Origin of the sequence: Modicisalibacter ilicicola DSM 19980 (assembly GCF_900128925.1) — a bacterium.
Lineage (GTDB): Bacteria > Pseudomonadota > Gammaproteobacteria > Pseudomonadales > Halomonadaceae > Modicisalibacter > Modicisalibacter ilicicola.
The window spans coordinates 205,192-262,862 of the sequence record NZ_FQUJ01000006.1 but is presented as its reverse complement, the minus strand read 5'-3'; the positions used below and the strand labels follow the sequence as shown (position 1 = coordinate 262,862).

The following is a 57,671-nucleotide window of genomic DNA, read 5'->3' as shown; positions in this document are numbered from 1 at the left end:
GTCATCATGCCCGGCAGGCTGACCACGCCGGCGGCGGCCATGGCGTTGATGATCGGCATCAGGCCGCTGCGCATCGCCTCGCGGCGGATGTCGCCGATCGCCTCCTGCCAGCGCTCGCCGAGCATCAGGCGATTCTCGATCACGCCGCGCTGACGCCAGGCGGTGTCCGTGAGACGGTCCAGGGCCAGGGCCACGCCGGTCATGGTGTTGCCGAGCATCATGCCCAGCAGCGGGATGGCATATTGGGGGCGATACCAGGGCTCGGGGCCGATGATCACGGTCAGGGTCAGCACCGCGACGGTAAACGAGGAAAGGAACATCGCCAGGGTGCCGATGCCGAAGGCCCAACCGCCCAGCAGGCGGCGTTTCTGGCGGGCCATCACCTCGCGCCCGGCGATCAGCAGCATGCCCAGCGCCATCAAGGCCACCCAGTGCAGCCGCGCCGAGGCGAACAGTGCTTCCAGCACCAGGCCGACTAGGGCGAGCTGAATCACGGTGCGTGCTGCGGCGATCAGCAGGCTCTTGCTCATGCCCAGTCGCGCGGCGCCGACACAGCCCGCCAGCGCCACGACCAGCAGCGCTGCCAGGGCCAGTTGCCACCAGGAGAGCGCGATCACGTCCATGGGCTTGCCGCTTCGTTCGCCGCCCGGTCCACCAGTCGTCTCGCCTCGATGCGCAAGTGGCGATCGGCGACTCTCGCGATCTGCCCCGGATCATGAGCCACCCAGAGCACCGGCCAGCCCTCCTGGCGGATGCGCGCCATGAGCCAGGTTTCCACCCGGTGCACGCTGGTCTCATCCAGATTGGCGGTGGGTTCGTCGAGCAGCAAGGCCGAGGGGCCCCGGCACAGCGCGCGCAGCAGCGCCAGGCGCTGTTTCTCCCCGGAAGAGAGCCGACTCACCTGCCAGCCCAGCACCTCGTGCTCGAAACCGAGCGCCGCGAGATCATCCATGACGGGCTCGACAATGAAGTGCTCTCCGACGCTGTCCGCCCACCAGTGGCTTTCCGCCGGCACCAGCATGACGCGTCGGCGCCACAGATGCCCTGCCATGCGGGACTGCGCCTGCTCGCCCAGCCGGACGTCACCATCGTGGGGCTCAAGGTCCGCCACGGCGCGAAGCAGCCGGCTCTTGCCCGAGCCGCTGGCGCCGGAAAGACACACGATCTGGCCCGGCGTGATGGTCAGATCGAGCGTCAGGAGTACGCCGACACTCAATTGTTCGAGCGTCAGGGGGAGGCCTCGGGACATCGCATGCTCCAGGACAGACAAGACAGCTTTCAGCGATCATAGCAAGACGGCGTCCGGCATCCCACGACGATGCCCTTGGCGAAGTGCTGTGAATCTGGAAAATGCGGCGGCACCTACTCCCGGCAAGACATGCATCGAAACCGCGAAACTCGACGCGTCACTTCGCCTTGAGCACGCCGCGTCAAAGATGCTTGCGCGTCTCGACAAAGCCCATCTGCAGGAGCAACCGGCGTAGCGCTTCCAGCACTTCCTGAGTCGACGCGGTGTCTTTTACGACTACTCGACGCTTGGACAATTCGCCACGGCCCACCCATGATTAGGCGATGCAAAACGAATGGTTGAGACGCTTCCCCCTGGCGATCATCGTCATCGCCCAGCTCTTTGGCACGTCCCTGTGGTTCAGCGTCAACGGGGTCGGACTGGCGTTGCAACGGGACCTGGGCATCTCGGAAGCCGAGCTGGGTCGGCTAACCTTGATGGTCCAGGCCGGCTTCATCGCGGGCACCTTGACGATCGCGGCGACCGGCCTCGCCGATCGCTTCCGCGCCAGCCACATCTTCGCCTTTTCCTGCCTGGTCGGCGCCCTGATCAATGCCGGGTTCATCCTCAGCGCCGCCGCCCAACCGATGGCCTTGCTGTTGCGCTTTCTGACCGGCGTGTGCCTGGCGGGCATCTATCCCTTGGGCATGAAGATGGTGATCGGCTGGACACCGCGCCATACCGGTGCGGCACTTGCCTGGCTGGTCGGCATGCTGACGCTCGGCACCGCCCTGCCGCATCTGCTGCGAGGTGTCACGTTCACCTTCGGCTGGCAGATTCCCTTGCTGCTGGCGTCCGGGCTCGCCCTGCTCGGCGGCGCCCTGGTCGTCTTCCTGGGCGACGGCCCGCATCTGCCGGCCTCCAGCGGTCGCCTGCATTGGCGCGACGGTCTCGCCGCCTTCAGGAAACGTGATTTCCGCGCCGTGGCCAGCGGCTACTTCGGCCACTGCTGGGAACTTTATGCCTTCTGGATGCTGGTGCCCTTCCTGGTCGCCCGGGAGATCCAGCGCTTGGGGTTATCGACCCAGAGTCTGTCCTGGCTAGCCTTCGCCATCATCGCCCTGGGAACGATCGGTTGCCTCTATGGCGGCTTCTTGAGCAAGCGCATCGGCAGCCTCAAGGTGGCGCGCCGGGCCCTCGCCTGCTCGGGGCTGACCGGGCTGCTTTATCCTCTCCTCGGCGATGCGCCTTCCCTGCTGTTGCTCGGGCTGCTGTGCCTGTGGGGGTTCAGCGTGATTGCCGATTCGCCACAATTTTCGGCCCTGGCGGCCGCCACGGCCCCCCGGGAGCAGGTCGGCTCCACCCTGGCGATCATGAACGCCATCGGTTTCGCCCTGACCATCCCCGCCATTTCGATCACCTCGACGCTATGGGCAGCCTACGAGTTGTGGGTGGTGTGGCTGCTGTTGCCCGGCCCGGCACTCGGGCTCTGGGCCTTGCGCAGCGCCTTTTGCTCTCGCGATGCGGCGCCAGCCATCAACCGTAGCGCCCGGTAATGTAATCCTCGGCCTTCTTGGTATGAGGATTGGAAAACATCATGCGCGTGTCGTTGTACTCGATCAGTTCACCCAGGTGGAAGAAGGCCGTGTAATCCGCGACCCGCGCCGCCTGCTGCATGTTGTGGGTGACCGTGACGATGGTGAACTGCTGCTTGAGCTTGTCCATCAGGTCCTCGATGGTTGCCGTCGAGATCGGGTCCAGCGCCGAGGTCGGCTCGTCCATCAGGATCACGTCGGGTTTCACCGCGATGGCCCGGGCGATGCACAGGCGTTGCTGCTGCCCCCCCGAAAGCGAGGTGCCGGGTTCGGCAAGCTTGTCCTTGACCTCGTTCCAGAGCCCGGCATCGCGCAGGGCCTGCTCCACCAGCTCGTCCTGATCCGACTTGCGGCTGACCAGGTCATGCATGCGCGGCGCGTAGGCGATGTTCTCGTAGATCGACTTGGGGAACGGGTTGGGCTTCTGGAACACCATGCCCACCCGCCGGCGCAGGGCGATCTCGTCCATCTTGGCTTCGTTGACATCGCGACCGTCCATCTCGACGAGCCCTTCGATCCTGACATTCTTGATCAGGTCGTTCATGCGATTGAGGCAGCGTAGAAAGGTCGACTTGCCGCATCCCGAAGGGCCAATCAGCGCCGTGACGTTCTTCTGGAAGATGTCGATATTGACGTTCTTGAGCGCCTGATTCTTTCCGTACCAGAGATTGAGGTCGCGCACGCGAATACTCAGATCGTGATTGGCGTCCTCGTTGACCCTGACCGGTTGGCCCGGTGACGAGTCATGTGCCTGCTTCGGCGCCCCGGTCTCGGCTCTTGCGATCTGTTCGTTGATCATGGGTTCGTCCTGTTGGTGTCGTTGGCTTGAAGGATGCTTACCAGCGACGTTCGAATTTCTTGCGCAGCCACACGGCGGTGGCATTGAGCGAGATCAGCACGGCGAGCAGTACCAGGATGCCGCCCGCGGTCTTCTCGACGAAGGCACGATCCGGCTCGCCGGCCCAGGTGAATATCTGCGCGGGCATCACCGTCGACGCGTCGGTAAACGATGCCGAGACATCGGGAATGAACGCCACCATGCCGATGATGATCAGCGGCGCCGTCTCTCCCATGGCCTGGGCCAGGCCGATGATCGACCCGGTGAGGATGCCCGGCAGCGACACGGGGAGCACATGGTCGCGCACCACCTGCCAGCGCGAGCAGCCGACCCCGAAGGCCGCCTGGCGTATGGTGTCCGGCACGCTACGCAGCGCAGTCCGGGTGGCAATGATGATCACCGGCAGCGTCATCAGGGCCAGCGTCAGACCGCCGACGATGGGCGTCGAGCGCGGCACGCCGAAGAAGTTGATGTAGATTGCCAGGCCCAGCAGGCCGAACAGGATAGACGGCACCGCCGCCAGGTTGTTGATATTGATCTCGATGGTCTGGGTAAGCCAGTTGTCGGTGGCGAACTCCTCGAGATAGATTGCGGTCATCACGCCGATCGGGAAACACACCAGCATGGTCACGATCATCGTCATGACCGTTCCCATGGCGGCAGCGGCGATCCCTGCCAGCTCGGGCATCTTGGAGTCGCCCGAAGTGAAGAAGCGGGTATTGAATTTCAGCTCCGCCCGTCCCTGTTCCGCCAGCTTGTCGACGACGGTCCGCTGACTCTCCTTAAGCCCGGAATGGTTACCCTTGAGGTACTGGTCCACCGAACTGTCCGCCAGCACCCACTCCATGCGGGTGGTGCCCATCAGCTCCGGATTCTGCTTCATCGCTCTCGGCAGGGTGCGTAGAAAACCGCGACTCACCAGACGCCGCACGTCTTCATTCACTGCTGCCGGGGGCATCTGCTGGCTTTGCTCGCTGTAGGTCACCTCGACCTGGATCTGGGCCTGCTGGAACGCCGGTAACCCCTTGATGAGCATGTCGCTGATGAACACCACCAGAAAGGCTGCGGCCAGAATGAGCGCGCTCATGGACACCCACTTCAGGCGTGCCGACTTGCGATGGCGTCGCTTGAGCTGAGCGGTGATCTCGTCGAAGGATTGACTCATGGATTCTTCCTTACCATCACAGATCGTTGGCGCGGTATTTTTCGCGGAAGCGACGGATCATGATCACCGACACCATGTTCAGTGTCAGGGTGACCACGAACAGCACCAGCCCCAGGGCAAAGGCGGACAGCGTCTCGGCACTCTCGAACTCCTGGTCCCCGGTCAGCGCGGCGACGATGCGTACCGTCACGGTGGTCATGTCTTCCAGCGGGTTGGCGGTCAGGTTGGGCCGCATGCCGGCGGCCATGACCACGATCATGGTCTCGCCCAGGGCTCGAGATACCGCCAGCAGCGAGGCCGAGATGATGCCGGGGATGGCGGCGGGCAGCACGACACTGGTGATGGTCTCCGCCTTGGTCATGCCCAGCGCCAGCGACCCCTGACGCATGCTGTCCGGCACCGCATTGATCACGTCGTCGGAGAGCGATGAAATGAAGGGAATGATCATGATCCCCATCACGATGCCCGGTGCCAGGGCGTTGTTGAAGGACGCATCCAGCCCGAAGAATCCGGCGACATCGACGATGACCGGCGCCACGGTGATGGCGGCAAAGAAGCCGTAGACCACCGTGGGAATACCGGCCAGCACCTCGAGCACCGGCTTGGCCAGGGTCCGCACCCGGGTCGGCGCGAACTCGGCCATGTAGATGGCCGCCAGCAGCCCTATCGGGATTGCGACCAGCATCGCGATCAGCGTGATGATGAAGGTGCCGGCGAACAGCGGTACCGACCCGAACTGGGCCGCACTGGCACCCTCGTCGGCTCGTCCGGCAGCCGCCAGGAAGCTGTCACCCGGCGCCCAGGTGGTACCGGTGATGAATTCCCAGAAACTCTGCATCTGGAAGAACCGGAGTGCCTCGAACACGATCGACAGCAGAATGCCCAGGGTCGTGACGATCGAGACCATTGCTGCGGTGGCCAGCACCGCGCGGATCACCACCTCGATGGCCTGGCGAGCGTGAAAGGTGGGACGTACCTGCATCAGACCGACCAGCAGGCCGATCGTGGCAACGACCAGGCTGGCACCGAGCAGGTAGAGCGTGGGAATTTCTGCCCCGATCAGCAGCATGACGAAGGCGCCGAGTGCCCCTACCAGCACCGCGGGTCCTGCCGTCGTCAATACCGAAAACCAGGCATACTGGTCCGGCTGTGCGTACATCGCCATGCCATTCTCGCGCAACCGAGAAGCCCGGGCTCGCGCCATGAAGAAGGCAGCCAGCCCCAGGGCCAGGAGCACGCCGGAGAACAGCAGGTAAATTTGGTTGGTCGGCATCAGAACTCTCGTGAAATAAACCCGAAATCACCCGGGCCTCATCATCGATATAGGCCGACAGCAAGGGCTATCGGCCTATTCTCCTATTTTCCGAGGCACTTACTTGAGTGCTGAAAGCTCGAGCTTTTCCTTGCTTTCAAGAGCGTTACGTTGCTCCTGGCGCTCTTCCTCCGGCAGCGAGATCAGGCCGAGATCCCTCAGATAACCCATCGGCGCGATCATCTGCTCACTCATGAACAGAGTGGCATACTCGTACATCGCCGGCACTTCGTCGGCATGCTGGTTCTTCACGTAGAAGAACAGCGAACGCGACACCGGATACTCACCCGAGCTGATCGCCTCGGGCTCCGGCTCGACACCATCGATCGAGGCCCCGTTCAGGCTGTCGGAGTTCTCTTCAAGGAAGGAGTAACCGAAGATGCCGAAGGCCTCGGTATTCTCCGAAAGACGCTGGACGATCAGGTTATCGTTCTCGCCGGCATCGATATAGGCGCCGTCGGAGCGAATGTCGGTATAGGCTTCACCCCCGTAGGCTTCCATGTCTTCCGAGGCCGCCTCCATGACCAGCTCCTCGAAGGCGTCCCGGGTGCCGGACGTGGTGGGCGGTCCGTAGACGATGATCTCGCGATCCGGCAGCGATGAGTCGATGTCGCTCCACTTCTCGTAGGGGTTGTCGACCAGCTCGCCATCCTGCGGCACCTTGGCGGCCAGGGCCATGAACAGCTGTTCACGGGTAAGGTTCAGCGTGTCGTTACCGCTCGATTGGGCGAAGGCGATGCCGTCGTAACCGATCTTGGCCTCGGTGATATCGGTGACGCCGTTCTCCTGGCAACGCTCGAATTCCGATGTCTTCATGCGGCGCGAAGCGTTGGTGATGTCCGGCGTACCCTCACCGACACCGTTGCAGAACAGCCGCAGACCACCACCGGAGCCGGTGGACTCGATCACCGGCGTCGGGTAATCGGTCGTGGCCCCGAACTCCTCGGCGACATAGCTGGCGAATGGATAGACGGTGCTTGACCCGACGATACGCACCTGGTCCCGCGCTTGTGCAACTCCGGCGACGCTGAGGACGGCGGCGGCGATAGCGGTTGTCTTGAGGATGCGATTCATGCGTGAACTCCTGTCGATGAGAGTGATCAACCTTCGCGTGAGACACGATGCCTAACGAAAGTGACAGATTCATGACAAGCAGGCGCCACCAGAATAATAATCCAGCGCCAACGGGCTCGCCAACGCCCCCGACACATTCAGCCGCGTAACGCGGCCCCCGACAATACCCTCACCCCCAGGTTGCCGATGACGGCGGCGCCCAGCATGGTCAACACCACGGGCCAGGCGCTGTGAATCTCGAAGACACCGACCAGTATTCCGGCCAGGGCACCACAGGAGAATTGCACGCTGCCCAGCAGTGCCGTCGCGGTCGCGCTCATGCGCGGGAAGTGGTCGAGCATCGAAGACATGGCATTGGGGCTGATCAGCCCCTGCATCCCGACGAAGATCACCATCAGCGGCGCCACCACGTAGAGCGACCCCAGCCCGAGAGCAAGAACGGCCGCCAGCAACACTCCGCTGGCGAGCTGCACCCCCAGCCCCAGCAGCAGGTTGCGTTGGGGAGAGCGGTAACGAAGCAGGCGAATGTTGAGCCGATTCGAGCCCGCCATGACGACGACGTTGGCACCGAACACGAATGGATAGGCAGCAGGCGACAGGCCGAAATACTCCATGTACAGGAAAGGCGACCCGGTGATGAAGGCAAACATGCCCGCGAAGGACATCGCCACCGCGCAGATGTACCCCATCGCCTCGCGATGACGCAGCACGGCAAGGTAGTTGCTCAGCACCCGGCGGAAATCAGGAGCAGCCGGGTCACGACCGTGGGTCTCGGGAAGATAGCGTCGCAACAGCCAGAGCACGAAGGCGGCGTAGACGGCAAGGAAGACGAAGATCAGCCACCAGTCCGCCAGGTAGAGCAGCAGGCTGCCGAGCGCCGGTGCGACCAGCGGTGCCAGCAGCATGATCATGACCATGGTCGACAGCACCTTGGCCGCTTCGCGCCCGCTGAAACAATCGCGCACGATGGCGGCGGAGTTGACCACCGAGGCTCCACCGCCCAGAGCCTGCACGAAGCGCAGCGTCCAGAGCATTCCCAGCGAGTCGACCTGAGTGATCGCCAGGCTGGCGAACAGGAACACGCCGATGCCGCCGAACAGCACCGGACGGCGGCCAACGCGATCCGAGAGGGGACCAAACACCAGCTGCCCCAGGGCGAACCCCAGCAGGAACACGCTGATCGACAGCTCGGTACGGTGGACGCTGGCTTCTATTGCATCGGCCAGCGCAGGGATCGCCGGCAGGTAGGCGTCGATGGCAAAAGGCGCCAGAGCGGTATTCGCTGCGACCAGCAGGGCGATGCGTCGGGAATCCGGTTTCTGCATGAGCCTCCTTGCTAAGACAGCAACGGAATCGGTGCGCCGTCGATAAGGAGGCTAATGATAGCAGCATCGGGGAGTAGATTTGACCGAGCACATCCACGGCCTCCCTGCCGACCGTGAACGCTTCTCTCGGCTTGCCACCCGGCCGGCGGCCCAGGAAAGTGCGAGACTGACGCCGGCCCTATTGGCGCCGCTTGTACCCGTGGACATCGACTTGACCAGATTCTCGCGCTGATAAAGGCCCTCGTAGATCGCCGCCCCGACACGCAGGGCGATCGCCACGAGGGTGATATTCACCGCCGTTTCGTGTATCTCCTCGAGTGTCGAATTTCCCCATCCCCAGTCGGTGGTCAGCAGCCAGCCACTCACGCCGATCACACCGACGGCAGCGAGCAGAAACAGGACATCACCGCCTTCCTGCACAGCCTGACCGGGGACCAGCCCAAGGTGACGTACCCCATTCTGCCGCCCAGCACAGCCGATACGCCCCGTCCCCAGCTCGGCGTGGGCGAGAATCCCACACGCACTCAATAGGCGAGGCACCGGCCATCGGTGCTGAACGAATCAGGCCGATGGCCATGCCAGGGCAACAGGTGGGCAGTAGGCAGTAGCCGGGAACTAGTGAGCCGACTTGGCCTCCTGGGCCTCCAGCAGTTCCACCAGGGGTTGAAACTCCTCGCGATTATGCTCGTTCATGCGCATCAGGATGCGGTGCGCTTCCAGGATGCGGTGCTGCAGCCCCTGCTCGTCGGACTCGACCTGAGGGAGGTCGGCAAGCGTTTCAGGCTCTGTCATGGGCGTCCGTACCAGGGTGAAGTAACGCGAGAAGCCCATGACGTCGAGCATGCGCCGAACATCAGGATGATCGACGACGATGGTCGGAGGATGTTCGACACGCTCCTGGACGGCAATGGCCACCTTGGCCAGAAAGCCCAATGCCGTGGAATCCACGTTGGTCGCCTCACGCAGGTCGATGAGCACCGTCTTGAGTCCCGGCATCGCCGCCAAGCGCTGCGCCTCCTTGTCCAGCGTGGCACAGAGGGTCAAGCGCACGTCACCGCACAGCTTGAGCACGAACACACCGGCTTCGAAGGCCGCCTTGAGTCGCCCTTCATGAGTTATCATGGTCGAATCCGCTCAGCTTCATGATGGTAAGATCATCGGGAAGTTCTTGGTGTTCCATCGCACCGCCCCCCAAGGGACGGCCCACCCCCAACCCGGCACGCAGCGATGCCACATCGGAACAACGGCTGACGCGCGAGTAGAGCTCCTCGAGTCGCGATTCGAGGGTGCTGCCCGGCAAGCACTCCAGCACCCCGTCCGAGCAGAGCCATAGCCGAAACTCGCTAGGAAGAGCACAGCCATAGGAAGAATAAAGCATCTTGGGAAACAACCCCACGGGCATGCCCTCTCCTTCCAGCACCACAAGGCCCTCGGCGCTGGCCAGCAAGGGCATCGGCAACTGTGCGCCCAGCGAATAATGCAGATAGCGCCGCTGGTGGTCAATGACACCAACGAACAAGGTGGCATGCTTGTCGATGCCGGTGTCCAGCAGTTCGGCGTTGAGTCTTGTCAGCCATTCGGCAGCCAGCGCCTCCGGCGACTCGCCATCCCACTCGTTCAGCCAACGATTGCAGAGATATTTCAGGAGCACGGTCACGAAGGCCGACGAGGCGCCATGCCCCGAGACATCGGCGAAGTAGAAGATACTGTAGCGGTCATCGAAACGCTGAAAATCGAGGAAATCGCCGGAGAGGTAGAGGGAAGGCGTCAGGCAATATTCGCACTGAACGCCATTGACCGACAATCTCGAGGGAGGCAGCAACTTGCTCTGTATCTGTCCCCCGGCCTGCTGATCGAGGCGCAGCATGGCCAGATGGGTCTCGAGCGTTTCGTTGCGTTCGATCAGCTCGGCGCGTTCTCGGGCGTGCGCTTCGGCGACCTGGCGCTGTTCCAGTGCCTTCCCGATCAGGCGTGACAACACGGCGCCATGTCGCAACGGGTCGACCACCTGCCCCACGACACCGGCACTGATTGCCTCGAGCAACCCATCATCGGCATAGGTCTCGGCGATCACCAGCACGGGATGGCCTCGAACCAACGAGGACCACTGCCGGTCGCTCACGGCCCGGGCGTGGGCGACGACCAGCGTTACCCCGGCGGCCAGGTTTTCCACATCATCCGCGGTGACGACATCGAAACCGTGACCGGCAAGTGCCTTCACCAAGGCATCGCGTCCGGCGCCGGGCAGGTCGATGAGGCCAAGGAGTGCTGACGAACTGGGCATGGCGTCACGCACCCTAATCGGCAAAGTCGCTGTCGTCGAAATCGAAGTCGTCACTGGCGAACGGATCCTCCCCTGTCCGGCCATCGTTGACTTCGAATCGACGGCGTTGCAGGTAAGTGTCACGCAGGAAGATGTAGCGGTCGCCGCGGATCAGCTCCTCCTGTTCCAGGAAGCTGGCCCGCAAATCGACCAGTTCGAGAAAGCGCAGCCCGTAGCGTGTCGTGTCGTCGTCCAGATAGGTGACCGGATCCGTATACCAGTCCGCCGGGATCCCACCGGCATGGCGCAATGTGCGCCCCCCGAGCAGCGGCAATACCACATAGGGCCCCTCGGCAACCCCCCAGACCGCCAGGGTCTGGCCGAAATCCTCGTCTCGGGCCTGCCACTCCATGCGGCTTGCGGGATCCAGCACGCCCCCCAGCCCCAGGGTGCTGTTGACGAGGAAACGACCCGATGCCGCCCCGGCATTCGCCCACTTCCACTGCAGGGCGCTGTTGGCGATGTTGCGAATCTCCCCGAGGTTGGAGAAGAAGTTGCCGACGCCGTTCTGGACGGGCTGCGGTGTGATGGTGTCGTAGCCCTGGGCGATGGGCTTGAGGGCATAGCGATCGATGAATTCGTTGAAGGCAAAGACCCGACGATTGAAGCCCTCCCAGGGATCGACCGGCTCCGGCTGCTGTCGTGCCTGACTGGCACAACCACCCAGCAGGGTGCCGAGAAGCAGGGTCACAAGCAGCTTGTTGGTATTCTTCATGACGTCACCTTGCGTACCAGCACACTGCCAGCACTGTAGCCGGCACCGAAGGAGCACACCACACCCAGGGCGTTGTCGGGCAGGTCGTCTCGATGCAAGTGAAAGGCGATGATCGAACCGGCCGAACTGGTATTGGCATAGCGATCGAGGATGACCGGGGCCTGCTCCGGCGTCGGCTCGACACCGAGCACGCGCCTCGCGATCAGATCATTCATGTGGCGATTGGCCTGGTGCAGCCACAACCGCGCCAGTCGATCACCGCTCACCTGGGCAGAGGCCAGATGTTCGGTGATGAGCTGCGCCACCATCGGGCACACCTCCTTGAACACCCGGCGCCCTTCCTGCACGAATAGCTTGTCTTCCGCCAGGGGGTCGCTATCGGTCACACGATTGAGAAAGCCGGCGTTGTTGCGGATGGCATTCGAATAGCGCGTGACCAGGCGCGTCCCGAGGATCTCGAAGCGGGATGCGGCGGTGGCGATGTCATCGGCTTCGATCACGATCGCGGTACAGGCATCGCCGAAGATGAAATGGCTGTCACGGTCGCGAAAATTCAGGTGGGCCGAACAGATTTCAGGACTGACCACCAATGCCCGCTGGATGCTGCCGTTGCCGATGGCATTCGCGGCAGTATCGATGGCGAAGGTGGCGGAGCTGCAGGCGACGTTCATGTCGAAGGCGTAACCTCGCGTGCCCAGTGCCATCTGCAATTCCACCGCGACCGCCGGATAGGAGCGCTCGAGATTGGAGCAGGCGACGATCAGCAGGTCGATATCGCCGGCCTCCACCCCGGCCCGGTCCAGCGCCTCCCGTGCCGCTACCACGCCCATCTCGCACTGGATCGAGTCTTCGTCGTTGGCGCGCCGGGGCAGGCGCGGACGCATGCGATCGGGGTCGAGAATGCCTTCGGCATCCAGTACGTAGCGGCTATGAATGCCCGACGCCTTGACGATGAATTCCGTGCTGGAATAGGCCAGGGGCTCCCGTTCCCCTCGCTTGATGGCATCCGCCTGGCGCGCATTCTCTCTGTCGACCCAGGTATTGAAGGAGGCCACCAGGGCATCGTTGTCGATGGCGTGTTCCGGGGTGTACAGGCCGGTGCCGGTAATCACGGCATGTGTCATCTCTTTCTCCTTGCGACGGCGCGCCCGTGGTCGCCGTTATGGTTCTCGAATCGTCCTGGCAGTGTCTGCCACTAGCCGATGATCTCGGCCCAGCGACGTTCGAGACGCTTGGCTGAAACAGGCATGCGCGTGCCCAACTGCTGGGCGAACAGCGATACCCGGAACTCCTCGAGCCACCAGCCGAACTCGTCCAGGGCCGGTGCCTCCTCGCCCCGCTGCTGTTCGGCCTGGCGTCGATTGATCAAGCGTGCCTCGAAATCCTGCACTTCCTGCATGGCCATCTGATCGCGCATGCGCTCGCGGGGCGCCTTTTCGAGACGAATCTGCGCCGCCTGCATGTAACGCGGGTATTCGTTGAGCCATTCGCCGGCCTCGCTGATGAAGCCGGGATGCACCAGACGCTGCATCTGAGCCTTGAGGTCGCTGTACACCAGTGCCAGAGACAGGCTGAGATTGCCCTTCAACGCCTGCGTCACTGCCAGGTGCCCTTCCAGCGCCTTGTGCAGCACGGGAACCAGTGCTTCGCCATAGGCCACCAGCCGACCACGCCGTTCATCCAGCCGGGCCTCGAGCGCCTGTCGAGAGCGCGGCAGGGGGTCAAAGGCGATCTCGTGCAGGAAGACCGCTTCGACCAGATCCTCCAGTAACTGCGGCTTGCTGCCGACCTTGGCGAACAGCAGCGCACAGCGGTCCAACCCCTTCAAGCCCTTGAGCGCCTTGACCTGATCCGGCAAGCGCTGCATGGCCAGCCGCTTGATACCTTGGCGATGAGCCTCCCGAGCCTTCATGGGGTGATCGAACATGGCGATGGCCAGGCGTCTCTTGCCGTCGCCACTCGGCTTGCCCTCGATCAAGGCCGGATAGGCCTCGACCCGAATGCCGGCCTGGCTGGTGGCATGCGACTCGGCCAATGGCGTCTCGGGCAGCTCATCGACATCCTCCGAGGCGGCAGTGGACTCGCCAAGCGCCTGCGCCCCCGCTTCGGCGGCAGCGGAAAAACGGCGTTCGAGCGCCGCCAGGTCGCGGCCCTGGCCCAGGTATCGCCCCTCGTGATCCACCACCTTCAGATTCATGTGCAGATGGGGTTCCAGCTGTTCCTGACGCCAGTCGTCCGGCGACAGTCGCAGGCCGGTCTTGACGCGCAGGAACTCACCCAGCGCTTCGGTCAGGGGCCGGTTGTCCGGCGCGATGCTCTCCAGTGCGGCATCCACCCAGTCGGGAATCGGCACGACCTGGCGACGAACCGACTTGGGCAGCGATTTGAGCAGCGCGATGGCCTTTTCCCGCAACAGACCCGGCACCAACCACTCGAGGCGGTGGCGCGGCAGTTGCGAGAGCATGGCAGCCGGTACGGTCATGGTCACCCCATCATCCTCGGCACCCGGCGCGAAATGGTAGCTCAATGGATAGCTGACACCGTTCAGCACCAGTTCGTCCGGGTACTGGGCGGCACTGATATCGTCGACCTCACGCGCCAGCAGCGTCGCCTTGTCCAGCTTGAGCATGTCCGGATCGTCGGCTTCGGCCTTGCGGCGCCAATGTTCGAACCCCTTGCCGTTGACGATGCCTTCGGGAAGCAGCCGATCGTAGAAATCGAACAGTGTTTCTTCATCAATCAGAATATCGCGCTTTCGCGCACGATCTTCAAGGTTTTCCACTTCATCGATCAGGGCTCGGTTATGGGTGAAGAAGTCGGCGTTGGTCCGGTACTCCCCTTCGACCAGGGCGCGGCGGATGAAAATCTCCCGCGCCTCCCGCGGGGCGATCGGCCCATAGTGCACCTTGCGCCGGGCGACGATCGGCAAGCCGAACAGCGTCACCTGCTCGAACGCCACCACCTGGGCGCGCTTCATTTCCCAGTGAGGCTCGCTGTAGCTGCGCTTGCTCAGGTGCCCGGCCAGGGGCTCGATCCACTCGGGCTGGATACGCGCCACTTCCCGGGCGAAGAGCCGCGAGGTCTCGACGAGCTCCCCGGCCATGACCCATTTCGGCGTCTTCCTGGCCAGGCCCGATCCCGGGTGGATCATGAAGCGACGGTTGCGCGCCCCCAGGTATTCGCGGTTCTCGATGAACTGGCCGATATTCGACAGCAAACCGCTCAGCAGGGCCTGGTGCAGCCGGTTGTGCTGCCGCTTGAGCGTTTCGCGATCGATACCCTCCGTCTCCGCGTTTCGAGAGCCGGCCTCCAGAGGCTTTGGCGTTGCAGGCAGGTGGATATCCATGTCGCGCAGCAACTGGCGCAACTGACGGTAGGTATCGTGCCACTCACGTACCCGCAGATAATTGATGAAGTGCTCGCGACACCAGCGCCGCAGCTGGTTGCCGGAAAGCTCGCTCCGGGCCGCCTCGAACCCCTCCCACAGATTGAGCCAGGCAACGAAGTCCGAATCCGGGTCTTCCCAGCGCTTGTGAGCCTGGTCGGCGGCCTGGCGCTTGTCCGCGGGTCGTTCTCGCGGGTCTTGCACCGACAGGGCGCTGACCACGATCAACACGTCGCGCAGGCATTCCCGTTCGGCGCCGGCCAGCACCATGCGTGCCAGGCGCGGGTCGATGGGCAGTCGGGCCAGCCGCCGGCCGGTCGACGTCAGCCGGTTGCCCTCATCCACCGCACCCAGCTCGAACAGCAGGCGAAAGCCATCCTTGACGAAGCGCGAATCCGGTGCATCGACGAAGGGGAATGCCGCAATGTCACCCAGCTTCAGGGAGAGCATCGAGAGGATGACCGAGGCCAGGTTGGTGCGCTGTATCTCGGGCTCGGTGAACTCGGGTCGCGCAAGAAAGTCCTCCTCGCTGTAGAGACGGATGCACACCCCTTCGGCGATACGCCCGCAGCGCCCCTTGCGCTGATCCGCGCTGGCCTGGCTCACCGGCTCGATGGGCAGTCGTTGCACCTTGGCTCGGTAGCTGTAGCGACTGATGCGCACCAGGCCCGGATCGATCACGTAGCGAATCCCGGGCACCGTCAATGACGTCTCGGCCACATTCGTCGCCAGCACGATGCGACGCCCGGTGTGCGACTGAAACACCCGGTTCTGCTCCGCGTTGGACAGGCGGGCGTAGAGCGGCAGGACCTCGGTATGCTTGAAGTCGGCCCGGCGCAGCGTGTCGGCGGTTTCGCGAATCTCCCGCTCCCCGGGCAGGAAGATCAGCACGTCCCGGGGGCCGCCGAACCAGCGCTTCTCGCGCTCGATGGCCTCGACCTCTTCCATGGCGTGCACGATCCCCTCCTGCAGGGTGCGATCCTCTTCATCGTCGGCGTCGCGCACCAGGGGCCGATAGCGCACCTCCACGGGGTAGGTGCGCCCGGAGACCTGCACCACCGGGGCCGGTTGCGGCTTTCCTTGTGATCGGGGCTTGGCGAAATGGGCAGCAAAACGCTCCACGTCGATGGTCGCCGAGGTGATGATGATCTTGAGATCCGGGCGCCGGGGCATCAGGCGCTTGAGGTAGCCCAGCAGGAAATCGATGTTGAGGCTGCGCTCGTGGGCCTCGTCGATGATGACCGCCTCGTAGCGACTGAGATCCGGATCATGCTGGGTCTCGGCGAGCAGGATGCCGTCGGTCATCAGCTTGACCAGGGTGCGCTCGTTGGTCTGGTCGGTGAAGCGTATCTGATAGCCGACCTGCTCTCCCAGGGGCACTTCCAGCTCTTCGGCCAGCCGGGTGGCGACGGAGCGTGCCGCCAGGCGGCGGGGCTGGGTGTGTCCGATCAGGCCGCGTCGACCCAGGCCGAGTTCCAGGCACAACTTGGGAAGCTGGGTGGTTTTCCCCGAGCCGGTTTCGCCAGCCACGACGACGACCTGATGCGACTCGAGGGCTTCGAGCAACTCTTCCCGGTGCTCGACCACGGGCAGTGACGGCGGATAGTTCAGGCTGACGCTCAAGCGGCGCCGTTCATCCAGCCTTCTGCGAGAAGCCTCCAGGCGTCTGGCGATCTCCCCCAATCCCCGGTCCGCGGGCTTGCCTTGGCGAATTCGACGCTCCAGCCCGTCGAGGCGCCCCCCCAGGGAGAGGGCGTCCTGCAACAGGCAGTCGTCGAGTCGTTTCCTGAGGGCGGCCAGTTCGGCGTATTCGTCGGTGGAAGAAGATGGGAGCGTGCTGCTCAAAGACAACCTCGTCGAAGATGGGAACAAAGTACCCGCCCCAGTGGCGCCGGGGCGGGCCACACATTGTATCGCCACTGGGATGGGTTGCCTAATCGAGCCTGTCGATTGCGGCGATAGCGTCAGCGAACAATCCTGCAACCGAGGTTCTTGCAGGCGGACATGGAGCCGAGGCAATTCTCCACGTTCTCGAAGCCATGCTGGCTCAGCAACGATGCCGCTACCGCAGCACGCTTGCCGCTGCCGCAGAAGGTCACGATGGGCTTGTCCCTGGGCAGCTCGTCAAGACGCTCGGGCAGATGCCCCAGGTAGATGTGCGTGGCATTTTCCAGGTGCCCCGCTTCGTATTCGTCGATGGCACGCACATCGAGCAGCACGAAGTCCTCGCTGCGTTCGTAGCGCTGCAACAGTCTGGCTGCAGAAATGGTGGGAATCACCGCGTAATCCGCTCCGCTGGCTTCCCAGGCGGTCATGCCCGGGGTCAGATAGGCGGATACCTTGTCGTAGCCCAGGCGATACAGGGCTCGCAACGACTCGTCGATGTCACCGGGCTCGTCGATCACCAGCCCCAGTTCGTCGTCGTAGGAGACCATCCAGCCGATGTAGGCCGGCGCCACGTCCGCGGGCATCGACAGGCTTCCCGGGATATGGGCGCCGCAGAAGGCCTCGGGAGTGCGCAGATCGAGCACTTTCAATCCATCCTGGCAGCGCTTCGCGAACTGGCCCGGCGCCAGTGCCTTGGGATGCGGCAGGGCATGCCGTTCGGGTGCGGCACTGTTGAGTTCTTCCATCTTGCGAAAATAGGGCGGCTGGTAATGGTGCTCATCGCGCTTGAGCTTGATGAACTCGTCTCGCCCGTGTTGCAGCATGGGATTGTAGCGACGCTCGTAACCCAGGGTGGAAAACTCCCGATCGGCCATGCCGCTGCCGCAGACGGAACCTGCCCCATGGGCCGGATAGAGCTGAACGCCATCGCCCAGGGGCAGCAGCTTGTCGAAGATACTGTCATAGAGCTTGGCGGCCGTCTCCTCGCGCCGGTCCGGGTAGAAATCGGTGCGCCCGACATCGCCGATGAACAGCGCATCACCGGTGAAAACCGCTACCGGCTCATCACTGAAGGCGGTATCCGCCAGCACGATGCTGATGCTGTCGAAGGTATGCCCCGGGGTTTCCAGTATGCTCAGGCGGGCGCTGCCGAGTTCGAAGGTCTGACCCTCCTGTACCGGTTCGGCGTGGTCCACCTCGCCACCTTGGCCATGAAACACCCGCGCGCCGGTGGCCTGAGCCAGGGCTTTCGAACCCACCACGTAGTCTTCATTGCGATGCGTCTCGAAGACGTGGGTGATGTTTGCACCCTCGCGCCGGGCGATATCGAGATAGACCTCGATGTCCCGGCGCGGGTCGATGACCGCGGCCTCGTTGCCGTCGACCACCATGTAGGAGAGGTGTGCAATTCCTTCTGACTTGATTTTCTCGAGGATCATTCCGGTCTCCTCCACTGGTGAAAACGCTGCAGAAAAAGCAGGCAAATAGCCGCCTCCTCTATCGTTATCACTATGCAATATGGAATCGACGCGGTGTTTCTTCAACACCTCCTTCCCGAAATGTCTGCCTACCCCTCGCCCTTGCCGTCGCGAAGCTCGCGCCGAAGCACCTTGCCCACGTTGGTCTTGGGCAACTCGTCGCGAAACTCGATCAGCTTGGGTACCTTGTAGGCCGTCAGCTCCTTGCGGCACCAGGCACGCAGGGCGTCGGCATCCAGGTCCTCGTTGCGCGAAACCACGAAGAGCTTGATGATCTCGCCACAGTTCTCGTCGGGAACCCCCACGGCAGCCGCCTCGATCACATCCGGGTGCCCGACCACCACATCCTCGATCTCGTTGGGATAGACGTTGAAGCCCGAGACGATGATCATGTCCTTCTTGCGATCGACGATGCGGATATAGCCGTCATCCTGCAACACGGCGACATCGCCGGTGCGGAACCAGCCCTCGTCGTCGATCACCGTGGCGGTTTCATCGGGGCGCTGCCAGTAGCCCTTCATCACCTGAGGGCCCTTGACGCACAGTTCCCCGGGCTCGCCGAACGGCAGGCTTTGGCCCTCGGCATCGATGACCTTGACCGAGGTGTCCGACACCGGCTTGCCGATGGTGCCCAGCTGAATGGCATCCGGGGGGTTGAAGGAGACGATCGGGGAGGTTTCGGTCAATCCGTAGCCTTCGGTCACCGGACAGCCCGTCACCTCTTCCCAGCGCTTGGCCACCACCTTGGTCAAGGCCATGCCGCCGGAGATGGTCAGCTTCAACGGGGAGAAATCCAGCGCCCGGAACTCCTCGCGATTGCACAAGGCGTTGAACAGCGTGTTGAGCCCCACGAAGCCGGTGTACCGGATCGATTTCAGGGTCTTGATGAAACCGTCGATGTCCCGGGGGTTGGTGATCAGCACCGTGTGATTGCCGGTCTCCATCATCAGCAGACAGTTCACGGTGAAGGTGTAGATGTGGTAGACCGGCAGCGGGGCCACGATGGTCTCGCAACCCTCGCCGAACACCCCCGACATCAGTATCCGCGCCTGGAGCATGTTGGCCACCAGGTTGGCATGGGTGAGCATCGCCCCTTTGGCCAGGCCAGTGGTGCCGCCGGTGTACTGCAATGCCGCGATATCCTCGAGTTGGCGCGGCACCTCGCGGTGCTCCAGCCCACGTCCCTTCGCCAGGGCGTGACGAAAGCCGACCTGCGTTGGCAGGGAGTAGCGCGGCACCATCTTCTTGACGTACTTGACCACCGCGTTGATCAGCAATCGCCTGGGGAACCCATGCAGATCGCCCAGTTCGGTCACCAGGACATGCTTGATCTCGGTACGCTTGAGTACCCGCTCCAGCTTGTCGGCCATGTTCGCCAGAATGACGATCGCCTTGGCTCCCGAATCGCTGAACTGGTGCTGCATCTCGCGCTCGGTATAGAGCGGATTGGTGTTGACCACCACCAGGCCGGCACGCAGCGCCCCGAATACCGCCACGGGAAACTGCAGGACGTTGGGAAGCTGAATGGCGATGCGATCCCCGGGTTCGAGATCGGTCTCGCTCTGCAGCCAGGCGGCAAAATCCGCCGACAGGCGATCCAGTTCCCGATAGGTCAACACCTGCCCCATGCAGCTGAACGCCGGCTTGTCCGCGAAGCGCTTGACCGAGGCATGGAAGACATCCATCACCGAAGCATACTCTTCCAACCCTTCCAGGGCCGGACCGGACAGAATGGGGGCAGTGGCGTGCTGACTCATGAACAGTTCTCCGCAATGCCGTCGCCTGAAGACGGCTTCTTGTTTTTGCTCCCACTCGAATGCATTTCGAAAGGAGCGTACTCGTGGGTGCCGGGCTCACTTCCCAAGGCCAAAGCCCTTTATAACAGCGTCAACTGTATTAAAACACCCGCTTGAAACTATAGTTTATGCATCGATGATGCCACCTCGGATGCAACGGTGTCGTGGCCATAGCGAGCGCTGATCTCGCCGTGTCGCCAAACCAGCAACTCGCCCGGGCTCATGCGCGTCCACTCCTCGTTGTCGGTCAATGCCTCGGTGGCGATCACCGAGACGATGTCGTTGCTGGTGGTGTGCTCGACGAAATCGACGATCAGATCCGCGTCACGCAACCGCGCCTTGCCGAAGGGCGCGCGTCGCGTGATATGCACCAGCTTCGTGGAGCAAAAGCAGTAGAGGTAGTGGCCATCCGAAAGAAGCAGGTTGAACACGCCCAGCGCTCTGAGGCGCTCGCACAACCCATGCAACGTCTCCCACAAGGCCCCCGGGTCCTCCGGAGGCTGGGGAAAGCGCTTGCGCAACTCTCCTAAAAGCCAGCAGAAGGCGTGTTCGCTATCGGTACGGCCAATCGGCCGGTAGAACGACAGCTCGAGCGTCTGCCACCCTTGGAGTTGCCCGTTATGGGCATAGCCCCACTGGCGCCCCCACATTTCCCGGGAGAATGGATGGGTATTGGCCAGACCCACATTGCCCACGTTGGCTTGCCGGATATGACTGATCACGATGTTCGACTTGATGGGGTACTCGCAGATCAGGCGGGCGATGGGCGAGTCCGCCGACGGGTGCGGATCACGAAATTCGCGATAGCCTCCCTGTTCGTAGAAGGCGATCCCCCAGCCGTCTCCATGCGGCCCGGTCTCGCCTCCCCGGCGCAGAAAACCAGTGAAACTGAAACAGATGTCCGTGGGCACGTTGGCACTCATGCCCAGCAACTCACACATGGGGTTCCTCCCGGGGCCGTCGGCGACGGTATGCCGCGCGACGCCTCCACAGCAAGACGATGAGTATCAGGATCACGCCGGTGGCAATCGCCATCCAGCCCGCGGGATCATCGCGATGCTCCCGCACCAGGCGTGGCACCGTATTGGCAATGCGACTCAGGTTGTCGCCGACCCTGTCCGCCAGCGAGGCTTCCGGCTCCTCTTCGCTCGCGGCCGGCTGCAGGCTTTCTCCGCTCAGCCCCTCACGATCCAGACGAACACTGCCCACCCCCCTGGCGGCATCGGCATTGAGATGCAGCGTCGGCAACTCGAGGACGCGAGTCTCTCCCTCCAGGGTCACGGTGGCCGTCAACTCGAGCGGTACCGTGATGTCCGGGTCGAGTTCGGGCAGTTCGATACGCCAATCACGGTGATCGACGGTGTCGACAGGCAATTCCTGGCCTTGCAACCGTGCTCTGATGCGCGTGTTGTCGTCGCGAAGCCGAGGATGCTCGGCATGCAACAAGACCCGGTTCGCCGATTCATCGACCCGGGCACTGACCGCAGCACGAACACTTACCGCCTGCTGGCGCTGACGGACGAAGTCGCCGCTGATGGCGGTCAGCAGCAAGCGTCCGCTCCCCACGAAGTCCGGTGCCGGAAGGCTGCCCGCGAAATGGTCATTGGTACGTTCGAGTCGCACCGATTGCTCGACCTGGCCCTGGGCGTTCTCCAGCTCGGCGCGCAGCACCAGGTTGTCGGGCTCACTGTCGGCGGTCAGGGGCGACCCCTGATTCTCCACCCAGGCCTCGAGCCGGGTGGAAAAGTCCATGTAGAGCACCGTCGGCAATTCCTCGACACGAAGCGACAGGGAGGAATCGACGTTGATGCGGCTATCCCGACCGATGCGCCCCTCGATCTGCCACTCCCCCGTCTCGGGATCGGGAATGGTGATGACGTCGAAGCGCCCCTGAGCCTGCCACTGGATATCCTCGGGATGATCCTCGGCGGTATAGCGCTTGCCATCGGGGCCTATCAGCGCCAGGGGCGGCGCATCGGGGCCATGGAACAGCAAGGCGGAAAAGGCATCGACCTGCCGGTAGATGGCGAATGTATCTTCCTCGAGCGGCACCTGATCGACCGGGAAGATGCGGTCGATCACGTCCAGAAAGGCGCGCAGCAGCGCCTCCGGGGTCTCGGCGACCGTGGCGAGCCCTCCGGTCGTGCTGGCCATCTGCCGGACCAGGGACTGATCCACGTCCGGGGAGAAGGCGACGGTGTGGATGACCACGCCCTCCTCGGCAAGCCGGGGCACGACGTCATCGAGCAGACGCTTGCGCGAGGCGGTGTCCTGGCGACGCTTGTCGTCCCTGGCGGCGGGAATGTCCACGACGCCATCGGTGAGCAGGATGAGATGCCGCTCACCCGCCCCCGAACTCGCCCGTGCTGCCTCGCGCACGGCACGTTCGATATCGGTGAACTGCTGGTAATCGACCAGGGCCGGCTTCAAGGCCAGCGCCCGTTCCCGCCAGGCCTGATCGACCGTGGAAGAAGGAAGCGGATTGGTGACTTCGCTCCCGAAGGTCCATAACCCGCCGGTGACACCGGAAGGCAACAGCGAGACCAGCAATTCCAGCGCACTACCGCTCAACCGGTTGGGGTCGTTCTGCTTCATGCTTCCCGACACATCGACTACCAGCCGCACGTCGGGGCTTTCCTGAGCCCAGCTACAGGTCGTCCCCAGCAGGAACAGCGCCAACACCCCCGCAACCAGTACTCGCATGTCGATGCCCTCAACCGATCATCGGCTCCTGACGCCGCTGGACGGACCCTGCTCGTTCTGCACGGTCCGACCGGGTTTCCCGTTCCCCCTGCCGGAGGCCATCGCGGCGACGCAACCAGCCCCACAGCATGACGCCGACCGCGACACCCAGACCGGCCCCCAACATCAGCAGGGCCAGTGCACTCGCCAGCACCTGCCCCTCATTCTGCAGGAAGGCGACGCCGCCCACGACCACCGCCGGCGCCAACCCTTCGTAGGGCGCTTCTCCCTCGAGCCTGGATAGGGTAAAACCCTTGGGCGTCCACAGCGCACCGGCCACGAATCCGGTGATCACGAAACGAGGCAACCGCGGCAACCAGCGAATCGCCAGGTAGCCAGTCACCAGCACCACCAGCGACAATGCCAGGTAACTCAGCCAAAGCAGCGGCATGGAGTCGGATATCAGCATTGATCTATGTCCTTGTCCTGAATTTGTTCATCATGGTACACCGCGTCCAATGAAAGCACAGCCGCCTAATAGCTCATCGAACCGCTCACCGGTCGCACGCTTCAAGCGTGCCGACGACCCCCACTGGCACTGGCTGGAGAATCGCGACGAACGCACCGTCATCGACTTCCTCGAAGCCGCCAACGCCCAATGCGACCAGTGGATGGAGCCGCTTGAGCCCTTGATCGAGCGGCTCTACCACGGCCACCTGGCCCGTCGGGAACTCGCGGTAACGGGCCTGAAGACACCTCTTGACCACTATACCTATTGGAGCGAAACCGCCGCCGATGCCGATCACCCCCGCTGGTGGCGCCATCCCAATGGCGACGACGAAGCCATCGAGCCGGTCATCGATCTCGAGGCGCGGGCTGCCGGGCATGCCTATTTCGAGCTCGGCGACCTGGCCCTATCCCCGGATGAGCAATGGCTGGCCTGGACCGAAGACACCCAGGGAAACGAGTACTTCGCCCTGTGCCTCTGCCGATTGCCGCATGGCCATCCGCGCACGCTGTTGGCAGACATCGGCCCCGAGCTGACCTGGGCCGAGGATAACCTGACACTGCTCTACACGCGCTACGATGCGATTCAACGCCCCGCCAGCCTATGGCGCATGGCGCCTGGTACAGGCGAGACGGAGAAGGTCTTCGAGGAGGACGATCCGGAATTCTGGATCGGGCTGGGCAAGACCCGCTCGAGACGCTGGCTGGTGCTGGAGAGCGCCTCCAAGGACACCTCGGAATGCCACCTGATCCCCGCGCACGCCCCGAGCACCCCGCCACGCTGCGTCAAGCCACGGGAAAGTGGCGTCGAGTATGGTCTCGAACATCGTCCCGGGCATTTCTACATACTGCACAATCGTGAAGCCCCCCACTTTCGGCTCGATGTCGCCCCGGAGACTCGCCCGGATCGCTGGCAGCCGCTTCTCGACCATCGCCAGACACATACCCTGGAAGGCGTGGATGCCTTCGTCTGGGGGCTGGTACTGGCCGAGCGCGATCACGACCAGGCCCAGATGCATCTGCGTGTCATCGAATTCGACCCAGAACACGGGGTGCTCGGGGATCGCCGCCTGTCACTTCCCGAATCGCCCTGCAGCGTGATACCAGGCGACACGCCCGACTTCGGCGCGCGCAAGCTGAGACTGCGCGAGGAGTCCTTCACTCTGCCGCCCCGCTGGATCGAACAGGATCTGGACAGCGGCGAACGGCGACTGCTCAAGGCCATGCCCATCCACGGCGACCTGCTGCCCGAGCAGCTCTCCTGCCGCCGGCTATGGGCCATGGCCGAGGATGGCGAGCGCATCCCCGTGTCCGTGGTGGCACGCAAGGAACTGCTCGGCACGCAGGCACTGCCTACCCTGCTCTACGGCTATGGCGCCTATGGCGAAGTGCTCGACCCCTGGTTCTCGGTGGCGCGCCTGGAACTGCTCTCGCGAGGCATGGCCTTCGCGGTGGCCCACGTGCGCGGTGGCGGGGATCGTGGTGAGCCCTGGTACCTGGCCGGCAAGCTCGAACACAAGGAAAACAGCTTTCGGGACTTCCTGGCGGCCAGGAATGCGCTGGTCGAGGCCGGATTCGCCGATGGTAGGCGCATCGCCGCCTATGGCGCCAGCGCCGGTGGCCTGCTGGTGGGTGCCAGCCTCAACCTCGACCCGGAGGCGTTCTGTGCCGCGGTGCTCGACGTTCCCTTCGTCGATGTGCTGCGCACCATGGAAAACCCCGATCTACCCCTCACCACCGCCGAATACACCGAATGGGGCAACCCCGACGAGCCCGACGCCAGGCGACGCATTCGCGACTATTCGCCACTCGACAACCTGTCGGCCCGACCCTATCCCCCGGTTTTCCTGCAAGGCAGCTGGCACGACTCCCGGGTGCCCTACTGGGAACCGGCGAAGCTCTACGCCCGACTGACCGAATTGGAAACCGCCCGCGGGCCGGTGCTGCTGCATACCGACATGTCGTCAGGCCATGGCGGGGCATCGGGGCGCTTCAAGGCCTGGCGAGACAATGCACGACAGGACGCCTTCCTGCTCTGGGCACTGGGCCTGGCGGAAGACGACGGCGGATAAGCAACCCCGGGGTCAATCCTCTACCGGCAGGATGGCGATGATGTGGTCTTCCCAGTGTGCTTCGTCGACATCGCGTTCGGAGACGGCAAAGCGAGCGACGCCGACCCCCGCACGGTGCACGCTGCCGGGATCGCCAGTGATCAGGGGGTGCCAGTCGGCCAGCCCACGCCCCTCGTGGAGTCGTCGATAGGCACAGGAGCGCGGCAGCCAGTGGAAGTCGCGTAGCGTTTCCAGGCTCATCCGGGTGCAGCCAGGCACTCGGGAAAAGCGATTGGGGTAGTCCTGGCAGCGACACTGCGGAATGTCCAGAAGCCGGCAAGCCACATCCAGCGTGATGACTTCGCCGCTGTCCTCGTCCTCGAGCTTCATCAGACAACAGCGACCGCACCCGTCGCAAAGGGCCTCCCATTCGGTTTCGCTCAATTCTTCGAGGGCGAAACGCTCCCAGAAGCGTTCACGCATCACGCCTCCCAGGGCAACGTCCAGGCTCAATAACGGGCTTCGGTAGGGGTGCGATACAGATCCAGTAGATACGCTTCCTTGGCAGGAGGCAACTGCAGATAGAACCCTTTCTCGTCGATGGCCGCCATGATCTGGACAGCATCGGCTCGAGCGAGCTTCTTGTCCTCGGTCAGCAGCATCGTCAATACCGGCACGGGCCGGCCGAAGCGCTCGAGCAGCAATTCGGGCACCTCGGTCACTCCCTTCGCCTTGTCGACGTAGAGGTACATCTCGTCCTTGCACGAACTCTTGAATATCTCGCAGAGCAGCTTGCGCATCACTCTTTTACCTCGCTTTCGCTTTCATTCAAGGCCCGCTCGAAGGCCTCGGCCAGCAACTCGCCCCGCCAGCCGGACGGCAGGGGCAATGGCACCTGATTCAGGTCGGCAGCGATCAACTCCTCGAGGTGGCGACGACGTGCCAGGACCTCCGGCGCCACGCCCAGATGCTGAGCCATGCCGTTCACCGCTTGCTTGAGGGCCTTGAAACGGCGCTTGAACGGCCCCGACAGTGGGGAAGGCAAGGGGTCGGGCAACTCCTCGGCTTCGAGATCGGCAGCGCCGCGCACCACGGACAGGAGCGCGTCGCCCTCGCGCTTGATCAGGGTGGGCTTGACCCCCTCGACGGAGGCCAGTTCGTAGCGGTTGCAGGGCAGCGCGTCGGCAATGGCAAACAGCACCTTGTCGCTGACCAGCCAGTTGCGCGGCATGTTGCGTTCACGCACCTCCGCCTCGCGCCAGGTCGTCAGCCTCTGATAGGCAGCCGTGGCACGCGGGTCGAGTCGCCACAGCTGGCGATTGCGGCGATACCAGCTTCCATCGCCTTCGCTGCTTCGCCCCGCCTGGTCGACCAGGGCGGCACAGTCCGCCTCAAGCCATCCCAGGCGACCGAGGCGCTCCAGTTCCTGGCGCTGCTTCGGCCAGATGAGGGGCAGATAGGCGACGTCGAGCGCGGCGTAGCGGCATTGCGCATCGCTCAGTGGACGCTCCAGCCAGTCGGAGCGTGTCTCGTCCTTGGGCAGGACGTCACCGGTCCAGTGCTCGACCAGTCGCTGATAGCCCATGGCCGGGTCTTCCCCCAACAGTGCCTGGGCCAACTGGGTATCGATGAGCGGTGCGACCGGCCCCCCCATCCAGTTGGCCAGCACCTCGAGATCCTCGCTGCAGGCGTGGAGCAGCTTGAGGGGCCCGTCAGGACCTAGCAGGGCCCGCAGCGCGGGGCCGGGCACCAATGCCTGGGGATCGACCAGGTAGACATCGTCTCCCCTGGTCAACTGGACCAGCGCCGGAATGGGATGAAAGCTGGATTCACGAATGAACTCGGTGTCCACCGCCAGGTACCGGGCCTCGGACAGCGTTTGGCACATGCTGTCGAGGGCCGCCGGCGTATCTATCCAGTGTATGGTTGGATCGAGAGGCATGATGGTTTTCGACTTCCTTGGGGTTCTTGTTGTAGGCGGTACAAACTGTCAACCGCCACTGAACGGCAGGCGGCCATTGAAGGCACGGCTCAAGGTACCACCATCGACGTATTCCAGTTCGCCCCCCATGGGCACGCCATAGGCCAGACGCGACAGGCGGATACCCCGCTCCCGCAGCTGTTCGGCGATGTAATGCGCGGTGGCCTCCCCCTCGACGGTCGGATTGGTGGCGAGGATGACCTCTTCGATGGCACCTTGATCCAGTCGTCCATCGAGCCGGTCGAGACCGATGTCCTCGGGGCCGATGCCATCCAGGGGCGATAGGTGGCCATGCAGTACGTAATACTGGCCCTGGTAGCCCCCCGCCTCCTCGATGGCCAGCATGTCCGCGGGCGATTCGACGATACACAGCAACGTCTCGTCGCGACGCGCGCTGCTGCAGAGTGCGCACACCTCCTCTTCGGTAAGCGTGCGGCAGCGACGGCAGTAACCGACTTCCACCAATGCTCGACCGAGCACCTCGGTCAGTCGACGACCGCCATCGCGGTCACGTTCCAGCAAGTGTAGCGCCATACGCTGCGCGGTCTTGGGGCCAACCCCCGGAAGTACCCGCAAGGCATCGAGAAGCTGATCGACGAGTGGAGAAAACCCCATCAAAAAGGCATCTTGAAACCGGGCGGCAGGTTCAGGCCAGAGGTCGCCTCTTCCATCTTGGTCTTGGAGGCGACCTCGACCTTACGCACCGCATCGTTGACGGCAGCGGCAAGCAGATCCTCGAGCATCTCCTTGTCTTCCTCCAGGATGGCGGGATCGATCTCGACCTTGCTTACATCGTGGCGGCCATTCATGGTGACCTTGATCATGCCGGCCCCCGCCTCGCCAAGCACCTCGGCACGGGCGATCTCTTCCTGCACCTGCTGCATCTTTTCCTGCATTTCCTGGGCCTGCTTCATCAGGTTGCCCATTCCGCCCTTGAACATGCTGTCACCTCAACGTGTTTGCCATTGAAAAGCCCGCCGACGAGACGGGTCACTCGGTCTGTGTCTGGGGCGAGACGGTCTGCTCCAGCAGACGAGCATCGAAGGCCTGCTCCAACTGCTGGATATGGGGATCACCGCGCAGGGCTTCAACCGCCTCGGCGTGACGCTCGGCCGCCTCGCGATCGCTGCATGCCTTGGGCGTCTCGACGCCGTCGGGGATGGCGCCCGGCTCGACACTCACCCGTCGCTCGATCCCCGCCTCGGCCAGCGCCCGCTCGATACGCTCGACGTGTACCTCGGCATTCATCGCCGCCTGACTGGGGTCAAGGCGCAAGCGCAGGCAACGCCCATCGTCGTCCTCGACGACACAGTGTGCCGCCAGGCTGCGGGTCAAGCCGGACAGGGTAAGACGGCGAAACAGGGCCAGCCACCCGGCATGATCGAGCACCCTGCTATCATCCTGTCCTTCCGCCTCGACCCTCGGTTCGCACTCCGCAGGCTCGGGCTCGGTCGATTCGGGCTCGGTCGATTCGGGCTCGGTCGATTCGGACTCGGTCGATTCTGACTCGGTCGGTTCGGAAGGCATCGCTTCCCCGGACGCCGCAGCAGCCGGAGCCGATGGCGGCTCGGACGGCATTTCCCAGGGCGGTGGTTCATCCACCGTGACAGCATCGCTTGCCGGCCCCCGGGGCTCGGAAACCTCGGGAGGGGCATCGGCCGGGGTATCGATGTTCGACGCACCATTGGCTGCTGCGGTATTTGCCTCGCCCCGCAGCGGCAAGGGAGTCCTGGGCGGCCTGGGAACCCCCTGGGGGCGAAACGCGAGCATGCGCAGCAGTGTCATTTCCAGCGCAGTGCGCGCGTCCGGAGCACTTTCCATGTCGGCACGCCCCTGCAAGCCGATCTGGTAGTAGAGCTGCACGTCTTCTGCCGTGAAGCGGGCCGCCAGCGCGAGCAGCGCATCACGATCGCCGTGGCCGTTGTCCAGGGCGTCGGGAACCATCTGGGCGATGGCCAGACGGTGAAAGACGCCGGTCAGATCGTCGAGCACACCGGCAAAATCCGGCCCTTGCTCGGCCAGGCTGGCCACCTCGGACAGCACTCGTGCCGCGTCGGCCTCGGCCAGCGCCTCGACGAGCGTCAACAGCAACCGATGATCGAGGGTGCCCAGCATGGCCGCTACGTCGGCGCGTCTTATCACCCCCTGGCCGAAGGCAATCGCCTGGTCGGTCAGGCTCATGGCATCGCGCATCGAACCATCCGCTGCCTTGCCCAGCAGCCAGAGTGCATCGTCCTCGTAGGCGACCTGCTCGGCGGTCATCACCCGGGACAGGTGCTCGACGATGCGTTCGGGCGGCATGTTCTTGAGGGTGAACTGCAGGCAACGCGACAGAACCGTGACCGGCAGCTTCTGAGGGTCCGTGGTGGCCAGCAGGAACTTCACGTGGGAGGGTGGCTCTTCCAGCGTCTTCAACAGCGCATTGAAGCTGTGGGTGGAGAGCATGTGCACCTCGTCGATGAGGTACACCTTGTAGCGCCCCTGGGCCGGCGCATACTGCACGTTGTCCAGCAGCTCGCGGGTGTCTTCCACCTTGGTGCGCGAGGCAGCGTCCACCTCGATCAAGTCGACGAAACGCCCCTCGTCGATGGCTCGGCAGCTGTCGCATTCGCCACAGGGCCGCGAGGTCACCCCCTCGTCACCGCGCCCTGCCGCCGTGCAATTCAGGCATTTGGCAAGAATGCGTGCCAGGGTCGTCTTGCCCACCCCTCGGGTACCGGTAAACAGATAAGCGTGGTGCAGGCGCCCCTGGTCCAGGGCGTTGACCAGCGCCCGCTGCACATGCTCCTGCCCTACCAACTCGTGGAAGGTGCGCGGACGCCATTTACGGGCCAGTACCTGATAGCTCATGCAGCGGTGGATCCTTGCAGAATGGTGAGGGTCGGCCAGCCAAGCGGAGATCGATGCCAGACACCCATTCTATCCGCTGGAGCTTGCGGCGGAAAGCACGCTCCCGGTGACTCACTTAAGGGCAATTTTGAATAAAGGGGGGAAAATCAGGATAATCATCGGGCTTTTATGCGCATAATTTTAGAGGCAGAGAACAAGAAACCTCGCGATCACTCCACACTTGATGTGTACTCAGTCGACCTAACCGTACAAGGAGCGCAGGCATGTTCAAAAAGATCATGGTGCCAGTGGATCTGGCACACCTCGATGTGATCGAGCCCTCGCTGCAGGTGGTCGCCGACCAGGCCAGGCATTACGGTGCCGAAGTCTGCTATGTCGGTGTCACCGCGACCACACCCGGCAGCGTGGCCCGCACCCCCGAGGAGTACCAGCAAAAGCTCGAGGCCTTCGCTGAGGAGCGGGCAAAGGTCCACGGTCAGCGGGTGAGCGCCCGAGCCATCACCTCACCGGACCCCATCGCTGACCTCGACGACGTGTTGATCAAGGCCATCGACGAGGTGGGTGCCGACCTGGTGATCATGCCGACGCACCCGCCGAAGCACCTGGATGTGGTCATTCCCGCCCACGGCGGCAAGGTCGCGTGCCATACCTCGGCCTCGGTATTCCTGGTGCGCCCTCAACAGGATTGATCGCTGCCTTTTTCGCTTCGCTCATCGACGTCAACAAGGAGAAGTCCCTTGACGAACGACAACAAGGCCCCAGAGGCCAACGCAGGTTCAGAAGGCATACCCGCCCCGGAAGGGCCTGCCAACCTCATCGATACCGACTACGTAATCGGTCAGGACAACATCACCGCCTCGCCATTGGGCGTGAATGTTGACTTGCATGGCAAGGTCTTCACCATCTCTTCCCTGGTGATCCTGTTCTTCGTGATCATCACCCTGGCCCTCCAGGACCAGGTCGAGCCGATCTTCGATGCCATCTTCGGCTTCCTGACCGGCAACCTTGGCTGGTTCTTCCTGCTAGCGGCCAACATCTTCGTGATCCTCGCCGTGGTGCTGATCTTCACGCCCATGGGCAAGGTCAGGCTCGGTGGTGCGCATGCCACGCCGGACTTCAGTTATGCCGGCTGGTTCGCCATGCTGTTCGCCGCGGGCATGGGCATCGGCCTGATGTTCTACGGCGTCTCCGAGCCGCTGACCCACTTCGGGACCGCCATGGGCGGCACCACCGCAGAAGACGGGATGCGCACGGACTGGTCGCCACTGGGCGCGGCCGCCGGCAACCAGGAAGAGGCCATCTCCCTGGGCATGGCCGCCACCATCTTCCACTGGGGCCTGCATCCCTGGGGCATCTATGCGGTGGTGGCCCTGGCCCTGGCGTTGTTCTCGTTCAACAAGGGCCTGCCGCTGACCATGCGCTCGATCTTCTACCCGATCCTGGGCGAGCGCGTCTGGGGATGGGCGGGTCACGTCATCGACATCCTGGCCGTGTTCGCCACACTCTTCGGCCTGGCAACCTCGCTTGGCATCGGCGCCTCCCAGGCCTCGGCCGGGCTTGGCTACCTGTTCGGCATCCCCGACAACGATGTCACCATGGTGCTGCTGATCATGGGCATCACCGCCGTGGCGTTGATGTCGATCCTTGCCGGCGTCGACAAGGGCGTGCAGCGCCTGTCTCAGGTCAACATGGTGCTGGCCTTCCTGCTGCTGGCTTTCGTCATCGCGGTCGGGCCGACCCTGATGATCGCCACCGGCTTCTTCGAGAACCTGGCCTCCTACCTGGTCCACCTGCCGGCGCTGTCGATGCCCTTCGGACGCGAGGACGCCAACTTCAGCCAAGGCTGGACCGCCTTCTACTGGGCCTGGTGGATCAGCTGGTCACCGTTCGTCGGCATGTTCATCGCCCGGGTCAGTCGAGGACGGACCGTGCGCGAATTCCTGATCGCCGTGCTGCTGGTGCCCTCACTGGTCTCGGTACTGTGGATGACCGCCTTCGGGGGTACCGCCATCGATCAGGTGATCACCGACGGCTTCGAGGGCGTCAAGGAAGCCGCGCTGGAGCTGCAGCTGTTCGTGATGCTCGGCCAGCTGCCGCTGACCCAGATCACCTCTTTCGTGGGCATCGTGCTGGTGATGGTGTTCTTCATTACCTCCTCGGACTCCGGCTCGCTGGTGATCGACTCCATCACCGCCGGGGGCAAGGTCGATGCACCCAAGCCGCAGCGGGTGTTCTGGGCGATCATCGAGGGGGCGATCGCCATCGCCCTGCTGCTTGGTGGCGGCCTGACGGCGCTGCAGACGGCGGTAATCACCACCGGCCTGCCCTTCACCCTGGTGCTGCTGGCAGCCTGCTATGCCATTATCAAAGGGCTCATGAGCGAGCCCCGCAGCGGGTGATGCCATCTTCACCCATGCCACGACACAAGGCGGCCCGCAGGCCGCCTTCTTCGTTTCAGCTCCACAGCTCGCCGACAGGGGTCTCGGGGTGGTAGTGGTTGGCAATCTGTGCCTGCAGCAACTCCGCCGTGGCGAGGGCATCACCCAGGGCATGATGCCCCGGATAAGGAGGCAGATGGTAGCGTTGGCGGCTCTCGTGCAGTCGAATGGAGAGCGGCTTGCGACCGGAGAGCCGCTTGGCCCAGGCCCAGCGTCGCCTGCGATGCAACCGGGCCTCCAGCTGCATGGTGTCGATCACCGGAAACATCAGTCTCTCACGCAGGCGGGCCCGAACCGCGGAATCCAGGAAGGAACGTTCGATATTGCGATAGTGCACGACGGCCAGCCTTCCGGCGAGAACGGCCAGCAGTTCATCCAGGATGTCATCGAGATCCGGCGCCGAAGCGATTTCCGAGTGCGTGATGCGGTGCAAGGTCACGGACTTCTCGGTCAAGGTGCGTGGCGGGTTCAGGACCCAATAGCGTTTTTCGGAAAGACGAATGCGCCGCAAGCTGAACGGCAGCACCCCGATACTGACGATGCCGTGGCGACCAGGGTCGAGCCCCGTGGTCTCCAGATCGAGCGCGACCAGGGACGCTTGTCCGATCGGTGTCTCCGGCGCCGGCCCTCCCGCGGCAAAGAAGCGCCGCAAACGCGGGTCCCGTGCCGCTTCGGCGCAGGAGGCCATGAAGAGCGGCCAGTCGTTCGGGTTGGCGCGAGAAGAGGATAGCGGCGACATGGTCAGGACAAGGAACTTTTCGACGACGTCGAATAGCGGAACTTGAGAAATTTCTGCGCGTGGCTCAGTGCCTCGAAGGCATCCTTGAGGTGGTGGCGATCGCTGCTGGAAACGTTTTCGGGCTCGATATTGTTGTCCGGTTCGCGCTCCGCCTCGATATCCAGCACCTGGTGACGGATGCGTACCATGGAAATGAACTCGAAGGCATAGCGCAGCCTGTCACTGACTCCCTCCGGCAGTAGCTTGGCGGCAGCGATGTCATCCAGGCGATTGAAGGTATTCTGTGATCGGGAGCCGCACGCCATGGCATGAACCCGGATAAGATCGACCAGGGGTGCGGTACCGCGACGCTTCAGATTGATCGAATTGTTGTGCTTGCCATCGTTTTCCATGACGAAAGTGCGAAAGAAGCCGAGCGGCGGAGTGCGATTACGTGCGTTGCGCGCCATGGCTGCCAGGAACAGCGGGCTTCGAGAGGCCTTCTCGGCCACCAGATCCTGCAACTGCTCGACGAATGCCTCTTCTCCGTGGACGCTGTCCAGATCGAAGAAGATCGAGCTATCCAGCAGGCGCTTGGGATTGGGCTCCTCGATCCAGGTGCTGAAGTACTCCTTCCACACCCTCAAGGGCTGCCGCCAGCGGGGGTTGGTGGCCATGATATCGCCCTTGCAGTAGCTGTACCCGCAGGCGTCGAGGCCATCACTGACGAACTTGGCCAGCGCCGCGAAATAGTCGTCGTGCTGGCCGGGCTCGAAGCGATCGTCGAGCACCAGGGCATTGTCCTGGTCGGTGATGATGGTCTGCTCGTCCCGGGCCATCGAGCCAAGTGCCATGAAACTGTACGGCACCGGGGGCGGGCCCAGCCTGGCCTCGCCCAGCTCCAGCAAACGACGCGTGAAGCTGCGTCCGATGGTGGAAAGGGCCCGGCCGATCATCTGCGAGGTTGCGCCCTCGGCCACCAGTTGCACGAAGGCGGCACGCACATCGGCGCTGAGTCGAGCCAACCCCTTGTCGCTGGACTGGTTGAAGATGTTGCTGACCAGGTAGAGGCTGCTGTGCGTCTCGTAACGCACGATATCCGATAGGTGCAGCAGGCCGATCGGTCGCCGTCGGTGCAGTACCGGCAGGTGGTGCACGTTGCTGCGCAGCATGCAAAGCATGGCCTCGTACACCGATTCATCGGACTGAACGGTGAGAAGCTCTTCGGTCATGACCTCGCTGACCGGCGTATCCGGCGTGATGCCCGCCGCCAGCACTCGGGTACAGAAATCCCGATCGGTCAAGATGCCTGCCAGCCTCCATTCATGTCCCTGGGCATCGGTGAAGTTACGCAGCCAGTCCTCGCCCGGCTCGGACAAGACCAGAACGGAAGTCGTGCCTTGGTCGGTCATGCGCTGGGCGGCATGTTGGAGGGATGCACCGGCCTCGATGGTCGCCGGACGACGGTTGATGAGCTTGCGCACCCGGGTCATCATCATGTCGCTTTCCCGGCGCTGCTGTTCCACCGTCATCTTGAGCCGCGAGCCGCCCGCCTCGACAAAATCGGCGAAGGCATCGTCCTCCTCGCACAGTCGCTCGAAGATCCTTTCCGGGATGAAATAGATCAGGGTGTCCTCGATCGCCCTGACCGGGAAGCGTACATGCTTGTTTCGCAGCAGATCCGAGTAACCGAAGATATCCCCTTCGCTCAATCGGTTGTAGAGACTGCCGCTGCGGCGAAACATCTCCACGGCACCGCTGCGGATGTAGCAAAGCTCGTGGGTTTCCTGATCCCGAGCCAGTATCTCGGAGCCTGCCTTGAAATAGCTGACCTCGATTTGGCTGACCACCGCATCCAGCAGCACGTCGGACAGGTGGTCGAAGGGCGCAAACCGGCCCAGGTGATCCCGGATTTCCAGCAACTCGATGTCCATGCGCGCCCCTGCTCTGGCCGAGATGATCGTGGTGGATACCGCAGCGTGAAATTGTCGAAAGGAAAGTCGGCAGGGTCAAGCGCCGTTAATGCACAGGCGCGCTCGCGAAGGAAGTCGGGGTTCCAATGGAGGCGACCCCCGCCAGCCACATCCCGGCACACGCAGCCACCACTACCGTTGCTCCCTTCCGGGCCTGGCGGGGTTTGCGGTTTAGCGTTGCGGGAGGACCGACGGGGGTCACCATAGATGGCAGTGGCCGTTCCAGGCATGACATTGTGTCAACGAATTCCTGGCCGGAGTTGCCAAATCGAGAGGCACTATACCAGCTGCCCTTCCGATCATCAACAGGCACAGAAATAAGAACCTCCATAACCCCCTACCGGTAAAAGAAAAAAACATCGGCCATTTTATTGACCCCTCGGCCTGCTATGCTGAGGAGAGTAACGTTGCATTTTTAGATGAATTGCACATCACCAATAACGACACTCAGGGAGACGATTCATGGAAAAGGATCCGAACAAGGGTTATGTCGCGATGCTCGGCTGGAGCTTGAGTGCCATCGAAGCGCTGGATCGCTTCGATCGACGCTACGTGATCGTCGCACCGGACTGGGCGGAGGAGTACTGCAAGGAACATGACATTCCGTATATTCCCTGGAATTTCGAGCGTCTCAACGACCGTTCCATGGAGATCGCCGAGACCCTCAACGACATGGGCGTTGATGTTGCCATTCCACTCTTCGAGGAGACCGTCGAATGGGCAGGTGCCATCAATTCGGTGCTCATGGACAATCCCAGGCTTTACGGCCAGGCGCTGCTGCTGCGTGACAAGGCACTGATGAAACGTCGGGCCCAGCTGGGCGGCATCCGCGTGGGTATCTTCGAGGAAGCCCACGACCGTGATGATGTGATCCGCTTTCTCAAGCGCGTCAACCAGACCCTGTTGAAGCTCGACGGCGACCCCAACGACCCTATCCATCTCAAGGCCTTCGACAAGGCAGGCTGCCTGGGTCACCGGGTGATCCGCACGCCCGACGAGATCGACACGATTCCCGAGGAGGAATTCCCGGTATTGATGGAAAGCCACCTGGATGGCTGGGAATTCGCCGTGGAAGCCTGGATCCACGATGGCAAGATACGCTTTCTGAACATCTCGGAGTACGTGACGCTGGGCTACTCCGTGTTCGTCCCGGCCACGCCCGAACTCGAAAAGTACCGCGACGCCATCACCCGCCAGATCGAGAAGCTGATCAGGACCTTCGATATCGATTTCGGCTTCATCCACCCGGAATACTTCGTCACCAGCGACGGCGAAATGTACTTCGGCGAGGTCGCCTATCGTCCGCCGGGCTTCAAGGTCTTCGAACTCCTCGAGCGCGCCTATGGGTTCAACGCTTACCAGGGCCTGGTGCTCTCCTTCGACCCCAAGACCACCGAGGAGGAGATCACCGCCTTCTTCCCCAGGGAGGTGGTCGATGCCAAGGGCCATGCCGGCTGTTTCGGTGTCTACCCACGGCGGCGCGTTGTCAGTAAGCTACATATTCCCGAGGAGACGGAACAGCACGAGTATTTCGAGTCCCATGAATTGACCGCGCCCCTGGAGGAGACCGTCACCAAGCGTACCGCCTTCGGCACGCACTGGGGGCTGATCTATTTCTTCGGTGACGATCCCCACAAGATGCGCGACTTGCTGAAACATCAGGAAGAACTCGATTTCTATGTCTGAGCCTTCCAGCGGCATGACAAGGAGTTTGTTTGACTAATCAAGGTGAAGGAGCCGGCGACCTGGAAAGGTTGCTGGCCAACCTGGACGAGGCGATTGAAATTCTTGCGCGGACGCCGAATTTCGCCAAGGCCACGAAAACCAACCGCGTGCTGACGGCTCTGCGCAAGATCATGATGGTGGACGGGGGGCTCGAGGCCATCGAGCAGCGTACCGCCCTGCTCGAGGCAGCAGGCATGTTCAATGGTTCCGACTGGGCGCAGCCGCAGATTCTGCAGCCCACGCTGACCAAGCATTCGCTGCGCTCGGACTCGAGCGACGTGGTGTTGATGGAAACGCTGAGCGAAATACGTCTGCTGGCCGTGGCCAAGGGCGCCTATCAGCACCCCTCCATGTCCACGGAGCAGGCCCACCACTACCTTACCCAGGTGCTGGCGCTCAATCTCGAGCTGCTGTTCACGCCTCCGAGCGAAGCAGAGCGCGTCCAGCAAGGCAACCTGGCACTGCTGACTCGCCGACTGCTCAAGCATCTTGCCGACGGTATCGGTTACGAGCATATCGTCGACCAGCTGGTCGACGAGATCTGGCGCATGCTGCAGCAGCGCCCCATCCAGGTCGACTCGATCAAGCAGATGATCCTCCAGATCGCCGCCTGTCGCGCCAACCCGGCCATCGAGCTCGGCGTCAGTGGCCAGGGGGCGGACCGCCTGATCAGCAGCCTCTTCGGCACCACCAACGGCTGCCGCGAGGACCCGGGGCTCGAGGTCTATCAGCAGCGCCTGGAGGCCATGGACAGCGCGGCCTTGCAGTACGAGGCGACGGGCTTTGCACGAGCGATGCACGACACAGGCCTGGTCTCCCCCTACCATGCCCTGCTGCTGCGTCACCTGCTGACCCATAGCGATCACATCCTGTCCGAGGCCCTGGGATTGTCCAGCACCGGGCGCGACTGTCTGCTGTGCTACCGTGCCCTGGTGCACGCCATGATCGACCTTGCCGTTCATCCCGAGACCAGCCAGGCCATCTACGGACTGGCATTGCTGCTCGAGCGCGGCATCCTCTATCAACCCCCGGTAGCGCCCGCACTCTGGCGACAGGTCGCCCTGGCGTTGTCCCCCTATTCCCAGCAGCGACTGATCCTGGCCTTCGGCGCCACGCCTTCACCCGCGGCACGACTGATGGAAGGCGTGCTCTGCATGCTCGGCCAGCCCCTCGGCGTGGGCCAAGGCAACAACCCGACCTGCCAGTCGGCGCGCGCGCTGTCGATGTGGGCCTACAACGATCCGGACTACCTCCTCCAGATGGTGGCCTGGGCAGCCCGGGACGACGAGATCATCATGCACTTCGAGGGGCAGCCGGTCTCTTCCCGGGAAAATCTGGAAGGTGTCGCCAAGGCGTTGCCCATGGACCTCGATCCACTATCGCTGCTGGTGGTGCCTCATCTGGATCGCATCTATGCCGAAATGGGCCGGCGCTGCGTCGCCCGAGGGGAGGACCCTCACCGCTGGATCAATCCCGAGTTCCACGGCTGGTGGGCCGGGCGCGGCTTTCGCATCGCCGTGGACGTGGCCAGTGGCAAGCTGTTTCAGCTCGAGGATTTCCTGCGCCACTTCTATGCCTGCTACCACCCCTACTACAACGGCAATCAACCCCTGATCCACCCCCAGCCGGCAGGGGTCGCGGTGACCGACAGCGCCGCCCGCTTCATCGGCTGGCATGCCATCACGCTCTTGCGCGTCAATCTCGATCCGCAGCAGGTGATGCGCATGTACTTCTTCAACCCCAACAACGATAGCGGCCAGGATTGGGGGGATGGCGTTGTCGTGAGCACCGCCGGTCACGGCGAGCGCTATGGCGAATCCTCCCTGCCCTTCGAGGATTTTGCCTCACGGCTCTACATCTTCCACTACGACCCGCTGGAGCCGGGTGATCCCAGTTGCGTCGACGAACAGAACATCCACAGCGTGGTCGACAGTATCCAGCGCACCTGGGCCAAGGACCGCATTCCCGGCGACGCCTTGCAGGCCGCCAGCGGCCCGGCCTGACAGGCGCCAGGGTGCCGCTAGAGACAACGCCCCCACCGGTATTCCGGTGGGGGCGTGTCATGGCGGCGCGAAACGGCGATTCAGTCCCGGGTCTCCGTCCCCGCTTTCATCCGCCGACGCAGCATCGGCCCCACCAGGTAGGGCAGGATCAACCCCAGGATAGCCACGCTCCATAGCCCTATCGCCAGGCCGCTGTTCCACAGCACCGTCCAGTCGCCGTCGGCGATGTCCAGGGCATGGCGCAGGTTCTTCTCCATCTCCGGCCCCAGAAGCAGCCCAAGAATGATGGGCACCAGCGGAATCTCCAGCTTGCGCAGGAAATAGCCCCCTACCCCGAAGGCAACCATGAAATAGAGATCGAAGGCGGAATTGCTGATCGAATAGATGCCCACGAAGGCCACCATGGTGACGATGGGCAGCAAGTACATCGGCGGCACCGACAAGAGCTTGACGAAGATGCCTACCAGCGGGATGTTCAGCAGCAGCAGCAGGAAGTTGCCGATGAGCAAGGCGGCGATCACCCCCCAGACGATGTCCGCGTTCTGGGTGAACATCAGCGGACCGGGCGTGATGTTCAGCGAGATCAGCAGTGCCAGCAGCACTGCCGTCGTGCCGCTGCCCGGCACGCCCAGGGTCAGCATGGGCACCAGGGCACCTGACGACGCCCCGTTGTTGCCGGCCTCCGGCGCCGCCACGCCTCGCGGGTCGCCCTCGCCGAAATAGCCCTTCCTGCCGAGCACCTTCTTCTCCAGCGTATAGCTGATGAAACTCCCCAGGGACGCCCCCGCCCCGGGCAAGACGCCGGCAATGAAGCCCAGCACGCCGCCACGAAAGGAGGTCGGCAGGATCGCGACGATCTCCTTCCAGGAGAGCTTGAGCTTATTGATCACGATCTCCGACTTCCCTCCGCCGGCACGCGCCTCGATGAAGAACAGCAGTTCGGAAATCGCGAACAGGCCCACGATGGTGATGATGAAATCGACCCCTTCGTAGAGTTCGAGGACGCCAAAGGTGTAGCGCTGCACGCCGGTGTTGTCGATGCCCACGGTGGCAATCATCAGTCCGATGGCGGCGGCCATGATGGTCTTGACCGGGTTCTTGCCGGTGATGCCGCCCAGGGTCGCGAAGGCCAGCACGAACAGGGCGAAATATTCCGCCGCACCGAAGGTCAGTGCGAACCTGGCCAGCAGTGGCGCCAATAGAATCAGGCCGATGGTGGCAATGAGGCTGCCCATGAACGAGGCGACGGCAGAAATCGCCAGCGCCTCGGCGGCCTTGCCCTTCTGGGCCATCGGATAGCCATCGAGGCAGGTCATCATGGCCGGCTCGTCACCGGGAATGTTCAAGAGAATCGACGAGATGCGCCCGCCGTACATGGCACCCGCATAGACCGCGGTGAGCATGATCAGCGCCGTTTCCGGACGCAGCCCCAGGGTGAATGCCAGGGGAATGAGGATCGCCACCCCATTGGCCGGCCCCAGGCCGGGCAGCGCGCCGATCAGGGTGCCGAGGAACGCCCCCAGGAGCGCGAACATCAGGTTGTGCGGGGCCAGGGCGACACCGAACCCGTCGAGCAGATAGTTGAGGGTTTCCATCAGTCAGCCTCCAGCACACTCAGCACGCCCCAGGGCAACGGCAGATCAAGGGCGTAGGTGAACAGCAAGAACACCACCACGCCGGAGACGAGGCCGGTGAGATAGGCGCGCAGGGGCGCCGCTCCCATGCGCCAGCACAGCGTGCCTACCGCCAGGGTCGTGGCAATGACGAAGCCCAGCGGTTGCAGCAGCAGCGTATAGGCCACCAGCACCACCACGGCGATCACCAGTTCCAGCCAGGTACGACCTGGTGGCCAGGCATTGTCCGGGTCCGGCTTCACGATCAGATAGAGGCTGGTCAGCGCAAGCACTACCGCCAGCAGCTTGGGAAAGGTTTCGGGGCCGACCGCTTCGGCCCCACCGAACGGTTCGGGGAACTGGGTGGTGCCCCAGCCGTAGGCCACGGCCAGCACCAGCATCAGTACCCCGAAGAGACGATCGTTGAGCGCCATTACTGAATCAACCCGATATCCCTGGAGAGCGATTCGATGTCATCGATCTGCTGCTTGACGAAGCTCTCGAATTCACCGGCGCTCATGTGGAAAGGCATCAGGCCGTTTTGCTTCATGACCTGCTTCCACTCCTCGCTCTCGTAGATGGTGTCCATGGCATCGACCCAGTACTGCTTGGCGTCGTCGGAGATATCCGCCGGCATGTAGAAGCCGCGCCAGTTGGGGCCGACCGCATCGATGCCCTGCTCCTTGGCGGTGGGAATGTCGGAGAACTCGCCCGGCAGACGCTCCTCGGAGAGTACCGCCAGTACTCGCAGGTCACCGGATTCCATGAAGCCCTGGGCCTCGGTGATATCGCCGGTGAAGGCGTCGACATGGCCGCCGACCACCTGGGTCATGGCCTCGCCACCGTTGTTGTAGGAGAGATAGGGTATGCGCGGCAGATTCTCGATCCCGGCATCCTGAGCGGCTATCAGCACCTTGAGATGATCCCAGCCCCCCTTGGCGCTGCCTCCGGCGAACTTCACCGCCCGCGGGTCTTCCTTCAAGGCATCCATCAGGGCCGGCAGGTCCTGATACTCGGAATCCTTGGAGACGGCGATGATCCCATAGTCGGCCCCCAGGGCCCCGATCCAGTTGACCATGTCCGCATCCATGCCCTGGAACTGCCCCTGGGCCAGGCGGGTAGTAGTTGCCGTCGACGCGGCCACCAGCAGCTGCTCGTCACCCGCGCGCTTGCTCACCGTATGGGCATAGGCGACGCCGCCACCGGCGCCGGCCATGTTGATGGTCTGCACGCTACGCGGTACCAGATCGAGTTCCTCGAGCACCTTGCCGACACTGCGGCAGGTGAAATCCCAGCCGCCGCCCGGGTCGGCCGGAGCCAGACACTCCACCTTGCCACTGGGCTCGAAGGCCATGGCCATGCTGCCGCTCAGTGTCAGTGTCAGTGCGGCCAGAAGTTTGATCGGTGTTTTCATCGTCATTGTTGTTTCCCTTTGATTGTCAGAGATGGGAGATGGGTTCGAAGAACATGGCGGGGCTCGGCCTTGCCCTATTCCTCGACGTTGCCTTACAATTCTGTAAGGCAGAACATCGTTCCTTGGAGTAGAAAGCTAGGCACCCCAGAGAGAGACGTCAACGCCTATCGTCCTCATTACGACCAAAGTCGAGCCAGGACGGCGAGGCTTCTTCATCACCTGCATGAGGCATACTGTCAGCATGGCACAAGATCGCGTAGAGGCCGTGGAGCGGGCATTGACCATTCTCGAGGCATTCGACGCCACCGAGGAGTGCTTTACCCTGGCCGAGCTGGCGAATGCCACCGGGTTCTACAAGAGCACACTGTTGCGGCTGCTGGGATCACTCGAGCGGTTCGATTACGTGCAACGCGGCGGCGACGGGCGCTACCGCCTGGGGCCGACACCGTGGCGTCTGGCACGTCGCCACCTGCCAAGCCGCCGGCTCGAGGCCCGGGTCCAGCCCGTTCTCGATGCCCTGGCCGCCGCCAGCGGCGAAACCGCCACCCTGATCGCAGTCACAGGCGAGAGCGCCGAATGCCGCCTGGTAGCCACGCCCGACAGTGCCTTGCGTCACGAGCTGTATCCCGGTCAGCGCTGGCCCGCTCCCGCCGGCGTCCCGACGCTGGACTTTGCCGGGGGGGTGATGATCTGCCGCCGAGTGACGTCGACCGATTCGGAGACCCTCTGGCTTGCCGTTTCAGGCCCCCAGGGGCGCCTCGATAGCAGCAGCGCCGAGGCGCATCTCGACACGGCGCTGAGCAAGCTATCGCACCGAGCCGTCGAGGTGACCCCATCCACCCTGTCATCGCCCTGAACACGAGATCGCCATGAACCTGTTGCTGATCGAAGACGACGCCCTGCTTGCCGAGACGCTCGCCGACGTGCTGCGACTCGAAGGCCATCGGGTCACGGCCCTCGGGGATGGCATCGAGGCCCGTGAGAGGCTGTCCCGATCCGACCATGGCCAGGACCTGATCCTGCTCGACCTCAACCTGCCGAGCTGCGGTGGACTGGAGGTGCTCGCCACCCTGCGCCGACACGACCCGAAGACCCCGGTGCTGATCCTCACCGCTCGTGGCGCCATCGAGGACCGCGTGCAGGGGCTCGACCTGGGCGCCGACGATTACCTCGCCAAGCCCTTCGCTCTGGATGAACTGGAAGCCCGGGTGCGCGCGTTGCTGCGGCGTCAGGCGCGCGATGCCCAGTTGCAGGTCGGCACCCTGGTATTCGATAGCCTCGTCCAACGTTTCACCCTGCGGGGAGTGCCGCTCAATCTCCCTCCCCGCGAACAGCGACTGCTGGCCTGCCTGATGCGTCATGCCGGCGAACCGGTGGACAAGGCACGCCTGGCCGACGAGGCCTTCGCCGGCGAATCCCTGGGAGACAACGCCATCGAGGTCTACGTGCATCGTCTGCGCCGCCGCCTGGCCGACAGCGATGTCACGTTGTATACCGTTCGCGGCCTGGGTTATCAGCTGGTGGCGACGTGAGTGTCCGCAACAGCCTCTACTGGCGTCTGCTGGCCTGGTTGCTGCTGCCCTTGCTGGGCCTGGCCGCACTGATGTTGTGGCAGGCCTATCTGGGCGCCCGGGACACCGCCGATCGCGCCTTCGATCGGCTACTCGAAGCCGCCTCCCTGGCCATCGCCGAACAGGTCAAGTGGCAGGACAATCGCCTCTGGCTCGACCTGCCCCCGGCGGCTCTGGAAATGCTTGCCACCGATGCCGAGGAACGGGTGTTCTACGCCCTGTATGCGACCGGAGACGAATTCGTCACCGGCAATGCCCGACTGCCCGCCCTGGAAGGTGGCGGCACGGCATTGCGCTTTGCCGACGTGGGCTGGCAAGACCAGACCCTGCGCCTGGGCGTCCGTGAAGCCAGGTTGGAGGACTGGGACCAGCAAGAACGCTTCGAGGTGCGTGTCGCCCATACCCGCGAAGGCCGCGAAGCATTGGCCTTCTCCCTGTTCCAGGGCAGCCTGGCGCGCGTCGCTCTGCTGGCCTTGCTGGCCACCGGCGTACTGGTACTGGCCATTCGCTTCGCCCTGGCACCGCTGACCCGGCTACGTCGCGCCATTCGCGCCCGAGACCCGCGCACCCTGGCGCCCCTGGAGCTGGCCTTGCCCCGGGAACTCGCCGAACTGCGCGAGACGCTCAACGAGTTGCTCTCGCGCATGCGTCGGGTGCGTGCCAACCAGGAGCGCTTCATCGGCGATGCGTCCCATCAACTACGCACCCCGCTGGCAGGCCTGTCGGCGCGCGCCGAACTGGCCCTGCGCCAGAACGACCCCGACGCCTGGCGTGATGCCCTGCAAGCGATGCGAACCACCAGCGCCAGCGCGGCGCATCTGGCAGTACAGCTGCTGTCGCTGACCCGACTCAACAACCCCGAAGCCACGCCCGAGCTCGAGCCGCTGGACCTGACACGGGTGGCCCGCAGGGCAACGCGCCATGCACTCTCGGCCTGCCAGCGTGCCGGCATCGACCTGGGTGTCGAGACACCCGAAAGTGCCGTGATCGTCTCGGGGATCGACTGGCAACTGGAGGAGGCCCTTGCCAATCTCATCGATAACGCCCGGCGCTATGGAAGCCAGGGCCGCGACGACCCGTGCGTCACCGTCCGGGTGAACGCCTCGCCGCCCGCCCTCGAGGTCGAGGACAATGGCCCCGGGATTCCTGCTCATCTGCGCCTGATGGTGTTGCGCCCCTTCTTTCGCGGCCAGGCCCCCGGCGAGGGCTCGGGGCTGGGGCTGGCCATCGTCGATGGCATCGCACGAAGCCATGGCGCAAGACTGAGTCTGGAAGAAGCGTATTCGGGACATGGCCTGCGCGCGATCATACGCTTTCCCGAGGCCCACGCATGAAGGCTCGATTACTCGCCGCGCTGCTATGGTTGGCATCGGTGTTGCTGTCCACGACAAGCAAGGCAGAGACACTGCACTATCCGCTCCTCCCCGTGCGCAGCGATGCGCCGCGGCTGCTGATCCACGGCGCCCTGGATCCACCGCTGATCGCCCCGGTGCTGGAGGACTTCCATCGACGTCATCCGCACATCGACCTGAGCTACCGCAACCTCACTACCCTGGAGATACATCGGGCCTTCCTTTCCGACGGTGGCGAAACACCCCCGGACGTGGTGATGTCATCGGCGATGCCCTGGCAGTACCAGCTCGCCAATCACGGCTACGCCCAGCCGCTGGAGAGCCAGGAGGCTCGGGAGTGGCCGGCCTGGGCGCATTGGCGGCACGAGCTGTTCGGCATCACCTTCGAGCCGGTGGTGATCGTCTATCGCAAGGAACTGGCCAAGCGTTTCGGGGCGGTGAACGATCATGGCGAACTGCTTCGACTACTCGAGCGTGAGCGCGACGAGTTGCGCGGTCGTGTGGTCACCTACGATCCGGCCCGCAGTGGCGCCGGCTACACCTATGCCGTCGAGGAGGCTCGCCTGTCGCCGCGCTACTGGGCGCTGGTCGCCGCCCTGGGCGGCGTGGAGGCCGACCTGGTGGGCACCACCGGCGAAATGCTCGACGGGCTTGCTAAGGGCCGTTATCTCATCGGCTACAACCTGCTGGGCAGTTACGCCCAGGCCTTCAGCCGTGAACATCCGGAACTGGAGGTCGTGGTGCCCGACGACTATGCGCTGGTCATGCAGCGCCTGGTGTTCCTGTCACGCTCGGCAGGCAATCCCGCGCCAGGGCAACGTTTTCTCGACTACCTGCTCAGCGAGGCGGGGCAACGCGTGATCGGCGAACATACGCCACTCGGCACCGTGCACCCGGCCCTCGAAGGGCCCGGCAGTGCCCAGGCGCTGCGCGAGCGTCTCGGCGAGGCACTGCGACCGATCCGCCTGGGGCCGGGCCTGCTCGCCACCCTCGATCGTCTCAAGCGCGAGGCGCTGCTGGCGCGCTGGGAGCTCGAATTCCGGCGCGGCGCCACATCGCCCAGGCCTCACTCCCTGCACCCTCGACCAAGAAGCCACCATGATGCGCCTTGATCAACTGCTCGTCGCCCGGGGCCTGGCACGTTCGCGTACCCGGGCCCAACGCCTGATTCGAAACGGCCGTGTGGCCCTGGAAAGCGACCCCGCCACGCCCTTGACCAAGCCTGGCGAAAAGCTGCCCGACGATGCATGCCTCTTGCTCACCGAGGACGACGAGGAGCGCTATGCCTCCCGGGCTGGCCTCAAGCTGGAGGCGCTTCTCGATACCCTGGACCTGCGTCTGGACGGCAAGATCGTGCTGGATGTCGGTCAGTCCACCGGAGGCTTCACCGATTGCGCCCTGCGCCACGGCGCGGCGCATGTCATCGGTGTCGAGGTGGGCCATGGCCAGCTCGACTCCAGGCTCCGCCACGACCCTCGCGTGACCTGCCTCGAAGGCCTCAACGCCCGGGCCATGGCCGCTGATCCGTCTCTGCAGGAGGCCAACGAGCAGAACGCTCCAGCGGGCATCGCGGTGGCGGTCATGGATGTCTCCTTCATCTCCCAGACCCTGATCCTGCCCGAACTCGGTCATCTACTGGAGAGCGGCGCCGAACTGCTCTCGCTGGTCAAGCCGCAGTTCGAGGTGGGCCCCGGTCGGGTCGACCACCGCGGCATCGTCAGGGATCCTTCCTGCTACGCGGACGTGGAACGGCGCCTTCGGGACTGCTGTGCCGAGCATGGCTTCGAGGTGCTGAGCTGGCATGACAGCCCGATTCTCGGCGGCGACGGCAACCGTGAATTCCTGCTCCACGCAAGGCGCCGGTGAACACGCTCATTCGCCCAGGGTCTTGCCTTCCGCCTGGGAGATGACGTTCTTCGCCCGACCGTCGGCATCGTGCAGCCACACGTCCATCTGGTTGAAGGCGATGCGAATGCCGTGGTCCCGGAACAGCGTATCGAGCCGCCGGTTGATCTCGTCCGCGGCAAAGAGCCGATCGAGCAGATCGTTGACGAAGATGCGCAATTCGAAGTTGAAGGCCGACGGGCCATAACTGGTGCACAGCACCTGGGGCTCCGGGTCCTTCAGCACCCGCGAATTCTCATCGGCAGCCTGACCCAGCAGGCGATGCACCGTATCCAGATCGGAGCCATGAGCCACGCCATAGGTGAGAATCACCCGGGTGACATTGTCCGACAGCGACCAGTTGACCAGTTGGTCGGTGACGAAGGTCTTGTTGGGAATGATGATCTCCTTGCGATCGAAATCCGTCATCGTGGTCGCCCGGATGCGGATGCGACTGACTGTGCCATGCAGATTGCCGAGGGTAATGGTGTCGCCGATGCGTATCGGTCGCTCGAAGAGGATGATCAGCCCCGAAATGAAATTGGCGAATATCTCCTGGAGCCCGAACCCCAGGCCCACACCCAAGGCAGCGACCAGCCACTGCAGCTTGCTCCAGGAAACGCCCAGAGTGCCCAGGGCGGCCACGACGCCCGCGGCCACGATGGTGTAGGAAAGCAGCGACGAGATCGCATAGGCGCTACCATGCTGGAGCGAGAGTCGTGACAACACCATCACTTCGAGCAGGCCCGGCAGATTGCGCGCCATGACGAACATCAACACCACGGTGACAAGCGCCGTGAGCAGATCGGCGACCGTGATCGGCGTCTCGCTCAGGCTTTCTCCCACCCCCTGGGTGATCGACCAGATTCCGACATTGTCCAGATAGGCCAGCACCGTCAGCAGGTCTGCCCAGAGCAGGTACAGCACCAGGGAAAAGCCGAGGAACAGGATCAACTTGGAAAGACGCAGGGACTGCTGGTTGACCTGATCGAGATCCAGGGGTGGCTCCTCGACGACCTCGAGCCCGCCTTCGGCCCCTTCCTGCACCTGCGCTCGTCGACGCGCCACCGCGCGGCGGTAGGCCAGACGCCTTGCCGCCACCGCCAACCCCCTCACCACCGAGGCCTCGACCAGAATCCACAGGCCGAAGATGTACAGGCTGGCAATGAAACGGCTGACCAGCTGCAGGGCGGTATACTCGTACCCCAGCACGATGAGCACGCCCAGCACCAGCGTGGCTCCGGCCAATGCCAATCCCAGCAACAGGCGAAACAGCTTGACGCCGAAATAAGGCGTATGGGCCAGGATGAGTCGCGCCAGCAACAGGCTCATGGCGACCAGTCCAGCCAATATCAGCAAAAGGAAGATCGGTCGCTCGGCCAGGGAGGGCCCATCGCCCTGGGCCAGGGAGCTGATCAGCAGCACCGGAACAAGTGCCCAGCCCAGCCACCAGAGCAGCCGCCGCAGTCGTGTCGCGTAGGCGGCCGGCCAATGGAAGTGACGGACCGCCACCCCGTCGCTCACCAGCAACCGCCGCGCCAGGGCTACCACCCCCCATGTCAGGGAGAGTTGCAGCAAGGCCTCGCCCCAGGCGATGGCAACCCCCTGCCCGCCTTGGGTCAAGGCGATGCCGACTCCAGCCATGCTTAAAGGACCAGGCGCGGCGATCATGGCGTTGAGAAGGATCGCCCAGGGCGTATGCATCTGGGTGTCACGCTTGAGCCGGCCGACCTGATCGTGCAACACCTGCAGCCTCGCCTTGATGCGCCAGCGTCGCAACGACAAGCCCAGCGCGAGCAGCAGTAACGGCAGCGCCCACAAGCCTCCGGGGCGCGGCGACTGCCAGAAGTCATCGAGCTTCTGATGCCACCCGTCGCCACTGAGTTGGGCGGCGAGGCTTTCGGGCAACTGGCGCAGCCAGGCCAGATCCAGAGGACGACGATTCGCGACCCAGAAAAGCTGTTCTTCGATGGTCAGGCGCAGCGACGCACTGATCTCAAGAAGCTGCTGCTGGTTGAGCTGCAGGTCGATCGCCGTCGTCAACAGCTCGCCGTACTCTCGCTCCAATTGGTCGATCAGGTCGCGTCGCGATCGATACAGCTCCACCAGGGAGTCGATCAAGGCCGGCGACGCCTCGAGACCAGCTTCAGCCACCTGCTCACCGGCGAGCTGGTCGATGTCGCGCAACCCTTCTCGCTGACGGCTCAATTCGAACTGCTTGAGACGAATATCGGCAATCCGCTCCTGCAACCCCTTGACCGTATCGACCCTCGGCAACGAGCGACGCTGCTCGCGCAGGATACGTGACAGCAATTGGCTACCGCGCACCGCCTCGATCTGCTCCTTGAGCGTACGTTGTACCTGACGCACGCGATCAAGCTGAGTGCGCACCTTGATCGCCTCGCGCTCGAGAGCGTTGGCGCGGTCGATGACCTGCAGCATCTCGAGGTTCAGTTCGCGGTTGCGCTGGCGTATCTGATCTACCACCGGGTTGCCCTCGGCCGGTAGCGCGCCCTCGTCGTTCGACTCGTTGAACGTGTTCTCGAGGCGATCGCGGCGTTTCTGATCGAGCACCGTCTGCAACAGGGACAGGCGATCCTCGACCTTGTCGATCTGGCGAACCAGCAGCTCGCGGCGCTGCTTGGCCAGTTCAAAAAGCTGGGTATTGGCCGCCAGCTCCCGGCGTTTGAGCGCCAGCCTGCTTTCCGCCAGGGCCAGTTCGCTACGCAGCAACCAGGCCATGGGGGCATCTTCGACGCCGCTATAGTCATCCAGAGCGGCACGCTTTTCCTCGATGCTTTCGAGCGCTTCGGAAATCGAGGCCTGGGCACGTTCGGGAAGCGTCTGGGCCGCGATCAGTCGCGAGTTGGTCTTGGCGAGCTCGTCCTGTAACGACTGCAAGCGATCGAGTGTCTCGGCGACTCGGCTCTCCAGTTCGTTCAGGTCGATCTTTTCCAGGGATTCGGCGCTGGGCACCTCTTCCTCGGCCACATCGCGCGACTCGCTCTCGAGACGTTGCCTCTCTTCCGGGGCGCGCTCGATCTGCTGTTCGAGTTCGTTACGCTCCTCGCGGGTCGATTCCAGGTCTTCGAGGGCATCGAGGGTGGCACGCAGGGTCTCGATCTCTTCCTGCTGGTCGGTATCCGGCTGCTCGATGGCCGACAGGGTTTCCAGGTTCTGCTCGATGGCAGCACGCTCCGGAAGCGCCTCCTGGGCCCAGACCGGCATCGGGATCGATAACAGCAACAGCAGAAGCCCCATCAACCAGAGGCGCCAGACTTTTTCCTGCAGCGTTACCATTATTATTCCTCATTTCCGGCGCACACGTATCGCGCTCTAATCGCTGACGAATTGTGCGTGGGGCCTTTCTGCTTGGCAAATGCTCGTTCAAAGCGATTGACTTGGCGAGGCAGCGTGGTAGAAACAGACGCTTGGTGCCTCATACAGGACGCTAGTAATGGCTTTGCCCACTTCGCTGCGTGGGATAACGCGGCTACTCTTTTGTTCAATGCTCATCGCTGCCACGCCGGTCAACGCTCAATCGGATACCGAAGACGATATCCCGTCGAGTGACGAAGAGGCCGTCGCCAACACCCTGGAACAGGCCGAGGCGCGTCGCGAACTGGAACGCGAGTCGGAAGAAAACCCCTTGGCCATTACGGTCTATCGCCGCAACTACCTGCTGCCCTGGACCTACAACACGCACCCGAACCAGGGAGATTTCGACCAGATCAGCACCAATGGCGATGCCGACAAATCCGAGGTCAAGTTCCAGATCAGCCTCAAGGTCAAGGTGCTCAACGACCTGATCGCCGACAATGGCGATCTCTATTTCGCCTACACCCAGCGCAGTTGGTGGCAGGCCTACAATGCCGAGGCATCATCGCCGTTTCGCGAGACCAACCACGAGCCCGAGGCCTTCATCAGCTTCGACAACTATTTCTCCTGGTTCGGCTGGACCAACACGGAAAACCGGATCGGCTACGCTCACCAGTCCAACGGTCAATCCCAGCCTCTGTCGCGCAGCTGGAATCGCCTGTATGCCGATCTTCTCTTCCAGCGCGGCGACTGGGCGATCAGCATAGCGCCTCATTGGCGCATCCCCGAAGACGAGGAGGACGACGACAACCCGCGCCTCGAGAATTACATCGGCTACGGCGATATCACCCTGGTGCACACCTTCGGCGATCAGGAAGTCTCACTGATGGTGAGAGGCAATCCCGGCAAGCATCACTACGGCGCGCGTCTCGACTACACCTTCCCGCTGGTCGGCAAGATTCGTGGCCATGTTCAATATTACGACGGCTACGGCGAGAGCCTCGTCGATCACGACGAGGACATACAGCGACTCGGCCTGGGCTTCAGCCTCAATACCTATCTGGCAGGCATCCCAGGCAATGATTGATAACCGAAGTCAGGTTGCTATGATGATAGCGTCATTCACTTTTCAAGGAAGACTGCACGATGGCCATGTACCCAGTAGGTCAGCACGACCGTGAAGCCAGCACCGAACAGCTGAAGGAAGATCTGCGCCACCTGTCTCACACCATCGAGGAGCTGGTCAGCGCGACCGCAGACGACTCACGCGGCAACATCAAGGAATTGCGCGATCGCGCCGAGAAGCGCCTTCGCGAGACCCGCAGCCGCCTCGAGGCGCGTGGCGAGAAGATCTACCACGATACGCGGGATGGCGTGCTCGACGGGGCCGACGCGTTCGACCGTTATGTGCACCAGAATCCCTGGACCAGCATCGGCATCGGCACCGCCGTCGGAGTGGTGATCGGCATGATCGTCGGGCGGCGCTGATGTCGGGTAGCCAAGGACCGGCGGAACGAGTGATCCTGGCTGCCCGACGCATGCTGGGCAGCCTGGTAGCCAGTGGCGAGACGCGCTTGCGTCTCGCCGTGCTGGAACTGGAGCTCGAACGAGATCGCATCCTGTCGATGCTGTTGCTGGCGGGTGCCAGCCTGATCCTGTTCTCCTTCGGTATCGGCATGCTGATCCTGATGGTGATCGTGCTCTACTGGGAAGATCACCGGATCACGGCAATGGTAGTGAGCGCTGCCGTGCTGCTCGCCCTTTCCGCCGGGCTGGCGATCACTGCCAAGCGCATCGCCAAGCGACGCAAGCTGATGGAGGCGACGTTGAGCAACCTGGCTCAGGACAGACACTATCTGGAGTCTTCCCGTGACGCATCGTGATCGCCTGCGGCGCCGCGAGGAGCTCGAGACCCAGATACTCCAGCAGCGCATCGACATGGCCCTGGCGCTTCGCGACTGGCGTGAGGCCACCGCCCCCATCGATCGTGGCTGGCAGCGCCTGACCCAGTGGCGCACCGTCTTCTACGCCCTGGGTGGACTGGCCGCGATACGAGGTGTCCGCAAGCCTCGTTCCACCGGCAAGCTGATGGGCAAACTGCTCACCGGGGCCCTGCTCGCCAACCGCCTTCGCGTTGCCTATCGCCTGCTGCGTCGGAATCGCCCCTGAGCGAATTGGCATGAGGCGGGATTCGATCCAGAAACGCCGGCATATTGCCGGCGTCATCGTGTTCGCTGCCTCCAAAGACTCGCGGCACGCCCAACGGCCCGATCAGAGCGCCAACCCGCAGGCGACACCGGAGGCCCAGGCCCATTGGAAATTGTAGCCGCCCAGTTCCCCGGTCACGTCGAGCACCTCGCCGATGAAGCGTAGCTGAGGAAGCGCCTTGACCTCGAAGGTCTTCGACGAAACGGCGGCAGTATCGACACCGCCCATCGTCACCTCGGCGGTGCGCCACCCTTCGGTGCCCGCGGGCTTGAGCCGCCAGCGATTGAGCCGCTCGCCCCAGGCCATGAGACTGGCGTTGGACTGCTCGGCCAACATGCCGTCGCTGCCATACCAGTCGATCATGGCCTGGGCCAGGCGCTTGGGCAGATGCTCGCCCAGCCAGGTCGAGAGCCGTCGCCTGGGTGTGGCGTCGCGAGCGGCCACCAGTGACTGGTAGGCGTCGAGCTTGGGCAGCAGGTCGATGAGCAGATCGTCACCGGGTTGCCAGTGACTGGAAATCTGCAGCATCGCCGGGCCCGACAGCCCTCGATGGGTGAACAGCATGGGCTCGCGATAGCGTCCACTCCGGCAGCGCACGTCGACATCGCAGGAGACACCCGCAAGGGCCGCGGCACGTTCCTTCCATTGCGAGGTCAAGGTAAACGGCACCAGGGCGGCACGGGTCTCGGTCACCGCGAGACCGAACTGGCGGGCAATGTCGTAACCGAACCCGGTCGCCCCAAGCGTCGGGATCGACAAGCCACCACTGGCGATGACCACCGCCCCGGTATCGATGCAACCGCGCGTTGTGGTCAAGCGCATCCCCTCCCCCAGACGTTCGAGCTTCTCGACGCTGGTCTTGAGCCGGATCTCGACTCCCGCCCAGTCGCATTCGGTCAGCAGCATATCGAGGATGGGTCGCGACGAGTCGGCACAGAAGAGCTGGCCCGGTGCCTTTTCGACGGGCTCGATGCCATGTCGCTCGACCAGTTCGAGGAAATGCTCGGGACGATAGCGGTTCAACGCCGAGATGCAGAAATGGGGATTGGCCGAGAAGAAATTCCTTGGCTGGGTGTCGAGATTGGTGAAATTGCAACGCCCGCCCCCGGACATGAGAATCTTCTTGCCGGGCTTGTTGGCATGATCGAGCACCAGCACACGCCGCCCGGCATAGCCGGCGGTCAGGGCACACATCAGGCCGGCGGCACCGGCGCCGATTACCACGACATCGGGGTTGGGGGTCATACCAGGGAGGCTCCAGCGTTGATCACGGTCGGCCATTCTAGCAGCCCGACTGCTATGCCGGGATGCGTTCTGCTATGCTCAAGGCATAGCGAACCAGGAGCGATTTCCATGCTCGAATTGATAGCCGCACCAGCATCTCACGTGGTAGCCATGCGTATTTCCGGTTGTGTCGATGCCGACGAGCTTCAGCGCGGTATCGATGCCATCGAGCAGGCCAAGCAGGTCCATCCCAAGATCAGCTTCTTCATCGAGATAGACCACCTGCGCTGGATGACCGGCACCGCCTTGGTGCGCGACATCGGTTACGGCCTGACCCAGTTCGGCCGACTCCACCATTTCCATCGTGCCGCCGTGGTCACGGACCAGCAGTGGATACGCACCATCGCCACCATCGAGAACCATCTGTTCAATCCCATCGAGGTGCGTCCCTTCACTTCCAGGGAGAAGGAAGCCGCGATGAAATGGGTATGTGAACTGCCGGTATCCCCCGAAACCGAAAATGCCCCGTCGCCGACCCCCTAGTGGCGACGAGGCGGCAGGGCTAGCGTGCCATTTCCCCAGTCGTGGAGGCGACAGGAACGGTCGCGGCGTCCCGGCGCTGACGAATGATCTTCTCGAGACCAATGATCAGATAGATCGCGAGACCGACAAGGCCGATATGGAACCAATCGATCAAACCGATCGGTGCGGTGTGGAACAGGATATTCATCAGCGGCACGTAGGTGAACAGCATCTGAGCGGCCATCATGGCGGCGATGCCGACCCAGATCCACGGATTGCTCATGAGCCCGAGACGGAACATGGAGAGCCGCAACGAGCGACAATTGAGCAGATAGAAGGATTGACCCACGGCGAACACGTTGACGGCGATCGTGCGCGCTTCGGCCTCGCTGGCGCCTTGGAACAAGGCCAACTCGAACAGCCCAAAGCTTCCTATCAACAGCAGCAATCCGACGAAGATGATGCGGAATATCATCTCGCTACTGAGAATGGGCGTGCCCGGAATGCGCGGTGGCCGCGCCATGATGCCCGGCTCGCGCGGTTCGAAGGCCAGGGTCAGCCCTAGCAGCACGGCGGTGGTCATGTTGATCCACAAGGCCTGCAGGGGCAGCACCGGCAACGGCTGCGAGGCCACGATGGCGGCGATGATCACCAGCCCCTGACCGGCGTTGGTGGGCAATATCCAGGTGATGAACTTGATCAGGTTGTCGAAGACGCCACGCCCTTCCTCCACGGCCGCCTCGATGGTCGCGAAGTTGTCGTCGGTGAGCACCATGTCGGCGGCTTCTTTCGACACCTCCGTGCCGGTGATCCCCATCGCTACGCCAATGTCGGCACGGCGCAGCGCCGGGGCGTCATTGACACCGTCGCCGGTCATGGCAACGACCTCGCCACGGGCCTGCAAGGCCTCCACCAGTCGTAGCTTCTGCTCCGGGGTGACGCGTGCAAACACGGCAGTATCCATGACCTCCTGACTCAGCGCCTCATCGGGTATCGATTCGAGCTCGCGCCCGGTCAACACCTTCGGGGTCGCGCCCTTGGCAACCGTCTGGTCCAACCCGATCTCGCCGGCAATGGTCGCCGCCGTAAGAGCATGATCGCCGGTAATCATCTTGACCCGGATACCGGCGCCCTGACAGGAGTGCACGGCCTGCACCGCCTCTTCTCGGGGAGGGTCGATCATTCCTTGCAAGCCGAGGAAGGTCATCCCTTGGGCCACATCCTCGTGTTCGATATTCGCCTTGTCGGATGCGACTTCCAGGCAGGCAAAAGCCAGCACCCGCTGACCCTGGCTGGCGATCGCCTTCACTTGCGCCTCGATCGCGTCGCTGTCGAGGGCCTTATGGCTCCCATCCGCGTTCAGGACCCGGTCGCAGCGCGCCAGGATGCTCTCGGCCGAGCCTTTCATGTAAATCAACGGTTTCTCACCACCATGCAGGGTCGCCATGTACTGGTGCTGGGATTCGAAGGGAATGCTGTCCAGACGCGGATGAGCCTCGAGGCTCTGGGCACTATCGACTCCCGCCTTGCGTGCCGCGACCAGAAGCGCCCCCTCGGTGGGATCACCCTGAATCTTCCAGCCCTCCTCGTCTTGCTTCAGCAACGAGTCGTTGCACAGCCAGCCCGCAAGCAGCAATTCGCTCAAGGCCCTGTTGTCCTGCACGCTGGCGATCTGCTCGCCCTGACGAATATCCCCCTCGGGCGCATAGCCGACGCCGCTGATATCAAATGTTTCACCACCGGCCCATAGCTTCTGCACCGTCATCTCGTTGCGTGTCAGGGTACCGGTCTTGTCCGAGCAGATGACCGTGGTGCTGCCCAGAGTCTCCACGGCGGGAAGGCGGCGAATGATGGCTCTGCGTTTGGCCATGCGCGCCACCCCCAAGGCCAGGGTGATGGTCAAGACAGCCGGCAAGCCTTCTGGGATCATCGCCACGGACAAGGCTACCGCGGCCATGAACAGATCGATCCACGCATCCCCGTGCCACAGGCCGATAAGGAAGGTAATCGCCGCCAAGCCCAAAATGGCGTAGAGCAATAGTTGACTGAAGTGTGCGATCTTGCGTGTCAGTGGTGTCGCCAACACCTCGGCACTGGCAATGAGTTCGGAGATGCGTCCGATCTCGGTCCGATCACCGATGGTCGTGACCACGCCCAGGCCGGTGCCGTAGGTCACGAGTGTCGACGAATAAGCCATGTTGACGCGATCCGCCAGGGACGTGTCCGTCTCAAGCCCACCGATACGTTTCTCGACCGGTACCGACTCGCCGGTCAGTGCCGATTCGTCGACCTGCAGGCTGCGACTCTGCAATAGACGCAAATCCGCCGGCACCTTGTCGCCCGAGGCCAATAGCACCACATCGCCTGGCACCAGGGACCTGGCATCGATGCGCTGCTTCTCGCCATCCCGCAGCACCGTGGTCTCGGTGACCATCGCCCGGGAAAGCGCATCGAGTGCGCTTAGCGCCTTGCTCTCCTGTAGGAAACCGATGATTGAATTGAGCAGGACCACACCGAAGATGACGCTCGCGTCCACCCAGGCGCCCAACAGCAACTTGATGATGACCGCCGCGAGAAGGATGTAGACCAGCGCTTGATGGAATTGAAGCAGGAATCGAACGAGTGGCCCTTGCCCTTTGCGCTGGGTCAGGGCATTGGGGCCGAATTGCTCTTGACGAGCATCGATGCTGGAGTGGTTAAGGCCAGTTTGGGGGTCTGTTTCGAGCTGCTTGAGCACCTCGTCGTGGGAGAGTTGATGCCACCTTTCTTCCTGTAACGCATTCATTGGTTACCGCCCTCATTTTGCGCAAGATAAAAATCTAATCGCTTGAAATTGGCGTACCAGTGGTGACGATACCTGTTCTGTCTTGCTTTGTAGATAACGGTATAAGCTGGGTAAACCCTCCTTCTCATAGGCTGATGTTCGCGAGATACCGCTCGCATTGGCCTTGCTATTGGCAAGACATTATAGATGCTGTAGATAACATGACATGAAAGACAGGAATTTGTTAGCGCTTTTTTTCCATGGCGATCGGCTTGCTCAGCGAGCGTATTCCCGCAACAGCTCACGGCCGCAGGAGCGAATGAACTCCAGCACCCGGGCATGCTTCCAGTTCTCGCGATAGACGAGACCGAAGCTGAAGTCGATCTCGGGAGAGAACGGCAGCATCACCACCTCGTCGCGACCAGCGAGCTGGTCCGCGGCCGTGATTGGATTCATCACGCTGATGCCGACGCGGCTAGCCACCAAGGCGGTGATCGCCCCGATGTTGGCCTCGGTCTTGCCGGCGATATGAATCCCATGACTGGCCACCAGGTTCAACAAGGGATCGGCACCGACATTGGGCTGATTGCTGATGACCAGAAACTGGTCCTGCAGGTCGTTGATGCACACCTGCGCCCTACCGCTCAGAGGGTGGTCTCGGGGCACGAGACAGCGCGCCTGGGTGGTCAGCCACTCCTCGATGCGCAGAACCCGGGAGCTGACCGGCAACGTCACGAAACCGATATCGGCGT

The 57,671-nt window shown here is 63.2% G+C and carries 49 protein-coding genes and 1 other RNA gene (2 of these 50 only partly in view); 16 read left to right on the top strand and 34 right to left on the bottom strand.

From position 1 onward, the window contains the following. Positions 1-623: the 5' portion of an ABC transporter permease gene (locus BUA41_RS08760; protein ID WP_072821824.1), read on the bottom strand. Its footprint begins 175 nt before the window's first position; only the first 623 of its 798 coding nucleotides appear in the window; it begins with the start codon at positions 621-623; its stop codon lies off the left edge, out of view. Further along, on the bottom strand, positions 614-1,249 hold the full coding sequence (locus BUA41_RS08755; protein ID WP_072821822.1) for an ABC transporter ATP-binding protein: 636 nt from the start codon (positions 1,247-1,249) through the stop codon (positions 614-616). The genes BUA41_RS08760 and BUA41_RS08755 overlap by 10 nt, the downstream gene beginning before the upstream one ends. A 323-nt stretch (positions 1,250-1,572) precedes the next feature. Here BUA41_RS08755 and BUA41_RS08750 point away from each other — a divergent pair, with 323 nt between their 5' ends. Further along, positions 1,573-2,784 (top strand): MFS transporter, encoded by a 1,212-nt coding sequence (locus BUA41_RS08750; protein WP_072821820.1) that lies wholly within the window; start codon positions 1,573-1,575, stop codon positions 2,782-2,784. On the opposite strand, the gene pstB is transcribed toward BUA41_RS08750, so the two are convergent. From pstB to BUA41_RS08670, 16 genes are all read right to left on the bottom strand, one after another. Continuing rightward, positions 2,765-3,622 carry a phosphate ABC transporter ATP-binding protein PstB gene (gene pstB, locus BUA41_RS08745; RefSeq protein WP_072821818.1) on the bottom strand — a complete coding sequence of 286 codons (858 nt, stop codon included), beginning with the start codon at positions 3,620-3,622 and terminating at the stop codon, positions 2,765-2,767. The two genes, BUA41_RS08750 and pstB, sit on opposite strands and share 20 nt — an antisense overlap. Positions 3,623-3,659: 37 nt before the next feature. Beyond that, positions 3,660-4,826: a phosphate ABC transporter permease PstA gene (gene pstA, locus BUA41_RS08740; protein ID WP_072821816.1), complete on the bottom strand. Its 1,167-nt coding sequence runs from the start codon at positions 4,824-4,826 to the stop codon at positions 3,660-3,662. A gap of 16 nt (positions 4,827-4,842) precedes the next feature. Further along, a complete protein-coding gene (gene pstC, locus BUA41_RS08735) occupies positions 4,843-6,099 on the bottom strand; it encodes a phosphate ABC transporter permease subunit PstC (RefSeq protein WP_072821814.1) in 1,257 nt (418 codons plus the stop codon). A gap of 99 nt (positions 6,100-6,198) precedes the next feature. Then, positions 6,199-7,212: a PstS family phosphate ABC transporter substrate-binding protein gene (locus BUA41_RS08730; RefSeq protein ID WP_072821812.1), complete on the bottom strand. Its 1,014-nt coding sequence runs from the start codon at positions 7,210-7,212 to the stop codon at positions 6,199-6,201. A gap of 137 nt (positions 7,213-7,349) precedes the next feature. Further along, positions 7,350-8,537, bottom strand: coding sequence for a Bcr/CflA family multidrug efflux MFS transporter (locus tag BUA41_RS08725; protein WP_072821810.1), 1,188 nt, complete (start codon positions 8,535-8,537; stop codon positions 7,350-7,352). Between the two features lie 51 nt (positions 8,538-8,588). Continuing rightward, the gene (locus BUA41_RS18930; RefSeq protein WP_175546951.1) at positions 8,589-9,065 is read right to left on the bottom strand and encodes a cytochrome b/b6 domain-containing protein; all 477 of its coding nucleotides are present in this window, start codon (positions 9,063-9,065) and stop codon (positions 8,589-8,591) included. 87 nt (positions 9,066-9,152) lie between these two features. Then, on the bottom strand, positions 9,153-9,659 hold the full coding sequence (locus tag BUA41_RS08715) for an STAS domain-containing protein (protein ID WP_072821806.1): 507 nt from the start codon (positions 9,657-9,659) through the stop codon (positions 9,153-9,155). Further along, positions 9,646-10,821, bottom strand: a complete 1,176-nt coding sequence (locus BUA41_RS08710) for a PP2C family protein-serine/threonine phosphatase (RefSeq protein ID WP_072821804.1) — start codon at positions 10,819-10,821, stop codon at positions 9,646-9,648. The genes BUA41_RS08715 and BUA41_RS08710 overlap by 14 nt, the downstream gene beginning before the upstream one ends. Positions 10,822-10,834: 13 nt before the next feature. After that, a complete protein-coding gene (locus BUA41_RS08705; protein ID WP_072821802.1) occupies positions 10,835-11,575 on the bottom strand; it encodes an MlaA family lipoprotein in 741 nt (246 codons plus the stop codon). Further along, positions 11,572-12,699: a beta-ketoacyl-ACP synthase III gene (locus BUA41_RS08700; RefSeq protein ID WP_072821800.1), complete on the bottom strand. Its 1,128-nt coding sequence runs from the start codon at positions 12,697-12,699 to the stop codon at positions 11,572-11,574. The genes BUA41_RS08705 and BUA41_RS08700 overlap by 4 nt, the downstream gene beginning before the upstream one ends. Positions 12,700-12,770: 71 nt before the next feature. Beyond that, entirely contained in the window at positions 12,771-16,805 is a 4,035-nt protein-coding gene (gene hrpA, locus BUA41_RS08695; protein WP_084671317.1) for an ATP-dependent RNA helicase HrpA, read from the bottom strand. Between the two features lie 119 nt (positions 16,806-16,924). After that, positions 16,925-18,286 (bottom strand): MBL fold metallo-hydrolase, encoded by a 1,362-nt coding sequence (locus BUA41_RS08690; RefSeq protein WP_072821796.1) that lies wholly within the window; start codon positions 18,284-18,286, stop codon positions 16,925-16,927. A 128-nt stretch (positions 18,287-18,414) separates the two neighbouring features. Continuing rightward, entirely contained in the window at positions 18,415-20,082 is a 1,668-nt protein-coding gene (locus tag BUA41_RS08685; RefSeq protein WP_072821794.1) for an AMP-binding protein, read from the bottom strand. Between the two features lie 158 nt (positions 20,083-20,240). Then, a complete protein-coding gene (locus BUA41_RS08680) occupies positions 20,241-21,062 on the bottom strand; it encodes a class II glutamine amidotransferase (RefSeq protein ID WP_072821793.1) in 822 nt (273 codons plus the stop codon). Beyond that, on the bottom strand, positions 21,055-22,824 hold the full coding sequence (locus BUA41_RS08675; protein ID WP_072821792.1) for a VWA domain-containing protein: 1,770 nt from the start codon (positions 22,822-22,824) through the stop codon (positions 21,055-21,057). The genes BUA41_RS08680 and BUA41_RS08675 overlap by 8 nt, the downstream gene beginning before the upstream one ends. Positions 22,825-22,834: 10 nt before the next feature. Then, positions 22,835-23,272 carry a hypothetical protein gene (locus BUA41_RS08670; protein ID WP_072821791.1) on the bottom strand — a complete coding sequence of 146 codons (438 nt, stop codon included), beginning with the start codon at positions 23,270-23,272 and terminating at the stop codon, positions 22,835-22,837. A 49-nt stretch (positions 23,273-23,321) separates the two neighbouring features. Here BUA41_RS08670 and BUA41_RS08665 point away from each other — a divergent pair, with 49 nt between their 5' ends. Further along, complete coding sequence (locus tag BUA41_RS08665; RefSeq protein ID WP_072821790.1) at positions 23,322-25,382, top strand: S9 family peptidase; 2,061 nt, start codon at positions 23,322-23,324, stop codon at positions 25,380-25,382. 12 nt (positions 25,383-25,394) lie between these two features. On the opposite strand, the gene BUA41_RS08660 is transcribed toward BUA41_RS08665, so the two are convergent. From BUA41_RS08660 to dnaX, 6 genes are read right to left on the bottom strand one after another with little or no spacing between them, the layout of a single operon-like run. Next, positions 25,395-25,844 (bottom strand): YcgN family cysteine cluster protein, encoded by a 450-nt coding sequence (locus tag BUA41_RS08660; protein WP_072821897.1) that lies wholly within the window; start codon positions 25,842-25,844, stop codon positions 25,395-25,397. A gap of 26 nt (positions 25,845-25,870) precedes the next feature. Beyond that, a complete protein-coding gene (locus BUA41_RS08655; protein WP_072821789.1) occupies positions 25,871-26,161 on the bottom strand; it encodes a YcgL domain-containing protein in 291 nt (96 codons plus the stop codon). Next, complete coding sequence (gene rnd / locus BUA41_RS08650; protein ID WP_072821788.1) at positions 26,161-27,303, bottom strand: ribonuclease D; 1,143 nt, start codon at positions 27,301-27,303, stop codon at positions 26,161-26,163. The genes BUA41_RS08655 and rnd overlap by 1 nt, the downstream gene beginning before the upstream one ends. A gap of 48 nt (positions 27,304-27,351) precedes the next feature. Continuing rightward, positions 27,352-27,957 carry a recombination mediator RecR gene (gene recR, locus BUA41_RS08645; protein ID WP_072821787.1) on the bottom strand — a complete coding sequence of 202 codons (606 nt, stop codon included), beginning with the start codon at positions 27,955-27,957 and terminating at the stop codon, positions 27,352-27,354. Further along, positions 27,957-28,283 (bottom strand): YbaB/EbfC family nucleoid-associated protein, encoded by a 327-nt coding sequence (locus BUA41_RS08640; protein ID WP_072821786.1) that lies wholly within the window; start codon positions 28,281-28,283, stop codon positions 27,957-27,959. Before BUA41_RS08640 ends, recR begins: the two co-directional genes overlap by 1 nt. Positions 28,284-28,332: 49 nt before the next feature. Further along, complete coding sequence (dnaX, locus tag BUA41_RS08635; protein ID WP_072821785.1) at positions 28,333-30,192, bottom strand: DNA polymerase III subunit gamma/tau; 1,860 nt, start codon at positions 30,190-30,192, stop codon at positions 28,333-28,335. Positions 30,193-30,455: 263 nt separating this feature from the next. Here dnaX and BUA41_RS08630 point away from each other — a divergent pair, with 263 nt between their 5' ends. Both BUA41_RS08630 and BUA41_RS08625 read left to right on the top strand, forming a co-directional pair. Further along, positions 30,456-30,881, top strand: coding sequence for a universal stress protein (locus tag BUA41_RS08630; protein ID WP_072821783.1), 426 nt, complete (start codon positions 30,456-30,458; stop codon positions 30,879-30,881). Positions 30,882-30,929: 48 nt separating this feature from the next. After that, positions 30,930-32,591 carry a BCCT family transporter gene (locus BUA41_RS08625; protein ID WP_072821781.1) on the top strand — a complete coding sequence of 554 codons (1,662 nt, stop codon included), beginning with the start codon at positions 30,930-30,932 and terminating at the stop codon, positions 32,589-32,591. 55 nt (positions 32,592-32,646) lie between these two features. Here the strand turns inward: BUA41_RS08625 and BUA41_RS08620 are convergent, their stop codons facing one another. The 3 genes from BUA41_RS08620 to ffs form a co-directional block, all read right to left on the bottom strand. Beyond that, on the bottom strand, positions 32,647-33,369 hold the full coding sequence (locus tag BUA41_RS08620; protein ID WP_072821779.1) for a 3'-5' exonuclease: 723 nt from the start codon (positions 33,367-33,369) through the stop codon (positions 32,647-32,649). A 2-nt stretch (positions 33,370-33,371) separates the two neighbouring features. Further along, on the bottom strand, positions 33,372-35,282 hold the full coding sequence (locus tag BUA41_RS08615) for a DUF294 nucleotidyltransferase-like domain-containing protein (protein ID WP_072821778.1): 1,911 nt from the start codon (positions 35,280-35,282) through the stop codon (positions 33,372-33,374). Between the two features lie 136 nt (positions 35,283-35,418). Continuing rightward, positions 35,419-35,515: signal recognition particle sRNA small type (ffs, locus tag BUA41_RS08610), an RNA gene on the bottom strand. 268 nt (positions 35,516-35,783) lie between these two features. Between ffs and BUA41_RS08605 the strand changes: the two genes are divergently transcribed. Beyond that, positions 35,784-37,007, top strand: a complete 1,224-nt coding sequence (locus BUA41_RS08605; RefSeq protein WP_072821776.1) for an ATP-grasp domain-containing protein — start codon at positions 35,784-35,786, stop codon at positions 37,005-37,007. 29 nt (positions 37,008-37,036) lie between these two features. Next, complete coding sequence (locus BUA41_RS08600) at positions 37,037-39,049, top strand: hypothetical protein (RefSeq protein ID WP_072821775.1); 2,013 nt, start codon at positions 37,037-37,039, stop codon at positions 39,047-39,049. 80 nt (positions 39,050-39,129) lie between these two features. On the opposite strand, the gene BUA41_RS08595 is transcribed toward BUA41_RS08600, so the two are convergent. Genes BUA41_RS08595 through BUA41_RS08585 form a run of 3 tightly spaced genes read right to left on the bottom strand, consistent with a single transcriptional unit; the run spans position 39,130 to position 42,082 of the window. Continuing rightward, positions 39,130-40,644: a tripartite tricarboxylate transporter permease gene (locus tag BUA41_RS08595; RefSeq protein ID WP_072821773.1), complete on the bottom strand. Its 1,515-nt coding sequence runs from the start codon at positions 40,642-40,644 to the stop codon at positions 39,130-39,132. Continuing rightward, complete coding sequence (locus BUA41_RS08590) at positions 40,644-41,096, bottom strand: tripartite tricarboxylate transporter TctB family protein (RefSeq protein WP_072821772.1); 453 nt, start codon at positions 41,094-41,096, stop codon at positions 40,644-40,646. The genes BUA41_RS08595 and BUA41_RS08590 overlap by 1 nt, the downstream gene beginning before the upstream one ends. Further along, positions 41,096-42,082: a Bug family tripartite tricarboxylate transporter substrate binding protein gene (locus BUA41_RS08585; protein WP_072821771.1), complete on the bottom strand. Its 987-nt coding sequence runs from the start codon at positions 42,080-42,082 to the stop codon at positions 41,096-41,098. The genes BUA41_RS08590 and BUA41_RS08585 overlap by 1 nt, the downstream gene beginning before the upstream one ends. Before the next feature lie 235 nt (positions 42,083-42,317). Between BUA41_RS08585 and BUA41_RS08580 the strand changes: the two genes are divergently transcribed. From BUA41_RS08580 to BUA41_RS08560, 5 genes are read left to right on the top strand one after another with little or no spacing between them, the layout of a single operon-like run. Beyond that, on the top strand, positions 42,318-42,932 hold the full coding sequence (locus BUA41_RS08580; RefSeq protein ID WP_072821770.1) for an IclR family transcriptional regulator: 615 nt from the start codon (positions 42,318-42,320) through the stop codon (positions 42,930-42,932). Between the two features lie 13 nt (positions 42,933-42,945). Further along, positions 42,946-43,608, top strand: a complete 663-nt coding sequence (locus tag BUA41_RS08575) for a response regulator transcription factor (RefSeq protein WP_072821768.1) — start codon at positions 42,946-42,948, stop codon at positions 43,606-43,608. After that, a complete protein-coding gene (locus BUA41_RS08570; protein WP_072821766.1) occupies positions 43,605-44,981 on the top strand; it encodes a sensor histidine kinase in 1,377 nt (458 codons plus the stop codon). The genes BUA41_RS08575 and BUA41_RS08570 overlap by 4 nt, the downstream gene beginning before the upstream one ends. Then, positions 44,978-46,111, top strand: a complete 1,134-nt coding sequence (locus BUA41_RS08565; RefSeq protein ID WP_072821764.1) for an ABC transporter substrate-binding protein — start codon at positions 44,978-44,980, stop codon at positions 46,109-46,111. The genes BUA41_RS08570 and BUA41_RS08565 overlap by 4 nt, the downstream gene beginning before the upstream one ends. After that, positions 46,098-46,865 (top strand): TlyA family RNA methyltransferase, encoded by a 768-nt coding sequence (locus BUA41_RS08560; RefSeq protein ID WP_072821762.1) that lies wholly within the window; start codon positions 46,098-46,100, stop codon positions 46,863-46,865. Before BUA41_RS08565 ends, BUA41_RS08560 begins: the two co-directional genes overlap by 14 nt. 6 nt (positions 46,866-46,871) lie before the next feature. On the opposite strand, the gene mscK is transcribed toward BUA41_RS08560, so the two are convergent. Further along, the gene (mscK, locus tag BUA41_RS08555; RefSeq protein ID WP_072821760.1) at positions 46,872-50,183 is read right to left on the bottom strand and encodes a mechanosensitive channel MscK; all 3,312 of its coding nucleotides are present in this window, start codon (positions 50,181-50,183) and stop codon (positions 46,872-46,874) included. A 208-nt stretch (positions 50,184-50,391) separates the two neighbouring features. Between mscK and BUA41_RS08550 the strand changes: the two genes are divergently transcribed. The 4 genes from BUA41_RS08550 to BUA41_RS08535 are packed head-to-tail and all read left to right on the top strand — an operon-like array spanning position 50,392 to position 52,370. Beyond that, positions 50,392-51,288, top strand: coding sequence for a phospholipase A (locus BUA41_RS08550; RefSeq protein WP_245791885.1), 897 nt, complete (start codon positions 50,392-50,394; stop codon positions 51,286-51,288). Positions 51,289-51,347: 59 nt separating this feature from the next. Further along, positions 51,348-51,689, top strand: coding sequence for an ElaB/YgaM/YqjD family protein (locus BUA41_RS08545; RefSeq protein ID WP_139249090.1), 342 nt, complete (start codon positions 51,348-51,350; stop codon positions 51,687-51,689). Then, the gene (locus BUA41_RS08540; RefSeq protein WP_072821755.1) at positions 51,689-52,084 is read left to right on the top strand and encodes a phage holin family protein; all 396 of its coding nucleotides are present in this window, start codon (positions 51,689-51,691) and stop codon (positions 52,082-52,084) included. Before BUA41_RS08545 ends, BUA41_RS08540 begins: the two co-directional genes overlap by 1 nt. After that, complete coding sequence (locus BUA41_RS08535; RefSeq protein WP_072821753.1) at positions 52,071-52,370, top strand: YqjK-like family protein; 300 nt, start codon at positions 52,071-52,073, stop codon at positions 52,368-52,370. The genes BUA41_RS08540 and BUA41_RS08535 overlap by 14 nt, the downstream gene beginning before the upstream one ends. A 102-nt stretch (positions 52,371-52,472) precedes the next feature. Here the strand turns inward: BUA41_RS08535 and BUA41_RS08530 are convergent, their stop codons facing one another. Next, the gene (locus BUA41_RS08530; RefSeq protein ID WP_072821751.1) at positions 52,473-53,654 is read right to left on the bottom strand and encodes a BaiN/RdsA family NAD(P)/FAD-dependent oxidoreductase; all 1,182 of its coding nucleotides are present in this window, start codon (positions 53,652-53,654) and stop codon (positions 52,473-52,475) included. Between the two features lie 108 nt (positions 53,655-53,762). On the opposite strand from BUA41_RS08530, the gene BUA41_RS08525 reads away from it, so the two are divergent. Next, entirely contained in the window at positions 53,763-54,176 is a 414-nt protein-coding gene (locus BUA41_RS08525; protein WP_072821749.1) for a SpoIIAA family protein, read from the top strand. A 19-nt stretch (positions 54,177-54,195) separates the two neighbouring features. Here BUA41_RS08525 and BUA41_RS08520 read toward each other — a convergent pair whose 3' ends face one another. Both BUA41_RS08520 and BUA41_RS08515 read right to left on the bottom strand, forming a co-directional pair. Further along, positions 54,196-56,940: a cation-transporting P-type ATPase gene (locus tag BUA41_RS08520; RefSeq protein WP_072821747.1), complete on the bottom strand. Its 2,745-nt coding sequence runs from the start codon at positions 56,938-56,940 to the stop codon at positions 54,196-54,198. 255 nt (positions 56,941-57,195) lie between these two features. Further along, positions 57,196-57,671, bottom strand: partial view of a LysR family transcriptional regulator gene (locus tag BUA41_RS08515; RefSeq protein ID WP_072821745.1) — the 3' portion only. It continues 436 nt past the right edge of the window; the window shows 476 of its 912 coding nt (coding positions 437-912); its start codon lies off the right edge, out of view; it ends in the stop codon at positions 57,196-57,198.

Excerpts from the sequence above, each read along its gene's own strand:
- BUA41_RS08640 (WP_072821786.1), bottom strand. The coding sequence starts at position 28,283 with ATGTTCAAGGGCGGAATGGGCAACCTGATGAAGCAGGCCCAGGAAATG.
- BUA41_RS08560 (WP_072821762.1), top strand. The coding sequence starts at position 46,098 with ATGATGCGCCTTGATCAACTGCTCGTCGCCCGGGGCCTGGCACGTTCG.
- BUA41_RS08550 (WP_245791885.1), top strand. The coding sequence starts at position 50,392 with ATGCTCATCGCTGCCACGCCGGTCAACGCTCAATCGGATACCGAAGAC.
- BUA41_RS08755 (WP_072821822.1), bottom strand. The coding sequence starts at position 1,249 with ATGTCCCGAGGCCTCCCCCTGACGCTCGAACAATTGAGTGTCGGCGTA.
- BUA41_RS08520 (WP_072821747.1), bottom strand. The coding sequence starts at position 56,940 with ATGAATGCGTTACAGGAAGAAAGGTGGCATCAACTCTCCCACGACGAG.
- BUA41_RS08710 (WP_072821804.1), bottom strand. The coding sequence starts at position 10,821 with ATGCCCAGTTCGTCAGCACTCCTTGGCCTCATCGACCTGCCCGGCGCC.
- BUA41_RS08565 (WP_072821764.1), top strand. The coding sequence starts at position 44,978 with ATGAAGGCTCGATTACTCGCCGCGCTGCTATGGTTGGCATCGGTGTTG.
- BUA41_RS08685 (WP_072821794.1), bottom strand. The coding sequence starts at position 20,082 with ATGAGTCAGCACGCCACTGCCCCCATTCTGTCCGGTCCGGCCCTGGAA.
- BUA41_RS08680 (WP_072821793.1), bottom strand. The coding sequence starts at position 21,062 with ATGTGTGAGTTGCTGGGCATGAGTGCCAACGTGCCCACGGACATCTGT.
- BUA41_RS08615 (WP_072821778.1), bottom strand. The coding sequence starts at position 35,282 with ATGGACATCGAGTTGCTGGAAATCCGGGATCACCTGGGCCGGTTTGCG.
- BUA41_RS08545 (WP_139249090.1), top strand. The coding sequence starts at position 51,348 with ATGGCCATGTACCCAGTAGGTCAGCACGACCGTGAAGCCAGCACCGAA.
- dnaX (WP_072821785.1), bottom strand. The coding sequence starts at position 30,192 with ATGAGCTATCAGGTACTGGCCCGTAAATGGCGTCCGCGCACCTTCCAC.
- BUA41_RS08580 (WP_072821770.1), top strand. The coding sequence starts at position 42,318 with ATGGCACAAGATCGCGTAGAGGCCGTGGAGCGGGCATTGACCATTCTC.
- BUA41_RS08730 (WP_072821812.1), bottom strand. The coding sequence starts at position 7,212 with ATGAATCGCATCCTCAAGACAACCGCTATCGCCGCCGCCGTCCTCAGC.
- mscK (WP_072821760.1), bottom strand. The coding sequence starts at position 50,183 with ATGGTAACGCTGCAGGAAAAAGTCTGGCGCCTCTGGTTGATGGGGCTT.
- pstC (WP_072821814.1), bottom strand. The coding sequence starts at position 6,099 with ATGCCGACCAACCAAATTTACCTGCTGTTCTCCGGCGTGCTCCTGGCC.
- BUA41_RS08630 (WP_072821783.1), top strand. The coding sequence starts at position 30,456 with ATGTTCAAAAAGATCATGGTGCCAGTGGATCTGGCACACCTCGATGTG.
- recR (WP_072821787.1), bottom strand. The coding sequence starts at position 27,957 with ATGGGGTTTTCTCCACTCGTCGATCAGCTTCTCGATGCCTTGCGGGTA.
- BUA41_RS08705 (WP_072821802.1), bottom strand. The coding sequence starts at position 11,575 with ATGAAGAATACCAACAAGCTGCTTGTGACCCTGCTTCTCGGCACCCTG.
- BUA41_RS08590 (WP_072821772.1), bottom strand. The coding sequence starts at position 41,096 with ATGGCGCTCAACGATCGTCTCTTCGGGGTACTGATGCTGGTGCTGGCC.
- BUA41_RS08575 (WP_072821768.1), top strand. The coding sequence starts at position 42,946 with ATGAACCTGTTGCTGATCGAAGACGACGCCCTGCTTGCCGAGACGCTC.
- BUA41_RS08700 (WP_072821800.1), bottom strand. The coding sequence starts at position 12,699 with ATGACACATGCCGTGATTACCGGCACCGGCCTGTACACCCCGGAACAC.
- rnd (WP_072821788.1), bottom strand. The coding sequence starts at position 27,303 with ATGCCTCTCGATCCAACCATACACTGGATAGATACGCCGGCGGCCCTC.
- BUA41_RS08675 (WP_072821792.1), bottom strand. The coding sequence starts at position 22,824 with ATGCGAGTACTGGTTGCGGGGGTGTTGGCGCTGTTCCTGCTGGGGACG.
- BUA41_RS08605 (WP_072821776.1), top strand. The coding sequence starts at position 35,784 with ATGGAAAAGGATCCGAACAAGGGTTATGTCGCGATGCTCGGCTGGAGC.
- BUA41_RS08530 (WP_072821751.1), bottom strand. The coding sequence starts at position 53,654 with ATGACCCCCAACCCCGATGTCGTGGTAATCGGCGCCGGTGCCGCCGGC.
- BUA41_RS08725 (WP_072821810.1), bottom strand. The coding sequence starts at position 8,537 with ATGCAGAAACCGGATTCCCGACGCATCGCCCTGCTGGTCGCAGCGAAT.
- BUA41_RS08595 (WP_072821773.1), bottom strand. The coding sequence starts at position 40,644 with ATGGAAACCCTCAACTATCTGCTCGACGGGTTCGGTGTCGCCCTGGCC.
- BUA41_RS08670 (WP_072821791.1), bottom strand. The coding sequence starts at position 23,272 with ATGCTGATATCCGACTCCATGCCGCTGCTTTGGCTGAGTTACCTGGCA.
- BUA41_RS08620 (WP_072821779.1), bottom strand. The coding sequence starts at position 33,369 with ATGTCGCCGCTATCCTCTTCTCGCGCCAACCCGAACGACTGGCCGCTC.
- pstA (WP_072821816.1), bottom strand. The coding sequence starts at position 4,826 with ATGAGTCAATCCTTCGACGAGATCACCGCTCAGCTCAAGCGACGCCAT.
- BUA41_RS08690 (WP_072821796.1), bottom strand. The coding sequence starts at position 18,286 with ATGATCCTCGAGAAAATCAAGTCAGAAGGAATTGCACACCTCTCCTAC.
- BUA41_RS08665 (WP_072821790.1), top strand. The coding sequence starts at position 23,322 with ATGAAAGCACAGCCGCCTAATAGCTCATCGAACCGCTCACCGGTCGCA.
- BUA41_RS08585 (WP_072821771.1), bottom strand. The coding sequence starts at position 42,082 with ATGACGATGAAAACACCGATCAAACTTCTGGCCGCACTGACACTGACA.
- BUA41_RS08750 (WP_072821820.1), top strand. The coding sequence starts at position 1,573 with ATGCAAAACGAATGGTTGAGACGCTTCCCCCTGGCGATCATCGTCATC.
- BUA41_RS08540 (WP_072821755.1), top strand. The coding sequence starts at position 51,689 with ATGTCGGGTAGCCAAGGACCGGCGGAACGAGTGATCCTGGCTGCCCGA.
- BUA41_RS08660 (WP_072821897.1), bottom strand. The coding sequence starts at position 25,844 with ATGCGTGAACGCTTCTGGGAGCGTTTCGCCCTCGAAGAATTGAGCGAA.
- BUA41_RS08655 (WP_072821789.1), bottom strand. The coding sequence starts at position 26,161 with ATGCGCAAGCTGCTCTGCGAGATATTCAAGAGTTCGTGCAAGGACGAG.
- BUA41_RS08525 (WP_072821749.1), top strand. The coding sequence starts at position 53,763 with ATGCTCGAATTGATAGCCGCACCAGCATCTCACGTGGTAGCCATGCGT.
- BUA41_RS08715 (WP_072821806.1), bottom strand. The coding sequence starts at position 9,659 with ATGATAACTCATGAAGGGCGACTCAAGGCGGCCTTCGAAGCCGGTGTG.
- pstB (WP_072821818.1), bottom strand. The coding sequence starts at position 3,622 with ATGATCAACGAACAGATCGCAAGAGCCGAGACCGGGGCGCCGAAGCAG.